General features: G+C 60.9%; 46 protein-coding genes, 1 tRNA gene and 11 pseudogenes (2 of these 58 cut by a window edge). 29 read left to right on the forward strand and 29 right to left on the reverse strand.

The features are described 5' to 3' along the window. From GA0071312_RS04415 to GA0071312_RS19565, 3 genes are all read left to right on the forward strand, one after another. Positions 1 to 316: the 3' portion of a class I SAM-dependent methyltransferase gene (locus GA0071312_RS04415; RefSeq protein WP_074443755.1), read on the forward strand. The gene continues 311 nt to the left of window position 1, outside the view; only the last 316 of its 627 coding nucleotides appear in the window; its start codon lies beyond the left edge, outside the window; its stop codon occupies positions 314 to 316. Positions 317 to 328: 12 nt separating this feature from the next. Beyond that, entirely contained in the window at positions 329 to 1,264 is a 936-nt protein-coding gene (locus tag GA0071312_RS04420; protein ID WP_131817703.1) for a hypothetical protein, read from the forward strand. A gap of 285 nt (positions 1,265 to 1,549) precedes the next feature. Next, positions 1,550 to 3,220, forward strand: a complete 1,671-nt coding sequence (locus GA0071312_RS19565; RefSeq protein ID WP_131817704.1) for a hypothetical protein — start codon at positions 1,550 to 1,552, stop codon at positions 3,218 to 3,220. A 37-nt stretch (positions 3,221 to 3,257) separates the two neighbouring features. Here the strand turns inward: GA0071312_RS19565 and GA0071312_RS04430 are convergent, their stop codons facing one another. Together GA0071312_RS04430 and GA0071312_RS04435 are read right to left on the reverse strand one after the other, a co-directional pair. Beyond that, positions 3,258 to 4,382: a glycosyltransferase gene (locus tag GA0071312_RS04430; RefSeq protein WP_165603949.1), complete on the reverse strand. Its 1,125-nt coding sequence runs from the start codon at positions 4,380 to 4,382 to the stop codon at positions 3,258 to 3,260. 1,040 nt (positions 4,383 to 5,422) lie between these two features. Beyond that, entirely contained in the window at positions 5,423 to 6,040 is a 618-nt protein-coding gene (locus GA0071312_RS04435; RefSeq protein ID WP_074443759.1) for a class I SAM-dependent methyltransferase, read from the reverse strand. 237 nt (positions 6,041 to 6,277) lie between these two features. Between GA0071312_RS04435 and GA0071312_RS04440 the strand changes: the two are divergent. Then, a pseudogene (locus GA0071312_RS04440) lies at positions 6,278 to 6,413 on the forward strand (transposase); the annotation flags it as partial. Between the two features lie 185 nt (positions 6,414 to 6,598). Here the strand turns inward: GA0071312_RS04440 and istB are convergent. From istB to GA0071312_RS04465, 6 genes and pseudogenes are all read right to left on the reverse strand, one after another. Next, positions 6,599 to 7,288, reverse strand: coding sequence for an IS21-like element helper ATPase IstB (gene istB / locus GA0071312_RS19865; RefSeq protein WP_165603920.1), 690 nt, complete (start codon positions 7,286 to 7,288; stop codon positions 6,599 to 6,601). Between the two features lie 37 nt (positions 7,289 to 7,325). Beyond that, positions 7,326 to 8,564: pseudogene (gene istA, locus GA0071312_RS04445) on the reverse strand (IS21 family transposase); the annotation flags it as partial. A gap of 67 nt (positions 8,565 to 8,631) precedes the next feature. Then, a pseudogene (locus GA0071312_RS04450) lies at positions 8,632 to 9,099 on the reverse strand (transposase); the annotation flags it as partial. 270 nt (positions 9,100 to 9,369) lie between these two features. Then, complete coding sequence (locus GA0071312_RS04455) at positions 9,370 to 10,395, reverse strand: IS110 family RNA-guided transposase (RefSeq protein ID WP_074443356.1); 1,026 nt, start codon at positions 10,393 to 10,395, stop codon at positions 9,370 to 9,372. A gap of 85 nt (positions 10,396 to 10,480) precedes the next feature. Then, positions 10,481 to 11,281, reverse strand: a pseudogene (locus GA0071312_RS04460) (IS256 family transposase); the annotation flags it as partial. A gap of 436 nt (positions 11,282 to 11,717) precedes the next feature. Continuing rightward, positions 11,718 to 13,379 carry a methyl-accepting chemotaxis protein gene (locus GA0071312_RS04465; protein WP_083204302.1) on the reverse strand — a complete coding sequence of 554 codons (1,662 nt, stop codon included), beginning with the start codon at positions 13,377 to 13,379 and terminating at the stop codon, positions 11,718 to 11,720. A gap of 255 nt (positions 13,380 to 13,634) precedes the next feature. Here GA0071312_RS04465 and GA0071312_RS19870 point away from each other — a divergent pair, with 255 nt between their 5' ends. Then, positions 13,635 to 13,775, forward strand: a complete 141-nt coding sequence (locus GA0071312_RS19870) for a hypothetical protein (RefSeq protein ID WP_165603950.1) — start codon at positions 13,635 to 13,637, stop codon at positions 13,773 to 13,775. A 7-nt stretch (positions 13,776 to 13,782) separates the two neighbouring features. Here the strand turns inward: GA0071312_RS19870 and GA0071312_RS04470 are convergent, their stop codons facing one another. The 3 genes from GA0071312_RS04470 to GA0071312_RS04480 all read right to left on the reverse strand — a co-directional run bounded on the left by GA0071312_RS04470 (position 13,783) and on the right by GA0071312_RS04480 (position 17,601). Next, positions 13,783 to 14,085, reverse strand: coding sequence for a hypothetical protein (locus GA0071312_RS04470; protein ID WP_074443761.1), 303 nt, complete (start codon positions 14,083 to 14,085; stop codon positions 13,783 to 13,785). Between the two features lie 24 nt (positions 14,086 to 14,109). After that, positions 14,110 to 16,320, reverse strand: a complete 2,211-nt coding sequence (locus GA0071312_RS04475) for a sensor domain-containing protein (protein ID WP_083204303.1) — start codon at positions 16,318 to 16,320, stop codon at positions 14,110 to 14,112. 114 nt (positions 16,321 to 16,434) lie between these two features. After that, on the reverse strand, positions 16,435 to 17,601 hold the full coding sequence (locus tag GA0071312_RS04480) for a methyl-accepting chemotaxis protein (RefSeq protein WP_238947096.1): 1,167 nt from the start codon (positions 17,599 to 17,601) through the stop codon (positions 16,435 to 16,437). A 454-nt stretch (positions 17,602 to 18,055) separates the two neighbouring features. On the opposite strand from GA0071312_RS04480, the gene GA0071312_RS04485 reads away from it, so the two are divergent. From GA0071312_RS04485 to GA0071312_RS19120, 4 genes and pseudogenes are all read left to right on the forward strand, one after another. Then, a complete protein-coding gene (locus GA0071312_RS04485; RefSeq protein WP_083204304.1) occupies positions 18,056 to 18,871 on the forward strand; it encodes a Crp/Fnr family transcriptional regulator in 816 nt (271 codons plus the stop codon). An 851-nt stretch (positions 18,872 to 19,722) separates the two neighbouring features. Further along, a pseudogene (locus tag GA0071312_RS04490) lies at positions 19,723 to 19,920 on the forward strand (transposase); the annotation flags it as partial. 103 nt (positions 19,921 to 20,023) lie between these two features. Then, on the forward strand, positions 20,024 to 21,229 hold the full coding sequence (locus tag GA0071312_RS04495) for an IS256 family transposase (RefSeq protein ID WP_074444054.1): 1,206 nt from the start codon (positions 20,024 to 20,026) through the stop codon (positions 21,227 to 21,229). Positions 21,230 to 21,279: 50 nt separating this feature from the next. Beyond that, positions 21,280 to 22,385: pseudogene (locus GA0071312_RS19120) on the forward strand (IS256 family transposase); the annotation flags it as partial. Positions 22,386 to 22,787: 402 nt separating this feature from the next. Here GA0071312_RS19120 and GA0071312_RS04510 read toward each other — a convergent pair. After that, complete coding sequence (locus GA0071312_RS04510; protein WP_131817706.1) at positions 22,788 to 24,440, reverse strand: 6TM ABC transporter family protein; 1,653 nt, start codon at positions 24,438 to 24,440, stop codon at positions 22,788 to 22,790. Positions 24,441 to 24,488: 48 nt separating this feature from the next. Then, a complete protein-coding gene (locus tag GA0071312_RS04515; protein WP_165603951.1) occupies positions 24,489 to 25,355 on the reverse strand; it encodes a sulfotransferase in 867 nt (288 codons plus the stop codon). Between the two features lie 332 nt (positions 25,356 to 25,687). On the opposite strand from GA0071312_RS04515, the gene GA0071312_RS04520 reads away from it, so the two are divergent. The 8 genes and pseudogenes from GA0071312_RS04520 to GA0071312_RS04560 form a co-directional block, all read left to right on the forward strand. After that, the gene (locus GA0071312_RS04520; protein WP_083204306.1) at positions 25,688 to 25,828 is read left to right on the forward strand and encodes a transposase; all 141 of its coding nucleotides are present in this window, start codon (positions 25,688 to 25,690) and stop codon (positions 25,826 to 25,828) included. A 141-nt stretch (positions 25,829 to 25,969) separates the two neighbouring features. Further along, positions 25,970 to 26,539 (forward strand): ISAs1 family transposase, encoded by a 570-nt coding sequence (locus GA0071312_RS04525; RefSeq protein WP_074443767.1) that lies wholly within the window; start codon positions 25,970 to 25,972, stop codon positions 26,537 to 26,539. A gap of 140 nt (positions 26,540 to 26,679) precedes the next feature. Continuing rightward, a pseudogene (locus tag GA0071312_RS04530) lies at positions 26,680 to 27,919 on the forward strand (IS256 family transposase). A 16-nt stretch (positions 27,920 to 27,935) separates the two neighbouring features. Then, positions 27,936 to 28,478 carry an ISAs1 family transposase gene (locus tag GA0071312_RS04535; RefSeq protein WP_074443768.1) on the forward strand — a complete coding sequence of 181 codons (543 nt, stop codon included), beginning with the start codon at positions 27,936 to 27,938 and terminating at the stop codon, positions 28,476 to 28,478. Positions 28,479 to 29,039: 561 nt separating this feature from the next. Beyond that, on the forward strand, positions 29,040 to 30,341 hold the full coding sequence (locus tag GA0071312_RS04545) for a UDP-glucose dehydrogenase family protein (protein ID WP_074443770.1): 1,302 nt from the start codon (positions 29,040 to 29,042) through the stop codon (positions 30,339 to 30,341). A gap of 72 nt (positions 30,342 to 30,413) precedes the next feature. Then, the gene (locus tag GA0071312_RS04550) at positions 30,414 to 31,538 is read left to right on the forward strand and encodes a glycosyltransferase (protein WP_074443771.1); all 1,125 of its coding nucleotides are present in this window, start codon (positions 30,414 to 30,416) and stop codon (positions 31,536 to 31,538) included. A 12-nt stretch (positions 31,539 to 31,550) separates the two neighbouring features. Then, a complete protein-coding gene (locus GA0071312_RS04555; protein ID WP_074444219.1) occupies positions 31,551 to 32,690 on the forward strand; it encodes a glycosyltransferase family 4 protein in 1,140 nt (379 codons plus the stop codon). 227 nt (positions 32,691 to 32,917) lie between these two features. After that, a pseudogene (locus tag GA0071312_RS04560) lies at positions 32,918 to 33,637 on the forward strand (transposase); the annotation flags it as partial. A 65-nt stretch (positions 33,638 to 33,702) separates the two neighbouring features. Here GA0071312_RS04560 and GA0071312_RS04565 read toward each other — a convergent pair. The 4 genes and pseudogenes from GA0071312_RS04565 to GA0071312_RS04580 all read right to left on the reverse strand — a co-directional run. Then, positions 33,703 to 34,149 (reverse strand): annotated as a pseudogene (locus GA0071312_RS04565) (ATP-binding protein); the annotation flags it as partial. A 28-nt stretch (positions 34,150 to 34,177) separates the two neighbouring features. Next, complete coding sequence (locus tag GA0071312_RS04570; protein ID WP_074443772.1) at positions 34,178 to 35,515, reverse strand: IS110 family RNA-guided transposase; 1,338 nt, start codon at positions 35,513 to 35,515, stop codon at positions 34,178 to 34,180. 305 nt (positions 35,516 to 35,820) lie between these two features. Next, positions 35,821 to 36,183, reverse strand: a pseudogene (locus GA0071312_RS04575) (ATP-binding protein); the annotation flags it as partial. Continuing rightward, positions 36,173 to 37,205: pseudogene (locus tag GA0071312_RS04580) on the reverse strand (IS21/IS408/IS1162 family transposase); the annotation flags it as partial. The pseudogenes GA0071312_RS04580 and GA0071312_RS04575, both read right to left, overlap by 11 nt. Positions 37,206 to 37,288: 83 nt before the next feature. Here GA0071312_RS04580 and GA0071312_RS19125 point away from each other — a divergent pair. Together GA0071312_RS19125 and GA0071312_RS20570 are read left to right on the forward strand one after the other, a co-directional pair. Beyond that, positions 37,289 to 38,349, forward strand: a protein-coding gene (locus tag GA0071312_RS19125) for an IS630 family transposase (RefSeq protein ID WP_420819944.1) whose coding sequence is annotated in 2 segments (ribosomal slippage) — positions 37,289 to 37,778 and positions 37,778 to 38,349 — 1,062 coding nt in all. Because the reading frame shifts where the segments join, the coding sequence is not laid out codon by codon here. Positions 38,350 to 38,352: 3 nt separating this feature from the next. After that, the gene (locus tag GA0071312_RS20570; protein ID WP_074443773.1) at positions 38,353 to 38,640 is read left to right on the forward strand and encodes a recombinase zinc ribbon domain-containing protein; all 288 of its coding nucleotides are present in this window, start codon (positions 38,353 to 38,355) and stop codon (positions 38,638 to 38,640) included. A gap of 45 nt (positions 38,641 to 38,685) precedes the next feature. Here the strand turns inward: GA0071312_RS20570 and GA0071312_RS04605 are convergent, their stop codons facing one another. Then, positions 38,686 to 38,913, reverse strand: a complete 228-nt coding sequence (locus tag GA0071312_RS04605; RefSeq protein WP_074443774.1) for a hypothetical protein — start codon at positions 38,911 to 38,913, stop codon at positions 38,686 to 38,688. Between the two features lie 171 nt (positions 38,914 to 39,084). Beyond that, positions 39,085 to 39,160 (reverse strand) — tRNA-Glu (locus tag GA0071312_RS04610). 196 nt (positions 39,161 to 39,356) lie between these two features. On the opposite strand from GA0071312_RS04610, the gene GA0071312_RS04615 reads away from it, so the two are divergent. Both GA0071312_RS04615 and rpoH read left to right on the forward strand, forming a co-directional pair. Beyond that, entirely contained in the window at positions 39,357 to 40,418 is a 1,062-nt protein-coding gene (locus GA0071312_RS04615) for an RluA family pseudouridine synthase (protein ID WP_074444220.1), read from the forward strand. A 231-nt stretch (positions 40,419 to 40,649) separates the two neighbouring features. Beyond that, the gene (gene rpoH / locus GA0071312_RS04620; RefSeq protein WP_074443775.1) at positions 40,650 to 41,552 is read left to right on the forward strand and encodes an RNA polymerase sigma factor RpoH; all 903 of its coding nucleotides are present in this window, start codon (positions 40,650 to 40,652) and stop codon (positions 41,550 to 41,552) included. Positions 41,553 to 41,600: 48 nt separating this feature from the next. Here the strand turns inward: rpoH and GA0071312_RS04625 are convergent, their stop codons facing one another. From GA0071312_RS04625 to GA0071312_RS04640, 4 genes are all read right to left on the reverse strand, one after another. Continuing rightward, positions 41,601 to 42,968 (reverse strand): hypothetical protein, encoded by a 1,368-nt coding sequence (locus GA0071312_RS04625; protein WP_074443776.1) that lies wholly within the window; start codon positions 42,966 to 42,968, stop codon positions 41,601 to 41,603. A 49-nt stretch (positions 42,969 to 43,017) separates the two neighbouring features. Beyond that, entirely contained in the window at positions 43,018 to 44,313 is a 1,296-nt protein-coding gene (locus GA0071312_RS04630) for an adenylosuccinate synthase (protein WP_074443777.1), read from the reverse strand. A gap of 149 nt (positions 44,314 to 44,462) precedes the next feature. Continuing rightward, positions 44,463 to 44,891, reverse strand: coding sequence for a rhodanese-like domain-containing protein (locus GA0071312_RS04635; RefSeq protein ID WP_074443778.1), 429 nt, complete (start codon positions 44,889 to 44,891; stop codon positions 44,463 to 44,465). Positions 44,892 to 45,034: 143 nt separating this feature from the next. Further along, on the reverse strand, positions 45,035 to 45,694 hold the full coding sequence (locus tag GA0071312_RS04640) for a regulatory protein RecX (RefSeq protein WP_083204309.1): 660 nt from the start codon (positions 45,692 to 45,694) through the stop codon (positions 45,035 to 45,037). A gap of 194 nt (positions 45,695 to 45,888) precedes the next feature. On the opposite strand from GA0071312_RS04640, the gene GA0071312_RS04645 reads away from it, so the two are divergent. The 3 genes from GA0071312_RS04645 to GA0071312_RS04655 are packed head-to-tail and all read left to right on the forward strand — an operon-like array spanning position 45,889 to position 47,307. After that, positions 45,889 to 46,422 carry a hypothetical protein gene (locus tag GA0071312_RS04645; protein ID WP_131817707.1) on the forward strand — a complete coding sequence of 178 codons (534 nt, stop codon included), beginning with the start codon at positions 45,889 to 45,891 and terminating at the stop codon, positions 46,420 to 46,422. Then, the gene (locus GA0071312_RS04650; RefSeq protein ID WP_074443780.1) at positions 46,400 to 46,849 is read left to right on the forward strand and encodes a helix-turn-helix domain-containing protein; all 450 of its coding nucleotides are present in this window, start codon (positions 46,400 to 46,402) and stop codon (positions 46,847 to 46,849) included. The genes GA0071312_RS04645 and GA0071312_RS04650 overlap by 23 nt, the downstream gene beginning before the upstream one ends. A 2-nt stretch (positions 46,850 to 46,851) precedes the next feature. Beyond that, positions 46,852 to 47,307, forward strand: coding sequence for a hypothetical protein (locus tag GA0071312_RS04655; protein ID WP_074443781.1), 456 nt, complete (start codon positions 46,852 to 46,854; stop codon positions 47,305 to 47,307). A 12-nt stretch (positions 47,308 to 47,319) separates the two neighbouring features. Here the strand turns inward: GA0071312_RS04655 and GA0071312_RS04660 are convergent, their stop codons facing one another. From GA0071312_RS04660 to GA0071312_RS04685, 6 genes are all read right to left on the reverse strand, one after another. After that, positions 47,320 to 47,514, reverse strand: a complete 195-nt coding sequence (locus GA0071312_RS04660; RefSeq protein ID WP_074443782.1) for a hypothetical protein — start codon at positions 47,512 to 47,514, stop codon at positions 47,320 to 47,322. Positions 47,515 to 47,602: 88 nt separating this feature from the next. After that, on the reverse strand, positions 47,603 to 49,039 hold the full coding sequence (locus GA0071312_RS04665; RefSeq protein ID WP_238947097.1) for an FAD-binding oxidoreductase: 1,437 nt from the start codon (positions 49,037 to 49,039) through the stop codon (positions 47,603 to 47,605). 60 nt (positions 49,040 to 49,099) lie between these two features. Beyond that, positions 49,100 to 50,461 (reverse strand): cytosine deaminase, encoded by a 1,362-nt coding sequence (locus tag GA0071312_RS04670; RefSeq protein WP_083204310.1) that lies wholly within the window; start codon positions 50,459 to 50,461, stop codon positions 49,100 to 49,102. A gap of 27 nt (positions 50,462 to 50,488) precedes the next feature. Next, entirely contained in the window at positions 50,489 to 51,418 is a 930-nt protein-coding gene (locus GA0071312_RS04675) for an ABC transporter permease (RefSeq protein WP_108721798.1), read from the reverse strand. Between the two features lie 8 nt (positions 51,419 to 51,426). Then, positions 51,427 to 52,293 carry an ABC transporter ATP-binding protein gene (locus GA0071312_RS04680; protein ID WP_083204311.1) on the reverse strand — a complete coding sequence of 289 codons (867 nt, stop codon included), beginning with the start codon at positions 52,291 to 52,293 and terminating at the stop codon, positions 51,427 to 51,429. 197 nt (positions 52,294 to 52,490) lie between these two features. After that, positions 52,491 to 53,507: an ABC transporter substrate-binding protein gene (locus GA0071312_RS04685; RefSeq protein WP_074443785.1), complete on the reverse strand. Its 1,017-nt coding sequence runs from the start codon at positions 53,505 to 53,507 to the stop codon at positions 52,491 to 52,493. A 198-nt stretch (positions 53,508 to 53,705) separates the two neighbouring features. Here GA0071312_RS04685 and GA0071312_RS04690 point away from each other — a divergent pair, with 198 nt between their 5' ends. The 5 genes from GA0071312_RS04690 to GA0071312_RS04710 all read left to right on the forward strand — a co-directional run. Continuing rightward, entirely contained in the window at positions 53,706 to 54,101 is a 396-nt protein-coding gene (locus GA0071312_RS04690) for a RidA family protein (RefSeq protein WP_074443786.1), read from the forward strand. A gap of 39 nt (positions 54,102 to 54,140) precedes the next feature. Then, positions 54,141 to 54,938: a creatininase family protein gene (locus GA0071312_RS04695; RefSeq protein ID WP_074443787.1), complete on the forward strand. Its 798-nt coding sequence runs from the start codon at positions 54,141 to 54,143 to the stop codon at positions 54,936 to 54,938. Positions 54,939 to 54,972: 34 nt separating this feature from the next. After that, the gene (locus tag GA0071312_RS04700) at positions 54,973 to 56,166 is read left to right on the forward strand and encodes a pyridoxal phosphate-dependent aminotransferase (protein ID WP_074443788.1); all 1,194 of its coding nucleotides are present in this window, start codon (positions 54,973 to 54,975) and stop codon (positions 56,164 to 56,166) included. A gap of 113 nt (positions 56,167 to 56,279) precedes the next feature. After that, positions 56,280 to 57,470 (forward strand): two-component system sensor histidine kinase NtrB, encoded by a 1,191-nt coding sequence (locus tag GA0071312_RS04705; protein WP_074443789.1) that lies wholly within the window; start codon positions 56,280 to 56,282, stop codon positions 57,468 to 57,470. A gap of 32 nt (positions 57,471 to 57,502) precedes the next feature. Continuing rightward, on the forward strand, positions 57,503 to 57,671 hold the start of the coding sequence (locus GA0071312_RS04710) for a response regulator transcription factor (RefSeq protein ID WP_074443790.1). The gene runs 446 nt beyond the window's last position; only the first 169 of its 615 coding nucleotides appear in the window; the start codon lies at positions 57,503 to 57,505; the stop codon falls past the right edge of the window.

Genomic DNA, 57,671 nt, shown 5'->3' on the forward strand with positions numbered 1-57,671 from the left:
TCCAATTGATGTATCGGCAGATCTTGTGGTCTGCTGTGAAGTTTTGGAGCATCTGCCGGACGTCGGTCAGGCGTTGAGTGTCTTGGGGCGGATGTCTCGTTCGTGGCTACTGGTAAGCGTTCCACGCGAACCTGTCTGGCGGATTCTAAATGTCGCCAGAGGAAAATATTTGGGCTCCCTAGGCAACACACCAGGTCACATTCAGCATTGGAGTAGCCGGAAGTTTTTGGCGCTTCTTGAAGATTATGTCGATATTGTCGAGGTTAGGCGACCGCTTCCGTGGACGATGGTACTTTGCCGTCCAAAACGAAGCTGAGGTATGCGCATAATGGCGAGCGTTTTTAAGCGCGACCGACTGCGGCCGGTCTACAAATGGCTAGCTAGGCTCGCCCTCGTCGGCTCCTTCGCATTTGTTTATTTCGCTATTCACCAAGTGATTCAGAGCGAAAAAATATCACCATTTGGTGCTTCGACATGGTTTCGGATTACGCTTTCTTCGTTTGGCTACGCACTTCTATTACAACTTGTGGCGCTCGCCTGGACACTGGTCCTACGAGGCGCGAGCAATGGTGTGCCCAGCGTTCGCTCTTGTCTGCTAATTTGCGGTCGAACCCAGATATACAAATATCTGCCGACGAACATGCTGCATCTTGTTGGTCGCTATCAGGCCGCGCGTAGCAAGGGCGCTAGCCATAGATCTCTTGGGCTCGCGCAAGTCATAGACCTCACTGTTATTTTGCTTGCGGCAGCGGCTGTCGCGGCAGCGCTCGGCTATAGCATTTTCGCGGAAAACCTCAAACGCCATGTGGGAGCAATTAGTCCTTTAGGCTTCTTCGCGATCACTGCCTCCGTGGCTTGCATTGGGATCACAATTGGTGTGATCTTTATCCGACGCGCCGGCGGCAGGCTGACAAGCGCCGTGGCGGCCGTACCCGGAGCGTTCGTTCTTTACGTAATCTTTTTCATCGGGAATGGCGCGCTTATGGCCGCCCTAATAAACGGATTGGTGCTAGAGGCCCCAGCGCTTGCCTGGATTGTCGCCGTGACGACGATCGCATGGGTCGTCGGTTACGTCGTCCCTGGCGCACCCGGAGGGCTGGGTGTGCGGGACGCATCGCTGATAGCGAGCCTCGGCAGTAGCCTACCCATTGAAGTCGCCGTCGCCGCAGCATTGGCACACCGATTGGTAACAACGTTTGGGGACGCAATCGTTGCCGCACTCGCATTTTGGATGTCGAACCGAACTCCCAACGCAATAGGGTGAGCCTTCCTAAACATGCCGTAGCAGGATGAACACCTTGCGACTGCGAAGGGCTATTTTGCTGCCGCTTGAGCGCAAGGCGGCATCCGTCTTGACCCCCGCAGTTTGCGTAAACGCCTCTTGGGCGCGGCGACTCATTGAGGTGGCCCATGTGAATTTTCTCGTCTTTTCCTTCGGGCACTTTTTCAGGGCGTAAGGAGGCGCGGCCACGCCAGTGATCCCGAACTTCCGTTTCCCCTTTTGGATTTACGGCGACCCCAAAATTGCGCTATATTTTTAAAATGCGAATTGCTCACTCGTAAATGGCTTGCGCTTAATTCAGCCGATGCCAAGTCAATTAAAATCTTAGATCTGGCTGGCCAGTTTAGCGCTGAATTCGAAGAAAGTTGGAAAATGCTTCGCTCAAAAGATGCTTGTGTTAACAGATTTCCTGCCGAATACTGGCTTTTCATGATTGTTGGAGCAGCAATTATATTGCTCACGTTCTCACTTTATGGAAGAATAACAGATATAGCAAACTCAGCCGATGCGCGCCAAAATCTCCACTCTGCCTATAATCTCGCATTTAATGGCGTTATTAGCCATTCAACATCAGATGAACCTCAGGCGGGGAATTATCGAGAACCGCTCCCAATAATTTCACTTGCAATCCATATACTCGCTCATCCCGCTCTTTCTTCAGAGTTAAGTATCGACGAAATAAATGAGGGAAAAGCAGTCATCGCTGCCAAGTCACATATTCTGTTTTGGGTCTTGTTATTATATTTTGGTATCATGCTTGTTTCTTATGTATCGATACCAAACAAGTTTCTCGCTGCAGCAGTTGCAGCTGTTTCTGTCTATATGACAAACTTGTTTTTCGTAGATAATCCTGGAATTATAGATCGCTTGATGACAGAGCTGCATGCAGCGGCACTTCTCGTTTGGAGTTCAGCATTTATCATTTTGGCGTTGCGGACTGGACGATTTTTATGGTTTTGCATCGCAGGCATTTCACTTGCACTATTATCTCTTACAAAAGCGCTGTTTCTTTATGTCGCGATTGGATTTATTGTTTATCTTATTATATTTTATTGTATTACAGGCTACTTTCAAACCAGAATTAGATCATTTGCACTTGTTGGCGCAATGGTTCTGTCGACTGCAATCGTCCTGTCCCCTTGGATGATCCGAAACTACATTCATTTCCAATCGTTTGAGATTACGCAACGCGGTGGCGTCGTAATGCTGGTGCGCGCGTTTAAGAACGACATGACTGACGTGGAGTGGCGAGGCGCGTTTTACGTTTATGGCCCTTCGCCGATTCGTAATTGGCTCGAGGACAATATGGGATACTCGCGCGATGACCTTGAGATCGATGGCCCGCTCAAACGCCTTAATCGCAGTCGTTCATCTTTCGCTGCAGCCGATCTGCAAGCGGAACGTATGGGGCGCGCGGAAGACGCCATAACCTTCTATCGCGCGGCGAGGGCTGAACGCGTGAGACTGCGAGAGTACTATCAAGAGCTGGGTGTCGACAATGCAGCGCACCGCGCTGATGAGGCTTTGCAACAGCAAGCGCTTGCGCTAATATCGCAAAATCCAATTCAGCATTTGAAGACAACTATTGCTTTCATGTGGCGGGGAATGTGGTCATTTCGGTCGCAGAGCGTCAGCTCAGATGCGGTTACAACGCTTAACGCCTTAGGATTTTGTGCTTTATGGACATTGTTTTTGATCGGAATTTTCAGATTCAACCCCACAATGATAGCGATAACCATTCTTCCTGTCGGCGCGCTAGCATTTTTGGGATTAACGTCTCATTTCATCCCGAGATATTCTGCAATGACAATACCAAATATGTTACTTGCCTTTATTATTGCAAGTGTTTGGATTTTTGAATGGTTTTTTATTAGAGCGCAGAATATATGGCAGCAGCATGCAGCAAGTTTCAGGGGTTATATTTGGCGAAAAGGGTAACTGCCATCAATCGGTTTTCTATTTTCGGCCTGGTTGATCACGTGAGAGGCGGTCTTTCACTCGACGAACCCCCATCTCCACGCTCCGGCATCGCCAGAATCTCTTCCCAGATCGCGAATGCGCGATCCGAGGCGACGACCTGCAGGCGCTCGAGAGCGCATCGGGCCATGGTCGCCTGATCGACCTCCCCGTTCGCCATGCGGCGCATCGCGTCGGCCAGCGCGTCGACGTCGTCGGTCGGGACGACGAGTCCCGTCTCCTCGTGGGTCACGTATTCGAGCGGCCCAGGGGAGCTGTCGCTGACGATCGTCGGAACTTTGCAGGACAGGGCCTCGAGCAGCGCATTCGGTGTGCCCTCGAAACGCGACGGCAGGACGAAGACCCGTGCCTCGCGGAAATGGGCCAACGGATCCTCCACAAAACCATGGAAGACCACCTGCTCGCGCACGTCATGGGCTTGCGCCATCTCCTCCAACTCTTCGCGCAGGGGGCCGTCGCCGAGAATATGGAGCTCCCATTCGGGATGCTCTTGTGCGATGCGCGCGAAGGCCAAGATCGCGACATCGATCGCCTTCTGCTCCACGAGACGGGCACAACAGACGAAAATGGGTTTTTTTTCGACGGACGCATCGACTTCCGGTATCTCGACGAAGTTTGGCACGTAGCAGAGTATTGCTGACCGGACGAATTCCGCGAGAGAATCAACCGCTCCGTGCGAGTTCGCCGTCACCACATCGGCACGGTTATAAACCGCCCGGCGCAACATGTCCCAGGGCTCGGCGAGCGGCTGTCTCGCCGGATCGTTACGCTCCGAAATGATCACCCGCATGTCGAGCCCGCGCGAGGCGATCAGCGTTGATATGCAGGTCTGACTGAGAAAGGCGACAACGCAAGCCGGGCGCGTCGTCACGAGGACATCGCGGATCGCTTCAACCCGCTGTTCCATCGATCGGGTCAGCGCCGCGTTGATGGCACGGTCGATCTCCCGGGTGAGGCCCGGATCGACGGCATTGGCGACCTCAACAAATTCGGTGGCCTCGGCGAGATCCACGTCGGGCGGGGCGTCGGCGAGCTCTCGGCGTGCCCGCTCTAGAGCCTTGGCCAAACGCCTCGCGCGCAACGTCCTTTCCAGAAGCCCGACGCCGCGGCGGGCGTTGCGCATGAAGACATGGGCGGCATCGCTGATCGAAAAAATCTCCGCACATTCGCGATGCATGATCGCCCGCGCCGCGCCGGACCACGTCCGGATACGCTTGCGCCGCTCCCTCCGGCGCCTTGCATCACGCGAGGTGATCGTGGCGAGCGCGGCTGCCGACAGGGCCACGACCAAGATCCCCGATCGGCCGACGAATGTCAGCGAGCGCCCGAGCAGACGCGCCATGGGATGCGGCGCGCGCTCCTCGTGGCGCGTGTCGTCGGGTGACATCTCGTCGTCACCCTGCGCGTATTTTCCTGGCGGCATGGTCGATACCACTCTCCCGCGAAGGCGCACCACCCCCTCGGGCACTTCGTGTGCATCCGCCGGCCTGTCTAACGTCGTCAGCACACCGACGCGATACCCCCGCGCAGCCCAGTACCTCGCGAGCATCAGGGCGATCTTCTGCGCACCGCCGGGCCCTAGATGCGGTAGCACGCACAGGAGATCGAGACGCTGATTGCAATCAGGGTCGCGCTCTGCGTCGGATTCGACGTATTGCCCAGTTGTCATTACCCCACCCCGCTCTGCCGGATCGGCATGTTGGCCACTACAAGTGCTCGGACGACGTCGTCACAGTAACCCGATCGAGCTCCAGCCCCAAGCCACATATCCACTATGCAAAATTAGCATGCACTAAGTTCTGGCGCGTGTGGGGATATCCAGTAGATTATCAAACATAAAAAGCACGTAAGCCAATCGATTAAACAGAATTCTCGCAAAAAAATTCCAATCATCAAATACTAAAATTCGATAAAATAATTTATCAACAATATTTAAAAAAAAATTAATATTATATATTAACGAAATATTTTTCTCAGTAATTTAGAAATATTACTGATTTTAATTGGGTATTTAGTCGAAAAACTACTTGATTCACGTAAGAGCTGGTCCTGACGTTTCTCGATATTCTTGAGGCTATCTTCAATTTTAAGAAGCAGGAAGAACTCTTGCAACCGGACAAAGTCGAGCCCACCAAGATAGCGGAACGATACGGTAGACCCGGGTCAGGCCTCGTCAATTCTCTCAAAACAATCAGAATTTGATTCGATCATGAATTGTAGCTCGCGATGCTTCCTTTGTTTTGATTTCTTCCAAAGCCCATAATCCATCAAAACCACAACCGTTGTTCCCGCAACCCAGTGTGGGGCGAACTCGACGAGCAACTTGGTGAAAGGCATAAACCCTTTCGTGGCGTCATCAACATGCAGGGCGATTTCAGGGCCTGCGTATTTGGCATCAATAATCTCGCATTTATTGAAGTAGATAGGCACCCCAAAACGTTGCAAGCGTTCACGAACAAAAGGCAACGTATCCTGTCCTACCTCGATAGACAGACCCCTCTTCTCTGCCTTGCCGACTTCGGCTTCGTTAGCTTCAAACCGATCGTAGCAATAAATCTCGATGTGATCACCTTCTCCCCGTTCTCGGCTCGCCAATGCCATTTGAGCCGTTCCGGCACCCAGCCACGCACCAAGTTCTACCGCAGCCATACCGCTCGGGGCTTTCGCTATGCAATCTCTCAGAAAAGAGCCGATCTTAGTCCCACCCATCGATGGGAAGCTGTTTGCATATTCCTCTAGATCCATATTCCCGTTAGCCTCGTTGGGGAAAATCGCGCTCACAAAGCCCTCAATGATTTATAGGAGAGGATCCTATTGAGCAAGCAGCGATTCGGGCACTCGACCGTAATCACCCGGCGAGGGCCGTGGGGGATAAGGTTCCTTCTTCGCGAAGTATTTTGATGAGTTCGCGAAGGCTTTCGATGCCGAACGGTGAGAAGGCCAGGACGGCTTTGAGGTGGCCCCCGGATTTCGGACCGGGAGATAAGCTGGTATCGATCTGACGAGAGTACGATATCGATGGCGAACACGAGGAAGCGGTATGCGGCGGATTTCAAGGCGAAGGTGGCTCTTGAAGCGTTGAAGGGGGAGCTGACGCTGGCGCAGCTGGCGGCCAGGCACGGGGGTGCATCAGACGATGATCTCGACTTGGCGGCCTCCCGGCTCGCCTCCGCAGCCTCGGCCTTGCCGGAAAACACCTGCGCGTTTCGGATTTCCCGGACAGTGAATCCGCTAAATCCCGGACAGCTGTTTCGCTAATGTCGGGACAGTTTGGCGGTGATGGTCCTCGTGTGCCTGGTTGCGTCGATAGGTGATTGATCCCGGTATTCGTGCTGACGGTCAAGAGGGGGCGTTTTTCTGCTTCCTCTTGCTCTCGCCCTTGAGCTCGATTCGATGTGCGTTGTGGACGAGCCTGTTGAGGATCGCATCGGCGACCGTGGGGTCGGCGATCAGATCGTGCCATTTGGCCACAGGTGTCTGAGCGGTGACGATAGTGGATTTGCGCCGATAGCGTTCCTCGACGATTTCGAACAGGTGGAAGCGCTGTTGATCGGTCAGCGCATGCGTTGCGAAGTCATCAAGGATGAGAAGCTGCACCCGGGTAAGCTTGTCGAGCAGCCGCGGAAAGCGGCCATCGAGACGGGCGAGCGCGAGATCCTCGAACAGCCGCGGAGCGCGAACGTAAAGGACGGTATGATCGAGCCGGGCGGCCTGGCGTCCGATTGCGCAGGCCAGCCATGACTTTCCGGTGCCGGTGTGGCCCGTCACGATCAGGTTCTCGTGAGCCTTGAGCCACTCGCCCTGGGCGAGTGCCATCATGTTGCGTCGATCGAGCCCGCGGGGCGTGGTGAAGTCGATATCTTCCACGCAGGCTTCGGGGAAGCGCAGCTTGGCGGCGGCGAGCCGGTTCCTGACCCGCTTATCGGCACGCATGGCGGCTTCGCGGTCGAGCATCAGACCGAGCCATTCGTCACGGCCCAATTCGGTGGCGTTGTCCTGATCGGCCAGTTCGCGCCATGCGGCGGCCATCCATGCCGTTCAGCCCGAGGGCCTGCATCTGGTTGAGTGTGGGGTTGGCATAGCGTTGATGGGCCTTGGGCATGTGGGCGTTTACGGTGACGTGGCCCGAACGCTGAGAGCGGCGAACGTGGCTGGCGACACGCTGGTGATCATGAAAGATCTCGACGACCCGGTGGGTGAGCCGCACGTTCACGTGTCGTCCGATCAGCCGGTGCGGCACGGAACAAAACGTCTTGTCGGCCTCGATATGATAGTCGGGATGAACCTTGGCGGTCTTCCACTCGGCATATTCGAACGGCGTCGCCGGCAGCGGACCAAGCGCAGCCTGCTCGATCTCCTCGAAAAGCGCGCGACGGCTCTTGCCGATATGGCGCATCGGGCGATTGTTCAACTCGTCCAGCAGTTCGGCAATGGCGGCGTTGAGTTGCGCCAGTGAGAAGAATGTCCGGTTCCTGAGCCGGGCCAGAATCCAGCGCTCGACGATCAACACCGCACCCTCAACCTTACCCTTATCCCGGGGCTTGCGGGGGCGGGTCGGCAGGATTGTGGTGTCGTAATGCTCGGCCATGGCGGAGAAGGTCGCGTTCAGTGTCGGCTCGAACCACAGCGGCTTGACGACACCGGCCTTCAGATTGTCGCAGACGATGGTCTCGGTAACGCCGCCGAAGAACGCGAGCGCTCGCACCTGACTTTCGATCCAGTTAGGCAGCTTCTGGCTGAGGCTGGCGCGGGCGAACGTGAAATTGGAGGCGCCCAACACCGCGACAAAGATCTGGCCCTGATCAATGACCCCGGTAGCGGGGTCGACGATCGGCACGGTCTGGCCGGCATAGTCGGCCTGCATCACCGCGCCCGCGCGATGGCGGTTGCGGAAGGTCGCGCTCACCCGGCGTTCGAAACCGGCGTAGCGCTCGCAGAACCAGGTGTAACCGTAGCCGTCGGGATGGGCAGCACGGTATTCCTGCCACAGCAATGCCAGGGTCACCCCCTTGCGCTTCAGTTCGCGGGAGATCAGCGCAAAATCCGGTTCGCTGCGATCGCGTGGCGGTCGACCGGTGCGTCCGAACAGAAGCCGCTTGAGCGCGGCATCATCGTCATGCTCGGGCGCCAGTGGCCACGTCAGACCCGCCTCGCGGGTGCGTAGCAGATAGGTCGAGACCGTCGTCTTGCTGATCTTCAGACGTTCCGAAATCTCGCGCACTGACAGACCCTGTTCATGGGTCAGGCGCAGGATCGTGCGTATGTCCCTCACTGTCGTTCGTCTCGCTTGCTTCCGTCTCGGCATGGCCCCCTCGCAACGTCGTCGTGAGGGGAAAACAGAGCTATGCGGGATTTTGGGTGATACGGCCTGATCAGGCGGCGCGGTTTTCGGTACCGTTTACGGCGACACCGTTGGTGAATCTGACACCTTCGATGACCATTGGCAACTGCTTCGCGCCCTTCAGGCGGCGCCATGTCTTTGCGGCGGCCTGAACGAGCTTGAAGACCATGAGCTTCGCGGTCTTCTGCGACAATGCTCCCTTGGTCCGCACGGTTCGATGCCTGACGGTGGCGAACACGCTCTCGATCGGATTGCCGGTGCGCAGGTGATCCCAGTGATCGGCGGGGAAACCGTAGAATGCCAGCAAGGCTTCGCGGTCTTTGGTGAGACAGGTCACGGCCTTCTCGTATTTGGCGCCGTATTTCTCGGCGAAGGTGTCGATGGCGGTTTCCGCCGCGGCGCGGGTTTCGGCCTGCCAGATCTCGCGCAGATCGGCCTTCACCGCCGGCTGCATGGATTTCGGGAACTTGTTCAGGACGTTAGCCGTCTTGTGAACCCATGTATGGATGCCCCCGTTCGTGCAAGAGGTTTCTGCTCGGCTCAAGCGCGTGATCGGGTGCGGTCATGTATCAGGCCTTGAGATGCGGCTCTGAACGGACCGCGGGCCAGTATGGAGATACGCGGATCGAGTGCACATCAACAGCGCGAGCTCGAGGCTCTTTGGGTTCAAATGCTTTTCTCGATCCCGATCTGACCGATCGTTTGCCCTTACCTTGCTGTCGACTTCCTCACACGCCCAACGGCCCGGCTGCCTCGGCTGATGTCGTCATCAGACCGCGGCGACCGGACCCCTGAAGTTCTCTCCCCGCGTCGACATCGCCCAGATCCCGCGCGCCATCTTATTGGCCAGCGCGATGGCGACGACCATGCGTGGCTTGCGGGCCAGCATGCGTGCGAGCCAACTGCCTTCCGGCGCGCCCTTCCTGACGGCCCAGCGGACCACCGACATCGCGCCGATGATCAGGAGACGCCGTATGTCGCGCTGCCCCATCTTGGACGTTCGTCCGAGGATCTGCTTCCCACCGGTCGATCGCTGGACAGGGACGAGCCCCGTCCAGGCTGCGAAGTCGCGTCCACGCCTGAACGTCTCCATCGGCGGGGCGAAGGTCTGGACCGCCATCGCAGTCAGCGGGCCCACGCCAGGCATGGTCATCAGTCGTGCGGTGTCTTCTTCCCGCGCCGCTTCGCGCTTCAGCACCTTGTCGAGATCCGCGATCCTGCCGGAGAGCAGTTCGATCTGCTCGAGATAGAGGCGCCCCAGCTCGATCACGAGCGTCTCGAGACGCGAGCCGGCTGCCTCCAGCGCGTCCGCCAGCACCTTGACATGAGCCGGCCCCTGCGGCGCTATGAGGCCGTGCTCGGCGAGGTGGCCCCGCAGTGCGTTGATGAGCTGCGTGCGCTGCTTGACGAGGAGGTCCCGCGTCCGGAAAGCCATCGCCTTCGCCTGCTGCGCCTCGGATTTGACCGCGACGAAGCGCATGGTCGGGCGACCCGCCGCCTCGGCTATCGCCTCTGCGTCGGCCGCGTCGTTCTTCTGCCGCTTGACGAACGGCTTGACGTAGATCGGCGGGATCAGGCGGACCTCGTGACCGAGCTCGCCGATCGCGCGGCCCCACTCGTGGGCCGTCGCACACGCTTCCATAGCAACGATGCAGCGCGGCTGCTTGGCAAAGAAGCCGAGAACCTGCGAGCGACCCAGCTTCTTGCGGAAGCCGACGCTACCGTCCGCTCGCGCGCCGTGCGCCTGGAAGACCCGCTTTGCGAGGTCAAGGCCGATGATGCTAATGTTGTCCATGGATGCTTCCTCCTCTCGTGAATGACCTGCAGATCACCACGTTGGCACATTGCGATGCCGTTGGGAGGGGGCATCCAATCCATCAACAGCGCTGATGATGCGTTCCCGGGAAGACCTCGTCGAGGGCCTTCCAGAACCCCATGCCGCCATCGCCCACGGCGATCTCGGGCGGCACCTTGAGGCCGCGGGCCTTGATGTCGACCAACAGTTCGCGCCAGCTCTGCGCGCTCTCGCGCATGCCGACCTGGAAGCCGACGAGCTCCTTCTTCCCCTCCGGCGTGGCGCCGAGAATGACCAGTATGCACTCGGCCTGCGGTTCCATGCGGGCCTGCAGATAGACACCGTCGGCCCAGATATAGACATACCGCCGGGCCGAGAGATCACGGCCCTGCCAGCGATCGTATTCCTGCTGCCAATCGCCCGTCAGACGGGAGATGACACCAGGCGACAGGTTCGGTGCATCTACCCCGAGCAACGCTGACAGCGCTTCCTGGAAATCGCCGGTGGAGATCCCGCGCAGATAGAGCACCGGCAGCAGGGCATCGAGGCTTTTCGACCGCCGGGCCCATTTCGGCAGGATGCTTGAGGTGAAGCGGACCTTCTTCTCCGCGGGCATATCGGTGGCCCGGTCGCGGACTTTCGGGCGGCGCACGTCGAGCGGACCGATGCCGGTCTGAATGCTGCGCTGTGGCCCATAACCATGCCGGACGATCCGTTGCCGGCCATCCGGCAAAGCCTCCTCGGCATATTGCTCCACAAAGGTATCGGCTTCGGCCCGAAGTGCCGCCGCAAGCATCCTGCGGGCGCCGTCACGGGCAATTTCTGTCAGAGGATCCGCAACAGATCCGGGCTGGTACAGCGGGGTAATCGTGATATCATCTTTCATAGGCGTATCGTTCCTTTTGGAAGTTCTGGCAGGCTTCAGCACCCGCCACGATACGCCACCTCCTCAAACTGCGTCACCCAGATTCGCGTATAGCTCCACCTCCCGCATGGCGCGATTGAAATGCGTGTCGGTTTAACGGTTGGCTTCAAACGACCGGTCGTGAATCTCGCTCTCAGTGGGAATGCGGCATCGGCGGGCTGTGCCAAAACGGACTTCTTGCCATACAAGCCGCGGAAATGAGCCGAGGTCGTGCTGCATCTTCGACAGGGCCTCCAGGAACTCGATGCCCGCCTTCTGAATTCAAGCATAGTCGTGACGAGTATCGTCATAAGAGAGCAATCCAGATGGCGGGCAACAGGACACCTCGAGACTGATTCTTGATTCGATCGTTGTGTCGGCATTGCAGATCAAGGTAGCGCAGTAAATACGCGTCACCTCACCCGGCTCGCACACGTTCCAGGAACTGCGAGACTTCGGTTTCCAGCGTGCCGGCGTTTTCGGAGAGTTCGTTAGCGGAAGTCAGAAGCTGTTCGGAGGCTGATGCCGTATGGCTTGATGCTTCGCGGACCTGGCTGATGTTGCTGGTCGATTCCTGTGTCCCGCGTGCAGCTTCAGCAACGTTGCGTGAGATTTCGCTGGTTGCGGCTTGCTGCTCTTCGACAGCCGCAGCAACCGAATTGGCAAGAGCGCTCATCTCCTCGATCTGATGCGCGATCGCACCGATGGCCGTGACGGATTTCTGCGAGATACCTTGCATTCCGGTGATCTGGGAAGAGATTTCCTCGGTTGCTTTCGCCGTCTGATCCGCGAGCCCCTTTACCTCGGCTGCGACCACGGCAAAACCCTTGCCGGCCTCGCCGGCCCGAGCGGCCTCGATGGTGGCGTTGAGCGCCAGCAGGTTGGTCTGTTCCGCAATTGCGCTGATCATGGCGATCACCTCACCGATTTTCTGGGCGGAGGTGGAAAGTTCGGTGACGAGTTCGTTGGTCTCGCGGGCCTGCTCGACGGCACTGGCGGATTTCGTTGCGGTTTGGGCAACCTGACTGCCGATCTCCTGCGCAGAGGCGGCGAGTTGCTCGGTCGCTGTGGCAACGGCCTGGACATTCGCCGCAGTCTGCTCTGCGGTGGAGGCGACAGAAGCAGATTGCATGTTGGTCTCTTCCGCCGTTGAGGACAACGAGCGGGCCGTAGCTTCGAGCTCTGCGGACGACGCGGAGAGCTGCCGTACAAGGCCACCGACGGTCGATTCGAACTCATCGGCCATTTTCACCAGGGCTGCACGCTGCTGCGCCTCGACTTCGGCTTCACGGGCCTTGGCCTGCTCCTCCATCTCCTTGTTGCGACGGAGCGCATCGCGGAAAACGGCGAGTGCTTTGGCCATGGCACCCACCTCGTCTCTGCGATCAAGAGCGGGTATTTCCGTTGCGAGATCACCATCCGAGACCTTCGTCATGGCCGAGGTCAATCCGGTCACCGGGTTCACGATCGATCTGGCAAGGAAAAAGGCGATCAGGGCACCAAGTACGAGACCGATCGCGGTCGTCCACATGGCAATCAGCTCGGCGGTTTGAAGAGTCGCGTTGATAACCGGGCCGACCTCATCACGGCGGACATAGAAGCCTTGTGCCGTTTCGGTAATCTGGGCAGTGATCTGTATACCCAGTGTTTCCAGTTGTTCGATGGCGGCTTCGCCGGAGGCATTCTCGCTTGCCAGACGATCAAGCAGCACCTGGTAATCCGTCAACGCCGCATTCAGACCATCCAATGCCGAACCAAGTTCCGGATTGATGACGGATTCTCGCGCTTGCGCATATTGGTCAAAAGCCCCCGCAAGCATTGCTTGAGCACGCTGTAGGTCATCTTCATCACCGTCGCGCATGAAGACGGTGGCGCTGGTGCGTGCTGAGTAAAAGTCACCCCGCATATCGAGTGTTGCGCCGGTGAGATCGGACACCTCGCGATACTCACCGAAGAGGGTTTCCGCCTTGAAGAGCGACAACGTCGCGTAACCGGAGACCCCTGCGAAAAGCATCAGCACGAGTCCGAATGCCCAACTTATGCGAGCTTTGATCGAGAGATTTTTCATGAGAGTAGCCATGTCAGCCCCTTTGCGTGTTCTTCGAACCGTCAATGCTCCACCAAATTGCGATTAGTCTGAAGCCCATAAATGAATAAAATTATAATTATGCTTGTTTTGTTATTTGCATATAAGCCGAGCGTGTATGCGCGACCGCAAGCTCATCCGATTGTCCCGGCTGCCCCGCCAAGCTGCCGCCTTCTCGGGAATCTCCCGTATATGAATATTGACGCCAAGTGCGTATGTTCATCGGGCAGCATATGACTGAGGCTTGCCATGGATACGCTTAGGAGCCCAGCAGGAAATGGCTTTTCCCTGCGCGAGGCTGTTGTGAGTGGCGGCATCATCGATGCCTGCTGTGGCTTGCTTGTCCTTGCCGCAGTGACATCATCACTGCTCGTTATCGCCGGTCTTTGATGGCCCCCTATGCCACTCCGGCATCCCTTGCGATAACCTGGAGCATATTGCGCATTTGAGTGAGCCCGACGATGATGTTTGCACGCGCATCTGCACCGGCTTCTGTGTCGGGCGTGGTGCTCTTGAGTAAAACACGCGCGTGCTGGCAGAATTCCCGCTCCCGCGTAAATGTCTGACGCCCTGAGGTCCTGCTCTCAATTCTTGCAAGATGATGGTCACTGTCTACCAGGGCCTTTTCGAGGCGGGCGTCGATCTGCTGGATGGGCCGTAACGAAACCTCCTTGCGACGCGCAGCGATTTTCGGATGCATGGCGTGCTCCTTCTTGAAGCATTTTCAAACGAGATATTCGGATTTGGTGGTGGTCGAGAGGTATCCGGCGAGGCCCGAAGGCGGAACAGGTCTGGACACAAGGTATCCCTGTGCCAGATCACAGCCCATTTCACGCAGCATGGCGTATTGCTCGGATGTCTCGACACCCTCCGCGACAACCTCGATGTGCAGGGTGCGTGCAAGGTTGATCATGGCCTCGGTGACTGCCGCATCATCGCTTCCGGGCGTCATATGCATGATGAACGATCGGTCGATCTTGAGGACATCCACGGGAAACCGCTTGAGATGCGTGAGGGATGCGTATCCTGTGCCAAAATCATCAAGGGCGATCAGGACGCCCTGCTCATGCAGATCCTCAAGATTGGCAGTGATGATCTCCAGAGCGCGGTCGAGCAGGGTTGTCTCAGTGATTTCAACGCAGAGATCTTCTGGAGAAAGCCCGAAGTCGCCGGAAAGTTGTATCAGTCGTCGGCTGAATTCCGAATCGCGCAACTGTGCCGTCGTGACATTGATGGCGAGCCTGCCGGCCTTGAATCCAAGGGCCTGCATCTGAGCATGGGCACGACAGGCCCGGGAAATAACCGCGTCGCCGAGTTGAAGACCGAGATGGTGTCCCTCGGCAATGGCGACGATCTCCTGCGGGGGGATCGCCTCGCCCTCGCACTTCCAGCGCAAGAGGGCTTCAAAGCCTTCGTGCTGCATGGTGCTGATACGCACCTGTGGCTGAAGAACAATGTCGATTTCGTCTGCGAGCAGGGCGACCGCGAGGTTATCAGCAAGCTTGCGGTTACGTTCGATCTTCTGCCGCATGTCGCAGGCGAACAGACGAACCGTCCCACGGCGAGAATTCTTTGCCTCGTAAAGAGCGATATCGGCATGTTTGAGAATATCCTTGGCCCCATGATCGCGATCGGGGAACAGGGCAAGGCCGACACTGCAACGCGGCGCGATCGCGCGCCCGGCAATCTTCATGGGACGATCAAGGGTCGCGAGCAGATCCTCACACCAGGTCAAGGCTTCCTGATCGCCAGTGACCTTGGGCCACAAAAGCGCAAATTCATCGCCGCCGACACGGGCAAGGGTTGCGCTCTTGTCGATCATTGCCGACACGCGCTCGGCAAGTGTCCTGATGACACTGTCGCCGATATCGTGACCGTGGATATCGTTGATGACTTTCAGATTGTCGAGATCAAGGAAAGCGAGAGCACCGTATTCCCCATCACGACGCCGTGCCACAAGCGTGCTGTTGAGACGCCGCAGCAAAACCTTGCGATTGACGAGGCCCGTCAAGGCATCCGTTTCGGCCTGCAGACGCAACCGCTCCTCGGCAGCCTTCAGGTCAGAGATATCGGTTCGCACACCGACGATGTATCCTGAAGGCGTCTTTTTCTCGCGAACCTGGATCCAGCCGCCTTCAGACCTCTTGCGTTGCACGGGTGCCCCTGGATTGAGATGATCCCTGAGCGCTCTCTGGACGAACGCTTCTTGTGAGACCGGGCTGTTTCCTGCCTGCAGAAACTCGCCGCATGCGACACCTTCCCGCAGCAGTTCTTCAAAGGTGATACCTTGGGTCACTTTGGGTGCAACAAGTGGATAGGTTTCGAGGAAACCCTCATTCCACAGAATCAGGCGATCATCGGAATCAAAAGCGGCCACCCCATCAGGGATGGCCGACATGACATCGCAAACGAGGCTTTCAACCTTTTGACGGGCCTCGACCTCGGCTTCCCGTGCGGCTTCTGCCAGCTTGCGTTGCGTGATGTCGGTGCGGATGGCAACATAGCCTTCGATCTGACCATTGCCGGCGACGACAGGCGCGATGGTTGTATCGACCCAATAGAGACGACCATCTTTTGCCCTGTTGCAGATTTCCCCTCGCCAGACCTCGTTCGAGGCAATGGTCCGCCACATCGTCTGGAAGAATGCCCGTTCATGGGAACCGGAATTCAAGATGGCATGCGTCTTTCCCAGGAGTTCATCACGGCTATAGCCGCTGATCCGGCAAAAGGGCTCGTTGACAGCCGTGATGATGCCGCGGCGGTCGGTCACAGCAACGATCGCGTGCGTGTCGAGGGCATTCTTGTAAGCTGTCAGCTCGGTCGCGAGCTGTCGGTAAGCAGGATGCTCTGCGATCTCCACATCCTCGGCCACCCCATGACCTGATAATGCGATTGTTCCTGCGCTCATGAATTCCGGGCACTTGATGTATCGCATGATCGTCTGCCTTGTTTATCTCGTCGTTGGCCCTGAGGCTTCGTTGCACCTGCTTTTGCCGAGGCCAGCTGGTGCATGATTGATCGTGGGTGCGGTCCATTGCGCCCGCTATTGTCAGATCTTGCGCACCTGTTCGATGAAATCCGCGACCGCCCGGGCGACGCGCTCGCATTCCGCATCGACCGTCGAGGCACTTGTTGTCATGCTCTTTCCCGACTCCGCCGAACGCCGCGCTGCCTGCGCGACGTCACCCATCGCCTGGCTCACCGACGCGCTGCCGGTGGCTGCTTCGGTGACCGAGCGCGAGATCTCGCTCGTCGTCGCCGCCTGCTCCTCGACCGCAGCCGAGATCGCCACCGAAGTCTCGTCGATCGTGTCGATCGTCGTGGAAATGCGTCCGATGGCGGCGACGGTGGATTGGGTCGATTCCTGGATGGCGGCGATCTGCTCGGAAATCTCTTCGGTCGCCTTGGCCGTCTGTGAGGCGAGGTTCTTCACCTCCTGGGCGACGACGGCGAAGCCCTTGCCGGCCTCTCCGGCCCGGGCCGCCTCGATCGTGGCGTTGAGGGCGAGCAGGTTGGTCTGGCCGGCGATGTTCTGGATCAGCGAGACGATCTGGCCGATCTTCTGGGAGGCATCCGCGAGAGCCTGCACGCTCTGCGAGGTTTCCCGCGCCTCCTGCACGGCATTCTTCGTGATCCCGCGTGACTGGTCCACCTGACGCGAGATCTCGCTGATGGAGCTGTCGAGTTCCTCGGCTGCGGCGGCGACGGCCTGGACATTGGCGCTGGTCTGCTCGGCGCCTGACGAGGCGGAGGTTGCCGTCTCGGTCGCTTCACGGGTCGAGCCGATGACACTATCGGCGGCGTCGCGCATGCTGCCATTGGCACGACGCACGCCCTGCATGGCTTCTTCCATGATGGCATCAAAGGCATCGATGGAATTCGACAATTCCGTGATCACCGACCAGGTCAGGGCGGCGGCGACGTAGCGGCCCTGAACGTCGAAGACGGGGGTGATGTTGAGATCCATCCGCTCCGGGCCGAGCTTGATCTTGGCCCGCCAGGGAAGGTTCTTCGGATCGGCCACGATCGCCCGCTGGTGCTCCGGACGCTTGTGAAAGATGTCAAAAGACGTTCCGACAATCTTTTCCGGGTCGAGGCCTTGGGGCAGATGCTCGCGGATGCGTTTCAGCGTCACGATGCTGGTTCGGTTGGCATAGGTGATGATGCCGCTTTGCGGATCAAGCGTCAGGATGTTGACCGGCAGATTCTCTGCCACCGTTTCCAGTGGCGGCCGGATCACTCCCGGCTGAGATGCAGTATGGCCTCGTGCGAGCTGCCCTGACGCCGCCAGGCTGCCGTCAGCAGGTTGCGCAGCAGTGCCACGCTTGAACAGAATCCCCATTTTCCCTTCCCCCATTTCGAATCAGGGTGCATCGATCGAGAGCGCCTGATACCTGCCTGAGCATATTCACGAATATTCTTAGGTATATTATTATGCATACAAACTAATAAAATAATAATTTTTTGACCGATATAACGAACTTGTATTCGTCGGGTTACGCTCGTAATCAGCGAAAGATGCGACATAAAGACACATAACCGTTCAAATATTCGTTTGTTTTGAGTTGACCCTATGATTTATTTATGATTTCTCATAAACAAAAATATAAAAATATACTTTGATATGCTTGACATGCTTAACCACGTCACATATTTGTGAACCTACAAAGATGGGCTTGCAACGCCGCAAAAGGCAGCTCAAAAAGGCGGAAAGAGGGGAAGTTCCGCGTGTTTATCGAGAAAAGCAAGGAAATGACGAAGTGACATTCCCCAATAAGTTGCTCAGCCGATTGTCTTCAGAAGCGCAAACTTTTCTCGCCCCCTACGCAATTACGCAGTGTCTGCTCGGAGGAAACGAAGTCTATCCTCTTGGCGCACCGTTCACGCATGCCTGTTTTCCGGGAACTGCCATTCTGTCATTGATGACGGATCTTGATCATGACGGCGCCAACGCCGAAAAGGTATCGATCGGGCGTGAAGGTTTCCTGGGCCTGGCTCTTATTCTTGGTGGCGAGCGTGCTCTCAGCCGCTCGGTCGTTCGCGTTTCAGGTTCCGCTACGCTCATCCCCATACCAGTTCTCAACGAGGCATCCGAACGTTTTGCCTGTCTGCGTGTAGCGACCCGCCGTTATGCACAGACGCTCGTGATCCAGCTGATGGAAACCGTTGCCGGTGCGCGCATTGAGAGTTCTGCTGTCCAGGTCGCGCATTGGCTGGCCCTGGCCTTTGATCGCATGGATGGTGCAGTGCTCGAACTCAAACAGGACGAGCTTGCAGAGAGCCTCGGCATCGGGCGCATCAGCACTTCGAATGCCCTTCAAGATTTACGCCAAAGACAGATTGTGGAGTACTCCCGCGGTCGGATCACCGCACTCGACCCGGAGGGATTACGCACAATCGCCGGCCCACGATACGCACGGATCAGACAGGCCTACGCCTGGCAGGATGAGATGGAGGAAGATGGGGCAATCGCGCTTGGATTGTAATCAACCAAAATTCGGATCATGCCGCGCAGCAGCAAGACCCTGCACTTCCTCGGTATTCAGAAATTATTCAAGATATTAGGGAAAAAACATGGGATGGATTTTATCCCTCCCGGGTTTGGGAAAGGTATCTCTCCAATACGTTTTTTGGTTTTGATGCAATTTATCCTGAATGTCACAAACTCTTGATTGACGAGAAGACGCATGAGCTGGATAATTTCATCTTCTTTGAGAAGATGAATGAAGAAATCTGTGACATTAAAATATGTCCAGCCAATACACTTGGCGTATGATCCCCATCCGAGGCTCCCGACTGCGGTCAGTCTGACAGAATGCGTTCGAATGCAAAAAAGGGTCGGCGTCAAACGGATAAATGCTTGTAAGCTCCCTGAGTCCGGCGGACTGCTGATCTCGAACTTGACCTCAAGGCAGTGACTGACCCCCGCAACAAGCGCCCCCCGAAACCATATAAGCCGACGCAAAGAACGCTCCCCGACTTCCCAGTCATCTATGGAAAAACGCTCGCCACACATGTGCGCCATATTCCTATATTCATAATTATGTATGTATAAAAATACTCTTTACTGCAAGCGCCATCCGCTGCAAGTCCTGACGTCCAGCAAAAACCGGGACTGCAAGCTCAGCGAACGAGCAAAGGTCATGTCCCCCGTGATGGTGTAGCTCGACGCTAGCGAAGCCGTCCGTTCGCGCGCTTTTGATTGCGCTGTAGCGGACGGTCGGCTTCGCGGGACGGGTGGTGATCGGTGATCTTCCGGTAGGATTGGGTTGGAGACTCAACCTGACCTGAAAGGACGACCGATGACCGATTCCATGATGAACTTTCGCACGCAGGGTTGCTCAGGGTCCTGGAGAAGACCCCTGACGCGGATATCCTGCGCGAGATGATCGGCTTTGCCGCCGAGCGCCTGATGGAGATGGAGGTTGGCGCTCATACCGGTGCCGGCTATGGCGAGAAGCGTACCGATCGCCTGGCGCAACGCAACGGCTATCGTGATCGCGACTGGGAGACGCGGGTAGCGTCCAAGGAGCTGGTGTAATTTCAGTGCCGTCAACGGTGTGATCCTGGGTGGCCATCGAGGTGTATGGTCGAGGTGGAGTTTGCTGACTTCAACCCCGGACCACATGGAGACCCCGATGACCAAGACGAACATGGACCTGTCCGAACTTCTGGCCAAGCACGATCAGGGAGACTTTCTGCGCAGCGTTGCCGAGGCCGTCCTGCAGCTGATCATGGAGGCGGATGTCGAAGGCCTGATCGGCGCTGGCAAGCACGAGCGCAGCGGCGAACGCACAACGTGGCGTAACGGGTATCGAGAGCGCGCTCTCGATACCCGTCTGGGCACGCTGAACCTGCGGGTTCCCAAGCTGCGTCAAGGCAGTTACTTCCCGGGCTTTCTCGAAGCGCGCAAGACCTCGGAACAGGCGCTGGTGGCCGTCATCCAGGAGGCGTGGATCAGTGGTGTCTCGACCCGTCGCGTCGATGAGCTGGTGCAGGCCATGGGGCTGAGCGGCATTTCGAAGAGCACGGTGTCGAAGCTGTGCAAGGACATCGACGAACGTGTCGGCGAGTTCCTGAACCGCCCGCTCACCGGCGAATGGCCCTATCTCTGGCTCGACGCCACCTATCTGAAGGTGCGCCAGGGCGGACGGATCGTACCAGTCGCCGCAATAATCGCCGTGGCCGCCAACACCGAGGGACGCCGTGAGATCATCGGCCTCGGTATCGGCCCGTCCGAGGCCGAGACATTCTGGACCGAGTTCCTTCGATCCCTGCGCGTTCGCGGCCTGGGGGGCGTCAGACTGGTCATCAGCGACGCGCATACAGGCCTCAAAGCCGCCATCGCCCGGGTCTTCGAAGCAACCTGGCAACGCTGTCGCGTCCACTGGATGCGCAACGCCCTGGCCCATGTCTCGCGTGGTCAGCATACTGTCGTCGCCGCTGCCATCCGACAGGCCTTCGATCAACCCGACCGCACCCATGCCGGCGAAACCTGGCGCAAGGTCGCAGAGCAACTGCGCCCGCGCTGGCCAAAACTGGCCGATCTCATGGATGCCAGCGAGCACGACGTGCTGGCCTACATGTCATTCCCGCGCCAGCATCGCACCAAACTGCACAGCACGAACCCAATTGAACGTCTGAACAAGGAGGTCAAGCGACGCGCCGACGTCGTCGGGATCTTCCCCAATGAAGCATCCATCATGCGTTTGATCGGCGCCGTGCTCTTCGAGCAGAATGACGAATGGCAGACATCAAGCCGCTACATGATGGTCGAGGCATTCGCACAGATCGACAAGGAGGAGATCGATCCCATCCTCAGCATAACCACAAAAGCCGCCTGATCATGACCTCAGGCCATCCAGAAAATTACACCAGCTTGACGGACGCGACCGAGACGCGGGCCGGGACCGTGGAGCTGCGCATTCCAAAGCTGCGCAAGGGGAGAGCTACTTCCCGTCATTCCTGGCACTGCGGCGGATGGCGGAGAAAGCCCTCACCGCCGTGATCCAGGAGGCCTACATTCAGGGTATCTCGACGCGCTCCGTCGATGATCTCGTCAAGGCGCTCGGCATGAGCGGGATCTCCAAGAGCCAGGTCAGCCGGCTCTGCGAGGAGATCGATGAGCGGGTGAAAGCCTTCCTCGAACGCCCGATCGAGGGAGACTGGCCGTATCTGTGGATCGACGCCACCTATGTGAAGGTTCGTGCGCAAGGCCGGGAATTTGGCCGGATCGTCTCCGTTGCCGTGACTGTCGCCGTGGGCGTCAACAGCGATGGTCGCCGGGAGGTGCTGGGCATGGATATCGGCCCATCGGAGGCCGAGACCTTCTGGACCGGGTTCCTGCGCAAGCTCACGAGGCGCGGCCTGCGTGGCGTCAAGCTCGTGGTCTCCGATGCCCACGAAGGCATCAAGGCCGCCGTCTCGAAGGTGCTGACGGCTACATGGCAAAGGTGCCGCGTGCGCGAGTTGGCCGGCTCCGATGCCGAGGTCATGGCCATGGGCGAGCCGCTTCTGGCGATCCTCAACACCATGCTGAAAGAGTTCGCACGATTGACCAAACAGGTGCTCGACATTGTACGGCATGAGCAAGTCTGCCGGCGCCTGATGAGTGCACCCGGTGTCGGGCCGATAATGGCGCTGGCGTTCCGCGCCACCATCGATCGACCGGAGCGGTTCGCCTCCTCACAGGCGGTCGGGCCTCATCTCGGTTTGACGCCGGCACGGTACCAATCGGGCGAGACAGATATCCTGGGCAGGATCAGCCGCTGTGGCGACGAACTTGCCCGCACCGCTCTCTATGAGGCTGCACATTCGCTGCTTGTACGTTCGAAGAAATGGTCGAGCCTCAGGGCATGGGGCATGAACATCGCGAAACGCTGCGGCATGGCGCGTGCCCGTGTCGCTGTGGCCCGCAAACTGGCCGTCATCCTGCATCGCATGTGGGCGGACGCGACCGAATTCCGCTTCGGAAAGGCGCCTGCAGCCGTAACAGTTTGATCACCAACAATCCAACAGAGGATGCAGCAGACGCACGTGATCTGAATACAGCTTTCGCCCAAAGAGGCGATACCCGGATCGTTCCTCGGGGACGATGGGCGAGGTGATCTCGTTGAGAACCCAGAACCTGCAGAACCACGGTTCGCAAGGTCGTGCAACAGATCGAGACGCCACGCTCTACTGACCCCATGATGCGGCGGTTGTACGCCGATCGCAAAGAGAAGCGAGTACCTCGCGGAACGACCCGAGAAAAAAACGCAGGAGCAGCTTGACCACAAATACCCCAATCAAAGAAAACTCTTAAGTTGGGTGATGCGGTCGCGCGGTTTCGTAAACTGAGCGTCGTGCTGCGGCGCGGATTATCAATATTTGCCACCTGCGCCTTTCGCTAATGCTGCAACGTCACTCATCTTCATCGTCATCGTGATCTCCAGCCCTGCGCCTGCTCCTGCCGCTCGCCTTATTCTTCTGCACGAGCCGGCGCGCCTTTTTTATGGCCGGGCGCCAGCCCTTCGTGCCGGATTGCTCCAGCGCTACGATGTCGAGATCATCAATGACAAGAAGGTAGTCTTCTGGAAGGTCGTCGGTCTCGGGGATATCCCGATAAACGAAGAAGGTCGTCATGCTTTTGCAATCGAGAGCGGTATGGTCGCGAAGCTTCTTCCCATTGCCGTCATCGTCCGTGACCACTGGTCGCGTGGATACGATCACGAGCGAAGTTTGCGGATCATCGACAACGAGCCTCGGCTCGTCATCCTCCCATCCGATATCAGCTATGGCGGATTTCAGGGGCATGCGGGAGCCGAGCAGCCGCGCATCGACGAGCACGACCGGGCCGTCCTGGGGCTTCTCCAGCCCCATCACCGCCACACGCACCCCCGCGGGCAAAAGTCTCGCCCTGCCTTCGCCGTCTTTGCCGATTTCGAGCATGTCTCCCGGTGCGACGGAGCCGAATTCCCGCTCATCCATACCCTTCACGTCCTGCGTGAACTCTTGATAGCGGCTGATCTCGAGGTAGTATCGGCTAACTCGGGCGTAGGCCTGTATGCCGTTCGAACACCCTGATAGTGTGATACGGAGTGCGCCGATATAGGCGATGAAGATCGCCCAGTCGGCATCGTCGCGCATCATGCCAGTAGTCACGTAGAAAATTGCTACCGCGAGAATTCCGGCAACACCGACCTGGGTAACGAGCATGATCTCGCTGGTGACGCGTCGGCGTCCCATATACGCCGCTGCGATATCGACGGCACTCTGCATTAGTTCATACGGCTGCAATGCGGGATCAGGGCTGAGGTTGCGGGCTTCATCCTTGAACGCGGCCTGGGCCTTTTCGCGCATCCGCGTGAAACGCACCGCCCGCAAGGTCAAAGGGTAGAGAAGCAGCGACCATACGGCGATGCCCCCGAGCAGTATCGCCGTCAGAAACGGATCGATCCAGATCAGGAGCCAGGCAGCCCCGAGGGCGCCGACAATCGGAACAAATGAGTTTAGTAGGCCTATCACTGCAATCGTAGACCTCTTACACCCGTTTGCAACAGAAGAAAGACCGGATTCGGCCACCAAGCGGCTCGCACCCGCAGCGCGAGAGTCCGGCAGGCGGGTCGAGATCCGCGCGATCGCATCGAGGCGCACCGCCAACCATGCGCGCGTTACTGCCAGCGTAATTGCGCGAGAAAGAAAGAGAAACAACACACTCCCGCTGAAAAGAAGGGCTGCTGACACAGTCACCAGCGCAAGAAGGCGAACATCTTGTCGCGGCAACGATTCGTAGGCGATCAAGGGGAAAGTGACAGGTGTATTCGTTTGAAGCAGTTGGGCATACCAGTAGATGATGAACAATGCCGCCGCCTGTCCTGCAAGGTAGAGGCCACCGATGAACAATCCAGTCAGAAGCTTTTTCCGCTGCGACTCGGTCACGGATCGTAGAAGACTCAGGATAGTTGACGTATAATTGCGACCACTGGTCAGGAATATTGAAGCAGCCCCGGCCAGGCCTTCGCTCCTGCGGCGCGCCTTGCGCAGCTTTCTCGTGTGTCTGTCTTCAGTGCGCATGGGTATGAACTTCGTTTCACCTTCGACTGACGCAAATTCAAGTGGTTCTCAGATCGCGTTGTGATGTTTTGTGCCGGCGCACTTTTCACGCCGTATTCGCCAACGCATCGCATTTTTTGAGAAGGCATAGCCGAAGCGGTGTAGGAATAAGGCGCTTATCATACTACCGGCCAGCCATTGCAGCGGGCTCAACGTATCGAGATAGCTGGTGCTGGGGCGTATCTCGGACTGCTCGTTGAAACGCATTCGGTTGCCTTCGAGATTATGGTGCTCATGCTTGTGGTAGTTCAACTGCGCCGCCTCGAATTCGTCCCCGATTGCATGCATGATTCGTTTTACTTCAGCTTTTGGGTCAACTACGAAATCCTCGTAGTATGTCCGAATGAAACTATCTTCTCTACACGCCATCAGTCGATCAATTTTTCGATATAGCTTCCACCACTTGTAGAATCCAATGTAGTAGCTTCGACCCTTGCGGGCGCCGCTATACCCTACGGCCCGCGGATCGCGATACAAGCCAACGACAAAGACATCGAAATCAGGGCACTTCATGAGCCGCTCGAGCCGTTCAGGGCTCTTCGTGCTTTCGACATAGATGTGCTTGCCCGAGACTTCGAGGACCGCCTGGACGAATATTCGGTTGGCCACCGGGTCCCCGGATTCGATCTTCTCACCGGAGATGATGCCTTGCGCTTCTAGCTTTGTGCGAACGGCGTTCCAGAACTTGCAATCGCCGACCCTCGCACCGCAGGTGCAGGGCCTCTTCGACACATTGGAAAATAGGCGTGTCAGAGCCTTCTGCTTGATCTCACCAACGGAAACCAACCTGGAATGCGAGCCGAGTATCAAATCGAGCAGCGTCGAGCCGCTGTGGCCCCTGCCGGCGATATAGACCACCTTGATCTTTTTCGTCATTGGGAAATCCTGAAAGTCGTTGGCAACGACCACCTGAACCTTGCCACCCGGGAAGTTCCGAACGGCTGGACAGTCCGTGTGGTGCTCCAAGGCTGGGTGTGGCATAGCGCGGATTCTTCGCTGGTACAACGGTGTACAGAAGTGCGCACCTGGTGCACCCTTCTATATGTATAGAAATTATTATATATAAATATTACTCATATAATATAATTTGCGCTCTGAGCAACCAATGATGCCCCTAAATTGCCTCGTAAGTTTTCGACAGTGCTCAAAAATGGTCTTGGTAATTCCACCTGGGAACGATCAGCGACAGTATCGATTGGAACTGGGGTGTGAATGTCAGGGCCTCTCTGGGTTTCATGCCTCGAAAACACCAGTCTGGAGAAGTCGATTGGTCCGGGCGTATTTCGAAATGCGGTGATGGGATAATGCGAAGTTTGCTGTTCGAGGCGAAGAATACATTGATCGCTTGAGCGCAGAATTTATTCCAGGGCTGTTCAACGCTGAGATTGGGTAATTTGATTTTGGCGTGACGCGCGGTGAATTTTGGGGATTCCCTCGCCGCATTTTGTCTGAATCTATGAGGGGCAACCATCATTTTGGAGGGTTGCCCGATGGCAAGCACGCTGTTGTCACTGTTTTCCCAGGTTTCTGACCCCTGGCGTGGTCAAGGGAAGATATATCCGTTGGCCCCGATCCTTTTGTTCACGGTGTTGGCGATGCTGGCCGGTGCACGGTCATATCGTCACGTTCACGGCTTCATCCAGACCCATCTGGACCGGCTGAACAGCGGGTTTGGTGTGTCGCTTCCCCGTGCTCCTGCTTATTCCTCGGTCCGTTTCATCCTGCATGGACTTGATGCGGACGAGATTGAGCGCGTGTTCCGCGAACATGCCTCCGGTCTTGCCGAGGCCCCGGTTGAAGGCGCCGGCATGCCTTCGGCGGTGGCCATCGATGGCAAGACCCTGCGTGGCAGCTTCGATGCGTTCCACGACCGCAAGGCCGCGCATGTGTTGAGCGCCTTTGCCATCGACGGGCAGATCATCCTTGGTCACATGGCAATCGCCGAGAAAAGCAACGAGATCCCCGCCGCACAGGCCATGATCAAAGCGTTGGGCCTGACCGCGCGTTTGTTCACCCTCGATGCCATGCAGTGCCAAAAAAACATTCGAGGTTGCTCATGAGACTGGAAACTATCTCCTGGTCCAGCTGAAGGCGAACCAGTCGGTCGTGTCGCGAAGGTGGTGGAAATTTGAAGGCGGCGTAATCTCCGGGTGATTCAACCCACCCAACCGGCGGCAGCAACCGCCAGGGAGATCACGCCATGGACCAGACTACAGACACGACCACGCCAGCGCTACTGTGCAGCGACGCCGGCTACGATCCCATCGAGGATCGGCTTCGGCAGAACATCCGCGCTACGATCGAGGCGCTGTTCGAGGAAGAGCTTGCAGCCGTCATCGGGCGCTGCCGCTATGACCGCGGCGGCGGCTTGAAGAAGGGCTATCGGCACGGCCATCGCGACCGCCAGCTCGTCGGCACCTTCGGAACCGAAACGGTCAGCGTGCCGCGCGCGCGGATCGAGAACGAAGAGGGCAAGATCACGGAATGGCGATCACGGGCGCTGCCGCGTTATCAGCGTCTGACGAAGAAGGCCGAGGCCCTGATCGCCTCGGTCTATCTGGCCGGCACGAACACGCGGCGGGTCAAGCGCGCGCTGTTCGGCCTGTTTCAGGGGGCGGTCGGCAAGGATGTCGTCAGCCGGGCCTGGCGCAAGGTGAAGGTCGACTGGGACGCGTGGTGCGCACGCAGCCTCGCCGATGAGGACATCGTCCGTCTGATCCTGGACGGCACCGTCATCAAGACCCGTCTGGACCGCAAGGCCACGAACATCTCGGTGCTGGCGGCAATCGGCGTGCGCCGCGACGGGCAGAAGGTGTTGCTCGCCATCAAGAACACGGGCGGCGAAAGCAAGGCGGCATAGGGCGGGTTCCTCGGGCGGGTTCCTCGCCGATCTCGATGCGCGTGGCCTGAAGCGACCGGACTTCGTCATTGTCGATGGCGCTCCCGGGCTGGAAGCCGCCCTCATTGCGCTCTGGGGCGAAGAGCTGCCGATCCAGCGGTGCACGGTGCACAAGCACCGCAACCTTCTCGGCCATGCCCCGAAGCGCATGCACGACGAGCTGACCGAGGACTACCGCGACATGATCTACGCCGACACCGCTGCCGAGATCGAAATCCGGCGCAAGGCGTTCCTGCGCAAATGGCGCCTGAAATGCCGTGCGATCACCGACAGCCTCGAGGAAGCCGGGGATAGGCTCTTTGCCTTCACCTGCCTCGATCCGTCCCAGTGGAAGTCGGCACGAACGACAAACGCGATCGAGCGGCTCAACGAGGAATTCCGCCGCCGGATCAAGACGCAGACCGTGCTGCCCTGCGCCGAAACCGTGCCGATGCTGCTCTGGGCACTGCTCGCCTCCGGTCAGATCCAGCTGCGCAAGGTCGATGGATGGCAGACGCTTTCTCAACCGATCGAACCGATCAAGCTTGCCCTCGCCGCCTGAGAAGCGGAACCTTCACATGCCCGGAACTCGTCGCCAGGGAATTTCCACCAGATCCGAGATACGACCCGCCCGTACCATCGCAGCCGACAACCTGCCCTCCGACACCGCGTTCTCGCGCACCAAGGGAAGGTCACGTCAGGAAGATCGGGCTGTTGAGATCTTTCCCGTCGGTGATGCCCTGGCCGGAACCGAGTGGCAGCCATTCATCAAGACCGTGATCCGTATCACCCGCAGCACGTTGCTGTACTCGGCCGCCACCGGCCTGTGGCATCAACGCCAGGAGACCGCCTTCTACGTCTCTTCCGCCGCCGATTACCCAGCGACGGAATGGGCCGCCGCGATCCGAGGTCATTGGGGAATCGAAAACCGAAATCATTATGTCCGCGATGTCTCCTGCAACGAGGATCAAAGCCGGATCCGGGATAATCCCGGCATCATGGCGCGCGCCCGAAGCTTCGCCCGCAACATCCTGCGCAAAAACAACATCACAAATGTGGCGCACGCACTCTGGTGTGGCGCTCTCAGCCTCGATCATATCCTCGCTTACAAAGAAATCTGATTAGCGTTGAACAGCCCTGGAATTTCTCCGCGCTAAAAAGGTGGCCTGTCCGTCTTGCTGGCAGACGAGGCTTCGATAAAAACAGCCATGGCAACCGCGCGGATAATCGCCTTACTGATGCTCAGATTGCGGAAGAACGAAACCGAGTTCACCTGGACCAGGAAGGCCGTTGCCTGACCTGAATTCCCACCTCGGCTGGCGGGGAGCGAGGTCCCGAAGGGGCGGAGGTTGGTCGATCTCGCTTTTCGGATTGACAAAGCTGCCATCAGAGAACCGGCCCGCAGCATGTGAAAGCCGCACTTATGAGGCCTGAAACATGACGACCGCACTCGACACTCGCTCAGACAGGCAAAAAAATCCTTGCATCTAAGAGAGCATCCAGACGTGCGCGCCTCTCAAGACTGCGGTTCGCGGCCTCTGGATAGATTGCCGGAATTAAGATAGAGAACAGCCAGATCGCAGCGCAAAGCATCCATAGTCCTGCACTTGCGGAGCAGATGCTATGAGTTCGCCCTGATTTCTGGCTTATCGATGCCCGGCTTTTGAGAGGACCTTACTCCCATGCGCATCACGATGATCGGTTCGGGTTATGTCGGACTCGTTTCAGGTGCCTGTTTCGCCGATTTCGGGCATGAAGTGGTCTGTGTCGACAAGGATGAGCGCAAGATTGCCATGCTGCAGGCGGGCGAGATGCCGATCTACGAGCCGGGGCTCGCGGAGCTCGTGGCACGCAATGTCGCCCAGAAACGGCTTTCCTTCACCACCGAACTCGCGCCCGCCGTGGCGCAGGCCGAAGCGGTCTTCATCGGCGTGGGCACGCCCTCGCGCCGGGGCGACGGCCATGCCGATCTGACCTATGTCTACGCCGCCGCCCGCGAGATCGCCCATGCGATGGAGGGTTTTACGGTGATCGTGACCAAATCCACCGTACCCGTCGGCACCGGCGACGAGGTCGAGCGCATCATCCGCGAGGAGCGTCCGGATGCGGATTTCGCGGTGGTCTCCAACCCGGAATTCCTGCGTGAAGGCGCCGCGATCAGCGATTTCAAGCGGCCCGACCGCATCGTCATCGGCATCGAGGATGAGCGCGCCCGCGAACCAATGATCCAGGCCTATCGCCCGCTGCATCTCAACCATTCGCCGATGCTCTTCACCGGGCGGCGCACGGCCGAGCTGACGAAATATGCCGGCAACGCCTTTCTCGCCACCAAGATCACCTTCATCAACGAGATCGCGGATCTGTGCGAGAAGGTCGGCGCGAATGTCCAGGATGTCGCCCGCGGCATCGGCCTCGATAACCGCATCGGCTCGAAATTCCTGCATGCCGGTCCCGGCTTCGGCGGTTCCTGCTTCCCCAAGGATACGCTGGCCCTGATCAAGACCGCGCAGGACAATGACGCGCCGATCCGCATCGTCGAGACGGTCGCGGCGGTCAACGATACGCGCAAACGCGCCATGGGCCGCAAGGTCGTCAAGGCCTGCGGCGGCGACGTCCACGGCAAGCGTATTGCCATTCTCGGCCTGACCTTCAAGCCCAATACCGACGACATGCGCGATTCGCCCGCCATCGCCATCATCCGCACGCTTCAGGATATGGGCGCACGGGTGACGGCCTACGATCCTGAAGGGATCGAACAGGCAAGACAGGTGCTTGATGATGTCACTTACGCCGACGATCCCTATTCCTGCACCGAGGGCGCCGATGCGCTCGTCATCGTCACCGAATGGGACGCCTTCCGTGCCCTCGATCTCGGGCGCATGAAGGCGCTCATGAAGGCGCCGGTCCTGGTCGATCTGCGCAATATCTACCGCGCCGACGACGTCGCGGCGCTCGGTTTCAGCTATACGAGCGTGGGAAGATGATGCGTATCAAGCGGATCATCGGCTTGCAGGGACGCAGGACGTATTCGGATTGTGTAACCATGAACCGGCGACATGACGACTGACGCAGCTCACCACATCGCTGTCCTCGTACCCTCGTTGCGCGGTGGCGGGGCGGAGCGCGTGGCTGTGGACTTGTCGAATCACTTCGCCATGTGCGGCGCGCGTGTGGATCTGCTCCTAGTCAGGAACGAAGGTCCGTATGCCGGCGCGTTGCGCAAAGAAGTCAACATCGTGGATTTCGACAAAGACCGGGCTACGCGCTGTTTGCTCCCTCTCCGCCGCTATCTGCGCGCAGAACGTCCTCAGGTGATGCTCTCCTTCCTCAACCACATCAATATCCTCGCGGTCATCGCGAAGCGGCTGTCGCGCGTGGATACGCGCCTCATCGTCAGCGAGCGCAACAGCCTCGTGCGCTTCCGCGAAGGCGGTCTCAACCGGGTCCTGCGAAGCCTCACGGCGCTTTTCTACCCGATGGCTGACGGTATTGTCGCCGTTTCACAGGAGATGAAACTGGAACTCAGCCGGGATCTGGGCCTGCCGGACAAACGAATCGTCGCTATACCGAACCCGGTGGATACCGAGATGATTGCCGGGTTGTCGCGCCACGTGCCCTCGCATCCCTGGCTTCATGATCGGGAGAAACCCGTTATACTCGCGATGGGAAGGCTCGTCGCGCAGAAGAACTTTCCGGTCCTGCTGCGGGCATTCCATCGCGTTTGGCGGTCTCACGGGGCGAAACTGCTGGTTCTTGGCGAAGGGCCGCTAAGGGCGAAACTCGAGAGCCAGGTGGTGGATCTGGGCATCCGTGATCATGTCGATCTGGTAGGCTTTCAGGACAATCCATTCGGCTGGATGGCAGCTTCCGACGTTTTCGTATCTGCTTCGCGATATGAAGGATTTCCAAATGCACTCGTCCAGGCCATGGCATGCGGGTTGCCGGTCGTTAGTACCGACTGCCCTACAGGCCCCCGTGAAATCCTTGAGGATGGGCGTTGGGGTCGGCTCGTTCCGGTCAATGACGCCGAGGCGCTCGCCAGCGCCATTATCAAAACTCTCGACGATCCCACCCCACCGGATGTTCGCACTCGTGTCAAAGCGTATCAGCCGGATCAAATTTTCAGGCAATACGCACAGATTTTGCAAATTCCCGATGAGCAGCTGAGATACACTGCATGATTGGGTGACGCTTTGAATATCCTCCACATCATAAGTAGCCTGGATGACGGCGGTGCAGAAGGCACATTATACCGCCTCTGCACGCACGATCTCGACAACACGCACGTGGTTGTGTCATTAATGGATCTTGGCAAATACGGCCCCCTGCTGACGCAGGCCGGCATCTCCGTGATCAGCCTTGATATGCCGCGCGGGCGAATGAATGTAGCTGGATTGCGTAGGCTCTGGCAATGCATCCGGGATAGGCGCCCCGATGTGGTCCAAACTTGGATGTATCATTCTGATCTCATCGGCGGTGTTATCGCCCGTATCGCCGGATGCCGGCATGTTTTCTGGGGCATTCGCCACACGCAACTGATTCCCGGCGAAAGTGCGCGCGCAACGATATGGGTCGCACGTCTATGCGCCAAGCTCTCGCGCATCGTACCCGAGCGGATTATCTGCTGTGCCGAGACAGCTCTGGAGGTGCATGGCGCACTTGGCTACGATCGCGAGCGGATGCACATCATAGCCAACGGCTATGATGTCTCGCGCTTCGCGCCCAACCCTGTCGCCGCCAGATCGGTGCGAGCCGAACTGGGTCTCGCGGAAGGGGAGCTTCTGATCGGCCATGTTGCGCGGTATAACCCGCAGAAGGACCACGAGACGCTTCTCGTTGCGCTCGCCCAATTACGGAAAGAGGAACGCTGCCCGAGTTGCCTGCTAGTGGGCACCGGCATTGATCAGAATAACCCCTCCCTCATTGCGCGCATTGAAGAATTGGGTTTGACAGACCGCATACACCTCCTCGGGCGGCGCGAGGATATTCCGGCCATCATGAATGCGATTGACGTTCATGTAATGTCGTCGTCGTTCGGCGAAGCCTTTCCGAATGTGCTCGCGGAAGCAATGGCCTGCAAGACGCCTTGTGTCGCAACGGATGTCGGCGATGCCGCTGCAATTCTGGGCGATACCGGCCTGATTGTGCCTTCCCGCGAACCTATAGCCTTGGCAAGGGCGATCGCGCAACTCCTGGACGAACACGGTTCTACCGCTTGGGAATCGCGGTGCGCTGCTGCACGGCAGCGTATTGCTACCTCATTCTCGATAGATGCAATGGTCACGGCTTATGATTCCGCTTGGCGCAAGACCAAACCCGCCCTGAGCGACTAGTACTACAGTTGGTGCGCCGGGAGACCGGCAAGGAGTAGACGGTGGAAGTCCGTTACGATGAAGGAATAGCGAGCCACATCGGCCCCGAGCCGTGCGCAGGCCTCCGCGAGGATGTCAGCGAAGCGTCGGGGGATGTCCCGGTCGCTGTTGAATTTTTGAAGTTGGCGGCGTTGCCCGCCTTGAGCGGTTAAGCTCGGGGTGTCGAATCCTTTCAGGAGAGCAACGCCATGAAGAAAGATAGCACATTGCCGGCGGCTCCGGTTGCCGGAGCTGTGGATGAAGCCCTGACGGAAGTTCAGCAGAGCTTCGAGAGACTGTGTCTTGCCGCCGGCATCAAGGCGCTGGGCGCCATGATGGAGGCCGACGTTGAAGCGGCCTGCGGTCCGCGTCACGAGCGGGTGGAGAAGCGCACGGCCAATCGCTGGGGATCGACCCGTGGCGCAATCGGGTTCCACGGCGGGAAGGTCGGCGTCGAGCGCCCTCGGGTCCGTGGCGTCGATGGTCGTGGGGTGGCGCTCCCGAGCTGGGATCGTGCGACATCGGAGGACTGGCTCGGTCGTTGGGCGATGAACCTGATGCTGATCAACGTCTCGACGCGGCGTTTTGGCCGTGCGGTTCGCCTGCCGGAGGGCGATGTGCCGGCGGGGCATGGCAGCGGCGTATCGAAATCCGCAGCGTCGCGGCGCTTCGTGGCCCTCTCCTCGGAGAAACTCGACGCGTTCATGAACGCTGATTTATCCGAACTGGATCTTCTGGTCATCCAGATCGACGGACTGCATGTCAGCACAGACCTCGTGCTGCTCGCCGCCATCGGCATCGACGCCAATGGCGACAAGCATCCGCTCGCTCTCGTCGAGGGTGCGACGGAGAACACCGCGACCGTCCAGGCGCTGCTGGATAACCTCGTCGAGCGAGGGCTCGATCCCGCCGTCGCACGGCTGTTGATTTCCGTCGAGAAGTGAGCCGGTATTTCCATCGAGAGTTGACCCGGTTTAAGGTTATGTTCTGAGGGTCAGACGGGCGTCAAGTTATGGTTCGGCTCCTTCCCATTTCGGGCTGCGGCTGCTGAGCTTGTTTTGAAGCGGAAGCTGTCGTTGCCGGTTTCGAGGATGTGGCAGCGGTGTGTCAGGCGATCGAGCAGGGCGGTCGTCATTTTGGCGTCGAGGAAGACCGTCGCCCATTCGCTGAAGCCGAGATTTGTCATGATCACGATGCTTGTGCGCTCATGGAGTTTGCTCAGGAGATGGAAGAGCATCGCGCCGCCGGAGGCGCTGAACGGCAGGTAGCCGAGTTCGTCGAGGATCACGAGATCAAGGCGGGTGAGGCTTTCGGCGATCTGACCGGCCTTGCCCTTTGCCTTTTCCTGTTCGAGGGCATTGACGAGCTCGATGGTCGAGAAGAAGCGGACCTTTCGCCGGTGATGCTCGATGGCCTGGATGCCAAGGGCCGTCGCGACATGATCTTGTACCGAGAGCCAAGCAGTTTTTTCACGCTCCGGCTCTCGGCGCCCGGCTGGCTCGCCGCGATGCGCGCAACCCGTTCGGAACGTGGTACCGCTCGGCGATGATGGCCTTTGCATCCGCCACGGATATCTCGAGGCCGTCGACGTCGCGCAGGACATAGGGGCGGCCATCGCGAAGCACGCTGTAGATCCTGTTCGCGAGGCGATTGGCAACGGCGCATAGAGCTTGTTTGTGATGATGCCCCTTGGTGGTCATCAGGCGCCAATATGTCTCGGCGAGCTTTGGGTCGATCTTTCGAGCCGTGTCGGCGGCGAGCATGAGCGCGCGCTTGATGCGATCGTTCCCACTCGCCGTGATCTTCTGCCCGGGACGCTCTGCACCGCCGCTGTCAGCTCGTCGGGGAAAGAGACCGCAGAAGCCCCGTAGGTGGCGCTCCGATCGGAACCTCCCGGCATCGTGGATGACGCCGGCGAGAACGGGCGCGAGGCGCTGGCCGACGCCGGGGATGGTGCGCAGGACATCGTCTGGCTGCAGCTCGGAATACAGCCTCTCGATGCGTCTCTCAAGAGTGCCGAGCAGCTCAATCTTGCGCAGCACCAACTCGATTTCCACAGCGACCTCCATCTGCAACTCGACGAAGTCGACGTGGTGGCGGTGCAGCTTGCGAGCCTGTCTGGCGGCGTCTCGGATTCCGTCGACGAGCGCATCGACGAAGGGGCCGGAGTGCGGTTGATTGCCACTCGCGTGCTCGGCGATGAAGCGAGCGAGGGTACTCTTACGGGCGCGGAGCACCCGATCCGGGTCGAGCCAGTGCTGGAGTACGGCCAGCGAAAGGCGGGTACGCAGGTCGGGGAGCACACGCTCGAGAACGGGAGAGGCCCACCGGACGAGATCCATGAGCCGGCGCTTGCTGGCGGCCACCTCATCCTGAAGCCGACCGCGCTGCTTTGTGAGCCGTTGCAGGGCATGGCTTTTCGGCGACGGCACATGAACAGGGTCGAGCCGAGGGCCGCCGAAGGAGGGGATGGCGGCGAGCACGTGTGCGTCGGCGAGATCAGTCTTGGCGTGCTCGGAAAGATACCGCCGCAGCGCCTTCACCCTCTTGCCCTTCACGCGGGCGACCTCGACGCCGGCGTCGCCCAGGCGGTGGGCGACGGGGAACCAGCTCATCCCTGTCGGCTCCATGATCGCCTGCACGGCGGTGCCGGTATGCACGTCCGCCGATACGGAGGCGACGAATGCATCAAGCGAGGGCGCGTCGTGGCGGAAGCGGATAGGCCGGCCGACGGGCTTTCCATTTTCGAAGATTTGGGCGACATGGTCGCCACGGATCGCAAGGTCTATTCCGACGGTTCTATGCATCTTGTTCAGGGCTCCCTAGTTTGGAACCGATCGCCGCCGGCACAGTCAGGTGGGTCATTCGTGGCAGCGCCCGCGAAGGCGCTCAACAATCGTGTTACACTTGCCCGTCGGCGCGGCTGGGTCGGGCTGACTGCGTCACGGTCACGAGACGATCGGAGGATCTCTCAGGGTCTTCGAGCCCGAACCGGCCTGGTTCGCGTCGACACCGTGCCCGGTTCCCGGCATGCCGGGAACCGGGCCTGATCCTCGATCACGTTGTCAGGGCACTTATCCCAATCGTTTTCCCCGTGGCATCAGACCCGGCTCGCTATGGATACCTGGGTTTTTCCTGTTCCTGGGCCTCCGATCAGAACGACGTTCTGGGCCCCATCGAGGAACTCACACCGGTGAAGCTGACGCACTGTTGCCTCGTTGATCTCGCTGGATGCGAAGTCGAAGCCGGAGAGGTCCTTGTAGGCAGGGAAGCGTGCGACCTTCAGATGATAGGCGATCGAGCGCACCTCACGCTCGGCCAGTTCGGCCTTGAGCAACTGGGACAGGATCGGCACGGCGGCGTCGAACGCCGGCGCGCCCTGTTCGATCAGATCGGTGACGGCCTGTGCCATGCCGTACATCTTGAGGCTGCGCAGCATGATGACGACGGCGCCGCTGGCAGGATCATGACGCATGGCGGCCTTCGTCATTTTGGAGGCGCAGGCCGTCATAGCGCTCGACATTGGCTGTCGGCTCACGGCTCAGGATCAGCGCCTGCGGCGTGTCGATATCCGGGGTGCCGCTTGTCTTGCCGTCGATGAGGCGATGCAGCAGGTTCAGGACATGGGTCTTGGTCGGCACGCCCTCGGCCAGGGCGCGTTCTCATGGCGGTCAACACGGCCTCCTCATCGTGCTGCAGGACGAGCGCGAGAATATCGACCATCTCACGGTCTCCACCAGGACGGCGCAGCATCTGATCCTGCAACTGTCTGAATGCCATGGGCAATTCTGCGAAGGGTGCCCCGTTCCGCAGCGCCCCGGGCTTTCGCTGGATGACCGCGAGATAGTGTCGCCAGTCATAGATCGTGCGGGGCAGTTGCTTGTGGGAGCGATCGATGACGCGCGGATGCTCGCAAAGGATCTGCCCTTCGGCGGCCACCACCAACCGGTCGGGATAGATCCGCAGGCTGACGGGGCGATTGGCGAATGACGCGGGAACGCTGTAGCGATTGTGCTCGAAGTTGATCAGACAGGTCGGCGAGACGCGCTTGCTCTGCTCGACGAAGCCGTCGAAGGCGGAGGGTAGCGGCATCAGCGCGGCCTGCTCCCCGGCCCAGACAGCAGCAATGGTGCCGGGCAGAGCCCCGTGCGGAATCTCGTGCCACAGCTCCATGCAACGCTGTTCCAGCCAGGCGTTCAGCGCAGCCAGATCGGAGAAGTTCGGCATCGGCTGCCACAGGCGTGGTCGTGCATCCTGAGCGTTCTTCTCGACCTGTCCCTTCTCCCAGCCCGAGGCGGGATTGCAGAATGCCGGTTCAAAGACCTAATGGCTCGTCATGGCCAGGAACCGGATGTTGACTTGGCGTTCCTTGCCGCGACCGACGCGATCGACTGCGGTGCGCATGTTGTCATAGATGCCGCGCCCCGGCACGCCGCCGAAAACGCGGAACCCGTGCCAATGGGCATCGAACAGCATCTCGTGGGTCTGAAGCAGATAATACCAATCCGCATTGAAATTGACTCGGGGGATTCCCTCCGAGGCGCAAATCAGATTCAAGGTGGCGAACGGAGGAGTTCGCCATGGCTGCTTTGCCCTTGCGGGATGATTTTGACGCGGAACGCTGCCGTGCGGCGGCGCGGCGCTCGAAGGATGGGGCGCAAACGCGCCGGCTTCTGTCTATCGCGGCTATCTATGAGGGATCGAGCCGGGCGGAGGCGGCCCGGCTCGGCGGCGTGACGGCGCAGATCGTCCGCGACTGGGTTGAGCGGTTCAACCGAGAGGGACCGGAGGGGCTCGTCGACCGCAAGGCGCCGGGCAAGGCTCCTCTGCTCGGCCCCGATCATCTGGCGGCCCTGGCACGGCGGGTGGACGAAGGACCGATCCCGTCCGTCCATGGCGTGGTGCGCTGGCGGATCGTCGATCTCGCGCAATGGCTCTACGAGGAGTTCCGCATCGCAGCGAGCGAGGACACGGTGAGCCGGGCCCTGCGCAAGATGGGCTATCGCAAGCTCTCGGCGAGGCCGCGCCATCATGCGCAGGACACGCATACCATCGAGGATTTTAAAAAAGTTTCCCCGCCCGCCTGGACGAAATCGCCGCCCACCAGAGCCTCGCGCCCGATGACATAGAGGTCTGGTTCGCCGACGAGGCCCGCATCGGCCAGAAGAACAAGATCACCCGACGCTGGGCCAAGCGCGGAACCCGCCCCTCGGCGCCGCACGATCAGCGCACCGCCTCGACCTACATCTTCGGGGCGATCTGCCCGCAGGAGGGAAAAGGGGCGGCTCTCGTCCTGCCGCGCTGCGACACAAAAGCCATGAACCTTCATCTCGTGGAGATCGCCGCCGCAGTCGCCCCGGGCAAACACGCCATCCTCATTCTCGATCAGGCCGGATGGCACATGGCCAAAGGCCTCGAGATCCCGCAAAACATCACCCTCCTGCCGCTGCCGCCAAAATCGCCCGAGTTGAATCCGGTCGAAAACCTCTGGCAGTTCATGCGCGACAATCTCCTCTCCAACCGAGTCTTCGCCTCCTATGACCAACTCCTCGACCTGTGCTGCCAGGCCTGGAACGCCATCATCGACCAGCCATGGCGCATCATGGCCATCGGGCTGCGAGACTGGGCTCATCGGTTCTGATCATTGCGGGTTGGTATTACACCTCCGAGGGAGACGACAGGGCCAATTCTGCTTACCGGGCTCGCAAAATGTGCAAGCTGCGACGGTGGAATGACGTTGCGGACAGATACGGCTCGAAATGGCACGATGCATCGCTATTACACCTGCTCGACGTGCGCGCGCTTGGGGAAAACGGCGCGCAAAGGCCGGTCGATTCGCATGGACAAGCTCGACGAACTCGTCGTTGAGCATCTCTCGGAACGTCTGTTCACAGAAGAAAGAGTAGCAGAGATTCTGTCGCAGCTCTCGTAGAGAAGGGCGGCTCGGTCAGCGGAGGTCGATAGTCGCACCACCGCACTAAGAAACCAAATTGAGGCTGCAGAGGAGAAACTGCGTCGCTTGTACGCGATGGTCGAGAACGGTATCGCTGAGCTTGACGATATCCTCCGAGATCGCATCAAGGCCCTCCAGAATGAGCGTGATCTTGCAAAAGAGGCTCTTTCGCGTGCGCAGGCCACGGCATCTCGCGAAATCATCATCACGCAGGATATGATCAAGCATTTCGCGGAAGCGATGCGCACGCACATCCGTTCCGGCGAAATCCCGTTCCGGAAGGCGTACTTGAAGGCTGTTGTTGAACGCATTGACATCGATACGAACGTCATTCGCATTACGGGAAGCAAAGATACCCTTGAACGGGCGGTTCAGAGTGATCCGGAAAACTTGCCGGCTGCGGTTCGCAGGTCTGTACCGAAATGGCGCTCCCTAGGGGACTCGAACCCCTGTTTTCGCCGTGAGAGGGCGACGTCCTAGGCCACTAGACGAAGGGAGCAGCGCCGAAGCTTCTGGCTTCGGAGAAGGGGTTCGTATATCGATGCATTGCGCCTGCCGCAAGGGGATTCTGGAGCCTGGCCGGAGAATCTGCGACGGCACGGTGACGCAACGGCGCGCGGGACAGGCGCAGCCGCAGAGCTTGTGAGGAGTGATGCGCTTTGGATGATCGGGACGAGACGGTGCACGAATCGGATATGGCGCAGGATACCGGGGAGAGGCTCAGCTGTGTCGCTGCACAGGCCGAGCGGCTCGACCGGGCGCTGGCTGCGGCGCTGCCGGATTTCTCGCGCGCGCGCATCCAGAGCCTGATCCGCGACGGGCAGGCGCGTGTCGACGGTGCGGTCGTGACCCAGGCCTCGCGCAAACTCGTCGCGGGCGCGCGGATCACCCTGGCTGTGCCGCCACCCGTGCCGGCAACACCGGAGGGTGAGGCGATCCCTCTCGCGATCGTCCACGAGGATGACGATCTGATCGTGATCGACAAGCCGGCCGGTCTCGTCGTGCACCCCGCCGGCGGCCATGAAACGGGAACGCTCGTCAACGCGCTGATCGCCCATTGCGGCGATTCGCTGTCCGGAATCGGGGGGGTGGCGCGTCCCGGCATCGTGCACCGCCTCGACAAGGATACCAGCGGATTGCTGGTGGTGGCAAAGAACGACGCCGCGCATCGCGGGCTCGCCGCGCAATTCGCCGATCACGGCCGCACCGGACCGCTCGAACGCGCCTATCGGGCAGTGGTCTGGGGCGCGCCGGAACGTGCGCGCTTCACCGTTGAAGCGCCCATTGCCCGCGCACGCCACAATCGCGAGAAGATGATCGTCGTCGAGACGCGGCGCGCGCGCGTCGGCGAGGAGCCGCGTGCGCAAGGCCGTGAGGCGATCACCCATGTGGCGGTGGAAGAGCGTTTCGGCGCCGTGTCCGGCGATGCTGCGTGCGACGCCCGCACGCACGCCCATGCCGCCCTCCTGCGCTGCACGCTGGAGACGGGGCGCACGCACCAGATCCGCGTGCATCTTGCGCATTCCGGTTACCCGCTTCTCGGCGATGCGCTCTACGGGGCGGGTTTTCGCACAAAGGCAAGCCTGTTGCCGGAGGCGGCGCGTGATGCGCTCGCGGGGCTCGACCGGCAGGCCCTGCATGCCGCGCTGCTTGGCTTCGCTCATCCGCGCACCGGCGAAACCCTGCGCTTCGAAAGTCCCGACCCGCCCGATCTCGCTGCGCTGATCGCGGCTTTGCGCGCTCCCGAGGCGTCGTGAACCGGTTTGTGGCGATCGGTCATCAAAGCGCCGCATCGCGCGGTATTCTTCACAAAACGCACATGCTCCGGAAACCGTGAACGCAGTGCCCGCGTTTTAGGCTTTCGAAGAACCTGTCGAAACGTTTAGTTTTAGAACGGGGTGCAAGGCCCTATGATCGAATCGAAGGCGATTGTCCATGAGGAGATCGCCGAAGGCTCGCCCGTCAGGGGGGCATCAGGAGGATGAAGCATGTCGGCCGGAAACCTGCCCATACTCGCCACGGAAGGCGGCCTGTCACGGTATCTCGACGAGATCCGCAAGTTTCCCATGCTCAAGCCGGACGAGGAATACATGCTGGCCAAGAGCTGGCGCGAGCATGGCGACCGTGAGGCCGCCCACAAGCTCGTCACCTCGCATCTGCGGCTCGTGGCCAAGATCGCCATGGGCTATCGCGGCTATGGCCTGCCGATCTCGGAGGTCGTTTCTGAAGGCAATGTGGGGCTGATGCAGGCGGTCAAGCGCTTCGAGCCCGATCGGGGCTTTCGCCTCGCCACCTATGCAATGTGGTGGATCAAGGCCTCGATCCAGGAATACATCCTGCGTTCCTGGTCGCTGGTGAAGATGGGGACCACGGCCAATCAGAAGAAGCTGTTCTTCAATCTGCGCAAGGCCAAGAGTCAGATCTCGGCCCTCGACGAGGGTGACCTGCGCCCCGACCAGGTGAGCGAGATCGCCACGCGGCTCGGCGTCACCGAGCAGGACGTGATCGACATGAACCGCCGGCTCGGTGGTGATTCGTCGCTCAACTCGCCGCTGCGCGAGGAGGGTGAGGGCGAATGGCAGGATTGGCTGGTGGATGATTCGGCCAGCCAGGAGACCATCCTCGCCACGCAGGAAGAAGGCCATAACCGCACCCGCGCCCTGCGCGAGGCCCTGGCTACACTCAACGAGCGTGAGCGGCGGATCTTCGAAGCGCGCAGGCTGGCCGAGGACCCGATCACGCTGGAGGCATTGTCAGGCGAATTCGGTGTTTCACGCGAGCGCGTGCGACAGATCGAAGTGCGCGCCTTCGAGAAGGTTCAGGAAGCGGTGAAGCACAATCTCGCCGTGATCGAGAAGCCGCAATACGAAGGTACCGGCGCACCCGGCTGAGGCCGGTTTTCCCGCCCCGGTGCGGCAAGCAGCCCGGGATATGCCGCCTCACTCCTCCCAGGCGGCGAAGGCCTGCTCGATCACCTGCTGTCCACTCATGCCCTTGTCGAAGGCGATGACCGCGCGCTGACCGCCTGCGAAGCGCATCGGCAGTTCGATCCAGTTGCGATTGATCAGCAGATTGCGGTTGCGCTGCTGGTCGGCGCGCAGATTCGACAGCCCGATCAGGAAGAAATTGTCGGAAATCGGCACCGTCAGTCCGGCCAGCGGTGCACCGCGCACGACTTCGTCTTCCTTGAGATGCGGCAGGCCGGCATCGAGGACGTTGCGGTCTTCGTCACCGTCATTGACGAAATCGAGTTCGATCGTGTGCGAAGCCGGCAGATCCGGATCCAGGTTGCGCCGGACCGTCATGGTCATGGTGATGCTCATGTCCGGCACGCGCACCTGCGCAACGATGCCCGGATCATCCGGATCGTCCGTATCGAGCCGCCAGACAGCACTGCCTGCTGCCGCACGCGGTTCGCCGGTCGGATTGGCCGGATCCTCCTCATAGAGCATGGCGCGCTGCGCCACGCCGACTTCGCCATCCGGCAGCGCTGCGGGCGGTTCGGGCGAGACGCGCTCGGGTACAATCTCTTCCGGATCGGTCTCATCCGGCATCAGTCGGTCTTCGATACGTGGTGGCTGTTCGATCGGGGCGGGCGCCTCGATCTCGGGCGGTGTGCGCTCGGCCACGGGGGCTTCGTCCTCGCTGGCAAGCCAGTAGGCGGTAAAGGCAATGGCGCCGATCACCACGACGAGGCTGAGCGCCACGATCACGGCACGCAGACCGCCGCCGGAACCGGCGCGCTGGCTGCGCCCGTCGAGGCGCGGGCGCGCCTTCGCTGCGGGGGGCGGCGGCACGGGTGTCGCCTGCGCTGCAGCGGGGCCCTCTGCAGGCTCCTGCTGCGGCGCACGGGGCGGCAGCGGCGCATCTTGCGGCAGAGGCGTCTCTTGCATCGCGTATGGCGGATAAGCCGGCTGCGTGGCGGCATCCTGACCGGAATCCCGGTCGCCCGATACGGGTGCGGCAAAGGGCCCGGCCGGGCTTCCGGGTACAGGTTGCGCGTGTTCAGCCTGATCCGGCATGCCCTCTTCCTGCACGGCCTGATCTGCAGCGACGGCGTTATCGTCCCGGGCAATGGCCTCATCATCCGGTGCGGGCCCGGCATATTCGGCTTCGACGCCGGCAATGGCACTCTCCAGCGCGTGCCGCTCGGCCTCGAACTCTTCCTCCGAAAGCGGCGGGTCGAGGGAGCGCAATTGCGCAAACAGCGCCGTGCGCGCCCTGTCATAGACGGCGGCGCGCATTTCTGGAGCGGGATCGGGGAGGCCCTGGACGGCCCGGGCGATCAGTGGATGATAATCGGCCATGTTCGCTATGCTGTCTTCGTAAACACTGTGTTGCGTGCTCCTGCTGCGGTCAAGCCTCGAAAGGATTCTGCACCAGGATCGTGTCGTCGCGCTCCGGACTCGTCGAGAGCAGAGCGATCGGCGCGCCGATCAGTTCCTCGATATGGCGTACGTATTTGACGGCCTGGGCCGGCAGATCCGCCCAGCTGCGCGCGCCGGCGGTGGAGCCGGTCCATCCCTCGAAATCCTCGTAGATCGGCTCGACCCGCGCCTGCGCGCCCTGGCTCGCGGGGAAGTGGTCGATCACCGCACCGTCCAGCTTGTAGCCGGTACAGATGCGGATGGTCTCGAAACCGTCGAGAACGTCGAGCTTCGTCAGGGCGATGCCGTCGATGCCGCTGGTGCGCACGGTCTGGCGCACGAGTACCGCGTCAAACCAGCCGCAGCGGCGCTTGCGCCCGGTGACAGTACCGAATTCGCGCCCGCGCTCGCCGATGCGCTGGCCGGTCTCGTCATCGAGTTCGGTGGGGAAGGGGCCCTCGCCGACGCGCGTTGTATAGGCCTTGGCGATGCCCAGCACGAAGCCGACGGCACCCGGCCCCATGCCGGATCCGGTCGCGGCCTGACCGGCGACGGTGTTGGATGAGGTGACGAAGGGATAGGTGCCGTGATCCACATCGAGCAGCGCCCCCTGGGCGCCCTCGAACAAGATGCGCTTGCCGGCGCGGCGTTTCTCGTCGAGCAGACGCCAGGTCGCATCCATGAAGGGCAGGATTTTCGGCGCGACCGAGGCGAGTTCGTCATAGAGCGTTTCCGCCTCGTATTCCGGCAGGCCGAAGCCGCGGCGCAGGGCGTTGTGATGGGTCAGGAGCCGCTCGATCTTGGCCGGCAGCGCGTCGAGATCGTCGAGATCATCGACGCGGATGGCCCGGCGCCCGGCCTTGTCCTCGTAGGCGGGGCCGATGCCGCGCTTGGTGGTGCCGATCTTGGTGCCGCCCGAGGCGCCGCTCTCGCGCAGGGCATCGAGCTCGCGATGCACCGAGAGGATCAGCGTGGCATTGTCGGCGATGCGCAGGGTCTCGCGGGTGATCTCGACACCCTGCTCGCCCAGGCGTTCGATCTCGGCCACCAGCGCATGCGGATCAAGCACGACGCCATTGCCGATGACGCCGAGCTTGTTCTTGCGCACCACCCCCGAGGGCAGGAGCGAGAGCTTGTAGACGGCCTCGCCGATGACGAGGGTGTGGCCGGCATTGTGCCCGCCCTGGAAGCGCACCACCACATCGGCCTGGCTGGAGAGCCAGTCCACGATCTTGCCCTTCCCCTCATCGCCCCATTGGGCGCCCACGACGACGACATTGGCCATTGGCTTGTTCCTGCAACCTCGATTGCGCACAACACGAAAAGCCCCGGCACAAGGCCGGGGCGGAAAACCTTGCAATGCCTCTTGCGTGATTGCGGCGGCGAGGTCAAGACCGATGCAGAGGTTGCGCGCGGCGAATGCCCCGCAAGGATTCAGCTGCCGGGCTTCCTGCCGGCGGGTCCCGGTTCCGGCATCTCCACCGGAGCACCGGCTTCCTTCCACGCCTTGAACCCGCCTTCGATATGGGCCACGGGCTTGAGCCCCATATCCTGCGCGGTCTTGGCCGCGAGCGCCGAGCGCCAGCCGGCGGCGCAGAAGAAGACGAAACGCTTGTCCTGCGCGAAGACATCCTTGTGATAGGGGCTTTCCGGGTCGATCCAGAATTCCAGCATCCCGCGCGGGCAATGAAAGGCCTGCGGATTCCGGCCCTCGCGCTGCAATTCGCGCGGGTCGCGGATATCGATGAAGACGGTGTCTTCATCAGCCAACAAGGGCAGGGCCTCGGTGACACTGAGCGTCTCGATGGCGGCATCGGCTTCGGCGAGCAGGGCGCGATAGCCTTTGGTGATCTGTTGCGGCATGTGAGGCGCTCCGTTGCGACAGACGGCGTGACGGCATCGGGCCGGAGTGAGCAACCGGCACCATGGTCCCAGCTTACCTGCAACGCCGTATCATCGAAACGGCGTGTTTTCGAAAAGCACGATGTGAATTCCCGGTTCCGGGACTAATCCGTATCGTCGATCACGTGAATGGCGAGTGCGAGGGCGAAACCGGCGCGCGCCATGGCGGCGATATCGCGGTCGCGGCGCTCCGGTTGCGGGGGCGTGCGATGGGGCCCGAGCCGGCGGCGGCGTGCATAGGCACGTGCGGCCTCGTATTCGCGCCGGGCACGCGCATCGGCATCGTCATCGTCCGGGGCTTCCCCATTGGCCTGCCCCTCGGCTTGTGCCTCGGCGACATCCTCGGCCAGAGCCTCCTCGATCAAGGCCGGATCGAGCCCCTTCCCGCGCAGCTTCGCCATGATGGCACGGTGCGAGCCGCCGCGCCGGCGCAGGCTCGCGACACGGGCGCGGGCATAGGCGGCGTCATCGACGTAGCCGCCGGACACCGCCTGTTCCACGACACCGGCGATGAGCGCCCGCGCCGGGCCCGCGATTTGCGGATCATCCGCCTCGCCACGCAGCCGCAACCGTGTCTCGACCTTGCGCGCGAGGACTTTGTGAAGCTGTGCGGAGGAGGCGGAATAGCGCTCGAGGTAATACAGCGCCGCCCGCTGCAGCCAGGCCTGCGTGACCGGTCGGGGCGGCTTGCGGGCCGTGGCTTGCGAGCCCGTTTTCGCCCCGGCCTCGTCGTCCGTCTCGTCATCATCTGCGCTTTCGCTCATGGGCTCTTTTCCCGTGCGGGAGGCTGATGCGCAAGGGGTGAGATGACGCCGCGACAGTGCATGGCCTGCGCCGCATCAGCAGCCTTGGATAATCCAGGAATCAAAATACAATCCATGAGGATTCATTCTTGCGAAACGCATGCATCGCAGAGAAGCGAATCAGAATGGCGATTTCGCGAAAGGGTTTGACTTTAATGTCAATAGTCGGGCATATTCGAACCTGTCTGGACCATGGCCGGCTCTATCAGTATGAGCCGGCCATTCCCGTGGAAGCGCATCTGCGGATCATTCTGCTGACGCCGGAAATGAGGGAGGAGATCGATGCAGAGTTGCTTGATCGCGAAGCCGAGCACCGGACTGGTGCTTTCCTCGCCGATCTCGACCATTTCATCGCCGGCGGCGAGATCACGATCGGCGACCGGCGCGACAAGCACGCTTTCCTGAAACGCCTTGAGCCTGAGGGCGAGCAGGTCTGGGAACTGCGCAGTGTCGATCCGGAGCCGAGTGTGCGCGCCTTCGGCACTTTTGCCGATACCGATATTCTGGTTCTGACCCCTATGCGCCTGCGCACCGAACTGGGTGGCTTCAATTCACGCGCTTTCAAGGACGAAATCCGCCGCACACGCCAGATCTGGCACGGGATTTTCGCCCCCTACAGCCCGCTAACCAGCGAGAAGGTGACGGATTATGTCAACGAAAACGTCAATGACCTGCGAAATACGCAATAGCATACCGCTCGCACCGCGCCATCTCGGTTATTTCGAACGCAAATTACGCAATGATTTTCATGCCGCTATCCTGAAACTGTTCCGCGAGCGTGCCGCTTCGGGCATGACGAAGGCCGATCTCGCGCGCAAGCTCGACAAACGGCCCGAGCAGATCACGCGCTGGCTGTCGGCGCCGGGCAACTGGACCTTCGACACTGCGGCTGCGCTTGCGCTCGCCATGGACAGCCGCTTCGAGATCAGGGCCGTGCCGCTGGAAAGCGCGCCTCCGGGCAACCGCCACCACCCGCTCGCGGGCTATATTCCGGGTTCGGGGAGTGGTGCCTCCGCTGGGCGAGAGGTGGATCCGGCGCCGACGCGTACACATTCAGGCAACCACCATCTCATCGATTTCGAACGCGTCGACACAGCGACGACGGTGCGGGCCTGAGCATGGATAGCGGAAACACGCCCCGCGCGGAGATTCCGGCCTTCAGGCTGATCAATGCGGTTTTCTGCGAGGACATCCGCCGTGAGGATAATGGCAAGGACATGCTTCTGGGCGTTTATGGCGGCGATATCGTCGTCGCCCGCTGCCCCACACGTGTGGGCGTATCGCTCTGGCTGCAATATTTTTCTGCGCCCGTGAGGGCAGGCGAAACGGGCATCGATCTGCGGCTGCGGTTCGACGGGCATGACGAGCCCGTGAGCCAGATCGGCCTGCCCTTCATGGAAGAGGGCGAGACGACCCTCGCCCTGCGCGGCATGCCGGTCGCCATCGACGGCTCCGGAGTGCTGTTGCTGGAACATTGCCTGCCCGGTCAGGACTGGCTGGAGATCGCGCGCAAGCGCGTGACCTGCCCCGATCCTGCGGCGGAGGCGTCCTCCGGCGATGCCGGCGACACCTGATTCCGGCGCGGATCACCCGCCCCCGTCACGCGACGCGCGCCAGGCGTTCCACAGCCCCATCAGCACGCCATAGAGTGGTGCGGCGACGGCGACGGAGGTGAGGACCTCGTTCGGCGTGTTGCCGAGAAGCAGCATGATCCCGCCATAGATCACCGCGAAGACCGCCGTCGAAATCAGATTGGTGCGTGAAAAGATGTAAGCCGTCATCTCTGCTCCTGAAATAATCTGCGCTGCACGTCATTGTGTGGCGCGTCATTCTCTCCGTCAGCCGGCATCCAGCTGACACAATGATGCGCTAGCCTGCGCCCTGCGCCGCGAGACCCTTGAACAGGAAGTTCTTCCCCGATTTGAAATCGTAATCGGGATCCTCCCAGGCGACCATCTTGCCCGGATTGAGCAGGCCCTGCGGATCGGCCTCGCGCTTGAAGGCGAGCTGGGTCTCGTCGGTCTGCTTCATGCCGCCCTCTTCGAGCGTGTAGCGATGCGGGTTGAAGATCGGCGCGCCCATCTCCTCGTGGATCGCCATGATCTCCTCCAGCCGCTCCTCGCTTGAAAAGCGCACCAGCGGCAGGCCGAAACAGGTGACCTTGCCGTCGAATTTCACGAATTCGAGATGCGCCGGCACTTCCTCGCCGAAGCGCTCGTGAATGCGCTGTACCAGTTCGATCTGGTTGGGGAAGGGGTAGAGCACCTGCAGATAGGTGATCGACGGGTCATCCCGCAAGGCCCGCAAGGTGGTGTGGTTCCACGACAACTCGAAGACCGGCGGCAGGCCCTTGAGATCCTCTGCCGGGAGCTGGTCATTGCGGAACAGCACCTGCGCCCCGCGATAGCGCTTTATGAAACCCATGAGCGGCGCCGTCTGGAAATCAGCGACCATGATCAGCACCACATGCTGCTCGCGCGCGATGAATTTCCTGTGGCGCTTGAAATGATCATGCGCAATCGGCGCCGCGACGAGGCCGAGTTCCTTGATCAGGAGGCCGTCCTGCTCGCCGAGATCGTTGGCAAACTGCGTCGCCGCGCGCAGGTCGTCGAAACCCACGATCACGTCGACCCAGTCATGGGCGGGGGTGAGCGGCATCTCGACCTCGGTGATGATACCGTTGGTGCCATAGGCGTGCGAGACCTTGTGGATGTCGTCGCCGGTGAATTCCAGAATGCGCGGGCTCGCCTCCATCGTCGCCACCTTGAGGCGGATGATGTTGCCGGTATCGCGCAGGCCGCCCCAGCGGATCGAGCCGACACCGCCGGAGCCGCCGGCGATGAAGCCGCCGATCGAGGCGGTGTGGTAGGTGGATGGGTGCAGCCGGATCTCCTGACGCGAATGGCTGCGCGTCTCCTTGTCGAGGGCAGCTATGACGGTGCCGGGCTCGGCCACGACCCGGCCATGGCCGATCTCGCGCACGGCGTTGAATTGCGACAGATCCAGAAGGATCCCGCCGGAAAGCGGCATGGCCTGCCCGTAATTGCCGGTGCCGGTGCCGCGCGGCGTCACCGGGATCGCATGGTCATGGGCCGCCGCGAGCACCTGGAGGACCTGTTGCTCGGAAGCGGGCGAGACCACGATATCCGCAGTGACCGCGTCGAGCTGGCGCTTGAGCGTGGGAGAATACCAGAAGAAATCCCGGCTCTTCTGGCGCACCAGAGCGGGATTTTCCTCGATCTTCACGCCGTCGATGCGCTTCTTGAAGGCTTCGATGTCGTAGCGCGCGCTCATGGCTGTGCTCATGGCTGATCCTTCCATAGGGTCGATCCTTCCATCATGGCTCCCTTTCCGCTGCTGCCGCCTTCAGGCGATCATGTCGAGTTCGTCATAGGGGGGCGGTGTCGTCGCGATGGGACGCCCGCCCAGAAGCACCATCCGGTCGCCCCGGGGGCGGGAGAGCAACTCGTTCATGGAGCGTGCGCGCAGGATCAGGAGATCGGCCGGATCACCGCTCTCGATGCGCCCGGCCCGGTCGAGATTCATGATCGTCGCCGGCGTGCCCGCAATGGCGCGCAGCCAGTCACCCTCGCCGTGATCGAGATGGGCGATGCGGGTGGCTTCGCAAAACACCTCGATCAGATCGAGATCGCCATAGGCGAAGAACGGGTCGCGGGTGTTGTCGGAGGCAAACATTACCGGAATGCCCGCCGTCCTGAATTCCTGCACCGGCGCCACCCCGCGCCACCGCGGTGTCCGCCCGGAGGCGCGATCCTGCAGATACATGTTGCACATCGGCAGGCTGACCACGGCGATGCCCGCCCGCGCCAGCTTGTCGATCAGCCGGTCGAGATCGCCTTCCTCCATCAGCGAGGCCGAGCAGCAATGGCCGCACAGGATCCGGTTGGGGAAGCGGTGGCGGATCGCGGCATCGGCGACACGCTCCAGCGTCCTTGCATGGTGCGAATCGCTCTCGTCCACATGCAGGTCGAGATCAAGCCCGTGCCGGATCGCGGCCGCAAACAGCTTGTCGAGGGCGGCATCGGTGCGCGCATCGGGAGCGTGGCCGGCGAAGGTGACGCCTCCGAGCTGGCCCTCGTAGCGCGCCGTGGTCTCGACCACCTGCGCGAATTCTTCCCCGTTTTCCAGAATATCGTCGAGGAGGAAGAGTGACGTGGCCTGCAGCGTGATCACGTCGCGCCAGGTCTCGCGCAGCTCGGCGAAGACCGGCCAGGAGAGCGCCGTCTGCTTGCCGATGGAGTCGAGATGGGTGCGGATCGCGCCGGTGCCGTGGGCGAGCGCGCAGCGCAGGCCGAAATCCATGCGGCGCGCCAGATCCTGAGCATCCCAGTTGGCCTCGCGGTCGGATTGGGCCGTATCGAGGGCGCCGGGGAATGTGCCGTCGGGATTGGGGGCACGGTTCCAGATGAAGCCCTTGTCGAGATGGGTGTGGATATCGACGAGACGCGGCATCACCAGCGCGCCGCGCGTATCGATGACCGGAAGGTCGGTTTCGTGCGCGCTCGTGCCCGAGGGTGTCACGCCGAGGATGCGCCCGTGCCGGATCACCAGATCGACATGACACAGACCAGCCGCATCCGGCTTCACACCTCCCGCCGAGAGCATGCAATGGGGCACGCTTGCATTGTCGAGGCGGTAATCGCCGGTCGCCGGGATCGGCAGGAAGCCCGTTGCGTGATCATGCGCGTTCCTGTCATCGGCGGCCATGCCCGTCCTCCCGCATGCGGTATGTTTCTATTTCTCCTGCGATATCGCGCTTTCGTGCCAGCGCCGCAAGAGCATATGCGCGAAGGCGGACATGGCGAGGAAGATGATCACCCCCGTCAGTGAGAGCAGCACCAGAGCCGCGAACAGGCGTGGAATGTTGAGCCGGAACTGGCTCTCGATGATGCGATAGGCAAGCCCCGACCCCGCCCCGGCCGAGCCGGCCGCGATTTCGGCGACGACGGCGCCGATCAGGGCGAGCCCGCCGGCGATCTTCAGCCCGCCGAGGAAATAGGGCAGGGCGGCGGGGCCGCGCAGATAGTACAGCGCCTTCACCCGCGCAATGAAGCTGCCCAGCCAGCGCGGCGCCCATTTCGGGCGCGCCGAGCCGTAGAGATCGAACAGTTCAAGCAGGTTGCGGTCGACCGATTGCAGGCCGAGCGTGGTATTCGACAGGATCGGGAAGAAGGCCACGATCCAGGCGCAGGTCAGCACCGCCGTCTCCTGCGGCATGTAGATCAGAAGCAGCGGCGCGATGGCGACGACGGGCGTGACCTGGAGCACCACCGCGTAAGGATAGAGCGAATACTCGATCGCCCGCGACAGCGAGAGCAGCACGGCGAGCCCGACGCCGCCCATGATCGCGAGCGAGAGCCCGAGAAAGGTCGTCTTCAGCGTCTGCAACAGCGAACCGAAGAGCAGCGGCCAGTCGGCGATCATGGTCTCCATGATGCGGCTGGGCGCCGGCAGGATATAATGCGGTACTCCGGCCACGCGCACATAGGTCTCCCAGCTCCAGACCACGATGGCGAACAAGGCGAGTGGCAGGCCGATGCGCAGGGCGAGGGTGAAATCGCGTCCGCGCCGGGCCGCATCATCGGAGGCCGTCAGCGCGAGGGTGGCGCCGTTGGCGGGCTGCGTCGCCGGATCACCGGCGGCATTGCTCGTCTGCACGTTCATCACGGCCCTCACAGATGCTCGTCATAGCCCATGGCCCCGTGCAGGGCCTCGCTCGCCTTGCGGCAATAATCGCCATAGGCGGGCGTGGTGCGAAAATCCCGGTCGCGCGGGCGCGGCGCATCGACATCGATTTCGGCGATGATCCGCCCGGGCCGCGCCGCCATCACCACGATCCGGCTCGACAGATAGACGCTCTCGAAGACCGAATGGGTCACGAAGACGATGGTGCAGCGAAATTCCTGCTGCAGGCGCAGGATGTCGTCATTGAGCTTGAAGCGGGTGATCTCGTCGAGCGCCGCGAAGGGCTCGTCCATCAGCAGCAGCTTGGGGCGAAGCGACAGCGCCCGGGCGATGGAGACGCGCATCTTCATGCCGCCCGACAATTCGCGCGGATAGCTCTTCGCGAATTGCTCGAGCCCCACCAGCGACAGGCAGGAATCGATCGCCTGCGATGCCGCCTTGCGCGAGACGCCGCGCAGGCGCAAAGGCAGATAGACATTGTCGGCGACACTGGCCCAGGGCATCAGCGTCGGCTCCTGGAAGACGAAGCCGATATCGCGTTGATGCGCCTCCGCATCACCGCCGCCGGCCCAGCCGATGGCGCCGCGCGAGGCCGGGATCAGGCCTGCGAGAATGCGCAAAGCGGTCGATTTGCCGCAGCCCGAGGGGCCGAGCAGGGAGACGAATTCGCCCTCGCGAATGCCCAGATCGAGCCCCGACAGCGCGATCGTGCCGTTTTGAAAGACCTTGTCGATTCCCGCGAGGGTAACCAGCGGAGCGCCGGGATGTGCGGCGCCGGAAATCGAGGCGCCGGCATCCAAGGCGTGCCGGGCAGCGGGTGTCGATGCCGGGAAGGGGGCGGTTTGCGCAGTCATGCCATCGCCAATCTCGCCGGACCGGCAATGCCGGCGCGGCGCGGTTTCGAGAGCGGCGGACCGCTCTTTCGGTTGTCCGTGTGGCAGGCTTAGCGGATCGCGTTGCGCCTGTCCAAACTGATGATCAAGCTGATGATCGGATGCCCACCGGGGGCGCGGCGGATGCCGGAGCGGTCCGGCATCCGGTGACACAGGCCTCAGGGCCGCAGTTCCATGCCGACGCCGTTATTCGTAAATTCCAGCGTATAGGCCTGGCGGAAATCGAGATCGGCTTCGAACAGGCCTGCCTCGACCATTTGCGCGAAGAAAGTCTCGATCCGCTCCTCCGTCATGGCGCCGATACCCAGTTCGCGGGCATCACCCGAATCGACGATCCCGTATTCCTTCAGCTTTTCGATGGAATAGGCGATCTTGTCTTCTGTCATTTCCGGATTGTCGCGCATGATCATCGCGTTGGCGTCAGCATTGTCGCCATAAAGATAATTGTACCAGCCGATGGCGGAGCCATCAACGAAGCATTGCACGATATCGGGGTTCTCCTCGACCAGTTCACGACGGGTCTCGATCGTGGTCGCATAGGTGGCAAAGCCCTGATCCGCCAGGAGGAAGACGTTGGGCGTGAAGCCGGCTTCCGATTCGATGGCGAAGGGTTCCGAGGTCAGATAGCCCTGCTGCACGGCGCCCGGATCGGCGATGAAGGGAGCCGGGTTGAAGGTATAGGGGCGGACATTGTCCTCGCGGAAACCATGCGCCACCATCAGCCATTGATAAGAGGTGGCAAAACCCTCGCGCCCGATCAGCAACTGGTCGGCATCGGGCAGATCGGCGAAATCATCGAGTCCCTGGTCGGGATGCGACATCAGGATCTGCGGGTCTTTCTGGAAGCTCGCGGCGACGACGATGGTGGGAATCTCCTCGCGGATGGCCGAGAAGGCCTGGATCAGGTTGCCGCCCATGTAGAAATCGATGCGGCCCACGGGGAGCAGCATGCGGTTATTGGCCTGCGGGCCACCCGGCACGATCTCGACATCGAGCCCGCATGCGGCATAGGTGCCATCGACCACGGCCTGATAATAGCCGCCATGCTCGGCCTGGGCGACCCAGTTGGTGCCGAATCGCACCTGTTCGAGATCCTGCGCAGCCGCGCTGAACGCCGTCGCGGCGAGCATGGAGGCGGCGATCGCCGCACGAGAAACAAGCGTCATGACCATCATCCCTGCCTAGAAATTGAGCAGCCGCTTGCGCAGCCACCTTTGTGTTGCAAGACCGGGCCCCTGCTGGCAAGCCCCGTGCCGTTTTCATACGGCACTCATCCCCGCATTTTCGCACGCGCCCTCGCGCGCCGATTTCCCTTGTGCGGCGACGGCACAAGGCTATGTTTCCCTGACACGCAGCCTATTGGAAAGTGCGCGATGCGCCATCACACACCCGATACCATCCGCCCGCCCTTCGCCAATTACGCCCATGCGGTGGAGGTGCCGCCAGGCGCGCGGCTGCTCTTCGCCTCCGGCCAGCTGGGCATCACCCGCGATGATGACGTGCCAGAAGATGCCGAGGCGCAGGCGGATCTGTGTTTCGAGGCGATTCGCGCGGTTCTCGCGAGCGCCGGCATGGCGATGGCCGATATCGTGCGCATCAACGCCTTCGTCTCCGACCGCGCCCATCTCCAGCCCTACATGCGCGCCCGTGACCGCCATGTGGCGGAGCCGGCGCCGGCCTCGACCCTGATGATCGTCTCCGGCTTTGCCCGGGAAGTCTTCAAGGTGGAGGTCGAGGTGATCGCCGCCCGCGCTGAGCCCGATGCGTGAGCGCCGCCCGTTCCTGTTGCAATACCGGATGAATTGACGATGCCCGCACTTGACTGGCTCTCCCTGAGCACCGAGGATTTCGCCACCCGCGACATGAGCCGCGCCATTGCGGTGCTGCCCGTCGCGGCGATCGAGCAGCACGGGCCACATCTGCCCGTGGGCGTCGATACGCTGATCGCGCAGGGCTATCTCTCCCGCGTGCGCACGCTCGTCCCCGATGATCTGGATCTGCTGTTTCTGCCCGTGCAGAGCATCGGCAAGTCGAACGAGCACATCGCCTTTCCCGGCACGCTGACCCTCTCGGCGGAGACCGCCATCGCCGCCTGGCGCGAGATCGGCGAGAGCGTGTTCCGCTCGGGCTGTCGCAAGCTGATGATCGTCAATTCCCATGGCGGGAATATTCCCGTGATCGACATCGTCGCACGCGAATTGCGGGTGCGCTTCGGCATGCTGTGCGTCACCACTGCCTGGCACCGGCTGGGCTATCCGCAGGGTCTGTTCTCTGCCCATGAATTGCGCCACGGTATCCATGGCGGCGAGATCGAGACATCGCTGATGCTCGCCTTCGCGCCGGATCGGGTGCGCATGGAGAAAGCCGTCGATTTCACACCGCGCACGGTGGCGATGGCGGAGGAATTCACGCATCTCTCCGCCATCCAGCCCAATGGCTTCGGCTGGATGGCGCAGGATATCAATGCTGCCGGCGCCATCGGCAATGCGGCAGCCGCAACGTCCGAGAAAGGCGAGGCGGCGGCGGCGCACGGTGCGCGCGCCTTCGTCGCACTCGCCGGCGAAGTCGCGCGCTTCAGCCTCGATCCGCGCCGCCCGGGCGACTGACCGGTGCCGAGACCCAACGCTCAGGAAATCTTGCATGGATATCGCCTATCCCATCCGTCCCGAGGCAGCCGCAGCCCCCGAGAGCGGCATCGTCACACTCATGGAATACGGGCGCGGACGCGAGGGGCTGATCCCGCTCTGGGTCGGCGAGGGGGATCTCGCCACGCCCGCCTTCATCACGGAGGCGGCGACGCGCTCGCTCGCAGCCGGGGAGACCTTCTATACCCATCAGCGCGGCCTGCCCGATCTGCGCGAGGCGATCTCGGCCTATATGGCGCGGCATTACGGTCGCGGCGGGCCGATCGAACGCTATACGGTGACGATCGGCGGCATGCATGCGATCCAGCTCGCGATACGGCTGGTGGCGGGGCCCGGTGACGCGGTGATCGTGCCCTCTCCCGCCTGGCCGAACGGGCCGGCGGCGATCGGGGTGGTCGGGGCGCAGGCGGTGGAGGCGCCGCTCTGTCTGTCTGAAAGCGGCTGGCAGCTCGATCTCGCGCGCCTCGCCGAGGCGGTGACCCCGCACACGAGGGCCCTTCTGGTCAACACACCCGCCAATCCCACCGGCTGGACGGCGAGCCTCGATGATCTGCGCGCCATGCGCGACCTCGCCCGCAAGCATGATCTGTGGATCATCGCCGACGAGATCTACGGTCGCTTCCTCCATGACGCGAGCCTCGGCATCGACGCACGCGCGCCCTCCTTCCACGATATCGCGGAAGACGACGAGAAGATCCTCTACGTCCAGACCCTGTCGAAGAACTGGGCCATGACCGGCTGGCGCATCGGCTGGATCGAGGCGCCGGCGGCGCTCGCCCAGACCATCGAGAATCTGGTGCAATATTCTACCTCCGGCGTGCCGGTCTTCGTGCAGCGCGCGGCGATCGCGGCGCTGAATCAGGGAGAGGGTTTCGTCGCGCATCAGATCGAGCGCGCGCGAAGAGGGCGGCGCATCGTGCATGACGCCCTCGCGCGCATTCCCGGTCTGGAGGCGCCGCCGCCTGCCGGCGCATTCTATGCGTATGTCCGGGCGCCGGGCCGCGATGGCGAGGCGCTGGCCCGGGCCCTGGTGGATGAAGCGAATGTCGGCCTCGCTCCCGGCGGCGCCTTCGGTGCGGCGGGGGCTGATTGCCTGCGCCTGTGTTTTGCCCGCAATCCCGCGCATCTCGAAACCGCCATGGCCCGGCTCGTCCCGGTGCTGGAGAAGGCGCTCGCCGGACCCGTGTGATGGCGAAATGCCGCATCAGGCAGCAATTTAAGCATTTTTCCGGATGCGTGCTTGCTTTCCCGTTTCCGCCCGGTTTACATGCGTAACATTGAATATACGTCGCAGGGGAAGCGATGCAGGGGCATGAACAAGGGCCGGGCCCGGCGGAAGCGGGTACGGTCTCGGATGCACGGCTTTCGAGCGTGTTGCATACCGCGGTGGACGGCATCATCGTGATCGACGAGATCGGCACGATCCTGATCTACAACAAGGCCTGCGAACGCATGTTCGGCTACACGGCGGAAGAAGCCGTGGGCAGGAATGTCTCCATGCTGATGGCGCCGGAACACGCCTCGGCGCATGACGGCTATATCGATCACTACAAACAGACCGGGCAGAAACGCATCATCGGCATCGGTCGCGAGGTCCGCGCCCGCCATCGCGACGGGACATTCTTCTTCATCGATCTGTCGGTGGGGGAGGCGATCACGCCGGAGGGGCGGCAATTCGTCGGCATCCTGCGCGATCTCACCGCGCGCAAGGATACGGAGCGGCGGCTGAACGAGTTGCAGGCCGATCTGATCCGCCTCGCCCGGGTCTCGGCGCTGGACGAGATGGGTTCGGCGCTCGCCCACGAGCTGAACCAGCCGCTCACCGCGATCCTGCTCTATCTGCAGGCGGTGGGGCGTGAGTTTTCCCGGGCGCGCGAAAGCGGCCATACCGAGCAGACGGACGAGCGCGCGCGTACCATCCTCGACAAGGCGCGACACGAAGCCCAGCGCGCCGGCCAGATCATCCAGCGCATCCGCTCCCTGGTGGAGAAGCGCGGCCCCGAGCGCAAGCGCGTCGCGCTCAATGCCATCATCGACGATGCCGTCGATCTCACCACGCTTGGCCAGGATCGCGGGATCATCGTGGCACGCGATTATCATCCCGAACTGCCGGAGATCGAGGTCGATCCGGTTCAGATCCAGCAGGTCGTGGTCAATCTGGTGCGCAATGCCTACGAGGCCGTGAAGGGCCGCAAGGGCGGGCGCATCGATATCAACACGAGTATCGAGGATCGTTGCGTGGTGCTCACCATCGCCGATAACGGGCCGGGTATTGCCGCCGACAAGGTCGATGACCTGTTCCAGGCTTTCAAGACCGGCAAGCGCAGCGGCATGGGACTCGGGCTGGCGATCTCGCGGACCATTGCCCAGACCCATGGTGGCGACCTCACGGTCGATCCGGGCGGTGCGGGACGGGGTGCGTCATTCATGGTACGGTTGCCTTTGCCGGTGCCGGGGTCGCAGGACGATGTCCTGCACGAAACAACGCCGTGAGGCGGCAATGTATTGGGGAGCGTGAGGATATCATGACCGATGAAGTGCTCGATATCGCCGTCGTCGACGATGATCCGCCGGTGCGCGACTCGCTGATGACCATTTTCGAGATCGAAGGCTGGCGGGTGCGCACCTATCCGGATGGTGACAGCTTCCTGCTCGAGGCCAAGCGGCAGAAATTCGATTGCGTGATTCTCGACG

Origin of the sequence: Saliniramus fredricksonii, from assembly GCF_900094735.1 — a bacterium.
Taxonomy (GTDB): Bacteria; Pseudomonadota; Alphaproteobacteria; order Rhizobiales; family Beijerinckiaceae; genus Saliniramus; species Saliniramus fredricksonii.

Coding starts and splice junctions, on each gene's coding strand:
- GA0071312_RS04545 (WP_074443770.1), top strand. CDS start 29,040: ATGCGCATCACGATGATCGGTTCGGGTTATGTCGGACTCGTTTCAGGT.
- GA0071312_RS04470 (WP_074443761.1), bottom strand. CDS start 14,085: ATGCATCCGAAAATCGCTGCGCGTCGCAAGGAGGTTTCGTTACGGCCC.
- GA0071312_RS04635 (WP_074443778.1), bottom strand. CDS start 44,891: ATGCCGCAACAGATCACCAAAGGCTATCGCGCCCTGCTCGCCGAAGCC.
- GA0071312_RS04570 (WP_074443772.1), bottom strand. CDS start 35,515: ATGCATAGAACCGTCGGAATAGACCTTGCGATCCGTGGCGACCATGTC.
- GA0071312_RS04675 (WP_108721798.1), bottom strand. CDS start 51,418: ATGAACGTGCAGACGAGCAATGCCGCCGGTGATCCGGCGACGCAGCCC.
- GA0071312_RS04515 (WP_165603951.1), bottom strand. CDS start 25,355: ATGACGAAAAAGATCAAGGTGGTCTATATCGCCGGCAGGGGCCACAGC.
- GA0071312_RS04705 (WP_074443789.1), top strand. CDS start 56,280: ATGCAGGGGCATGAACAAGGGCCGGGCCCGGCGGAAGCGGGTACGGTC.
- GA0071312_RS04625 (WP_074443776.1), bottom strand. CDS start 42,968: ATGGCCGATTATCATCCACTGATCGCCCGGGCCGTCCAGGGCCTCCCC.
- GA0071312_RS04655 (WP_074443781.1), top strand. CDS start 46,852: ATGGATAGCGGAAACACGCCCCGCGCGGAGATTCCGGCCTTCAGGCTG.
- GA0071312_RS04465 (WP_083204302.1), bottom strand. CDS start 13,379: ATGGCTACTCTCATGAAAAATCTCTCGATCAAAGCTCGCATAAGTTGG.
- GA0071312_RS04615 (WP_074444220.1), top strand. CDS start 39,357: ATGGCGCAGGATACCGGGGAGAGGCTCAGCTGTGTCGCTGCACAGGCC.
- rpoH (WP_074443775.1), top strand. CDS start 40,650: ATGTCGGCCGGAAACCTGCCCATACTCGCCACGGAAGGCGGCCTGTCA.
- GA0071312_RS04660 (WP_074443782.1), bottom strand. CDS start 47,514: ATGACGGCTTACATCTTTTCACGCACCAATCTGATTTCGACGGCGGTC.
- GA0071312_RS04630 (WP_074443777.1), bottom strand. CDS start 44,313: ATGGCCAATGTCGTCGTCGTGGGCGCCCAATGGGGCGATGAGGGGAAG.
- GA0071312_RS04455 (WP_074443356.1), bottom strand. CDS start 10,395: ATGGACAACATTAGCATCATCGGCCTTGACCTCGCAAAGCGGGTCTTC.
- GA0071312_RS04690 (WP_074443786.1), top strand. CDS start 53,706: ATGCGCCATCACACACCCGATACCATCCGCCCGCCCTTCGCCAATTAC.
- GA0071312_RS04525 (WP_074443767.1), top strand. CDS start 25,970: ATGGCAAGCACGCTGTTGTCACTGTTTTCCCAGGTTTCTGACCCCTGG.
- GA0071312_RS04670 (WP_083204310.1), bottom strand. CDS start 50,461: ATGGCCGCCGATGACAGGAACGCGCATGATCACGCAACGGGCTTCCTG.
- GA0071312_RS19870 (WP_165603950.1), top strand. CDS start 13,635: ATGGATACGCTTAGGAGCCCAGCAGGAAATGGCTTTTCCCTGCGCGAG.
- GA0071312_RS04645 (WP_131817707.1), top strand. CDS start 45,889: ATGTCAATAGTCGGGCATATTCGAACCTGTCTGGACCATGGCCGGCTC.
- GA0071312_RS04495 (WP_074444054.1), top strand. CDS start 20,024: ATGACCAAGACGAACATGGACCTGTCCGAACTTCTGGCCAAGCACGAT.
- GA0071312_RS04420 (WP_131817703.1), top strand. CDS start 329: ATGGCGAGCGTTTTTAAGCGCGACCGACTGCGGCCGGTCTACAAATGG.
- GA0071312_RS04550 (WP_074443771.1), top strand. CDS start 30,414: ATGACGACTGACGCAGCTCACCACATCGCTGTCCTCGTACCCTCGTTG.
- GA0071312_RS04680 (WP_083204311.1), bottom strand. CDS start 52,293: ATGACTGCGCAAACCGCCCCCTTCCCGGCATCGACACCCGCTGCCCGG.
- GA0071312_RS04695 (WP_074443787.1), top strand. CDS start 54,141: ATGCCCGCACTTGACTGGCTCTCCCTGAGCACCGAGGATTTCGCCACC.
- GA0071312_RS04535 (WP_074443768.1), top strand. CDS start 27,936: ATGCCCGGAACTCGTCGCCAGGGAATTTCCACCAGATCCGAGATACGA.
- GA0071312_RS04430 (WP_165603949.1), bottom strand. CDS start 4,382: ATGCGCAACGCCCGCCGCGGCGTCGGGCTTCTGGAAAGGACGTTGCGC.
- GA0071312_RS04665 (WP_238947097.1), bottom strand. CDS start 49,039: ATGAGCACAGCCATGAGCGCGCGCTACGACATCGAAGCCTTCAAGAAG.
- GA0071312_RS04485 (WP_083204304.1), top strand. CDS start 18,056: ATGGGCTTGCAACGCCGCAAAAGGCAGCTCAAAAAGGCGGAAAGAGGG.
- GA0071312_RS04475 (WP_083204303.1), bottom strand. CDS start 16,320: ATGCGATACATCAAGTGCCCGGAATTCATGAGCGCAGGAACAATCGCA.
- GA0071312_RS04685 (WP_074443785.1), bottom strand. CDS start 53,507: ATGATGGTCATGACGCTTGTTTCTCGTGCGGCGATCGCCGCCTCCATG.
- GA0071312_RS04640 (WP_083204309.1), bottom strand. CDS start 45,694: ATGAGCGAAAGCGCAGATGATGACGAGACGGACGACGAGGCCGGGGCG.
- istB (WP_165603920.1), bottom strand. CDS start 7,288: ATGGCCGCCGCATGGCGCGAACTGGCCGATCAGGACAACGCCACCGAA.
- GA0071312_RS04510 (WP_131817706.1), bottom strand. CDS start 24,440: ATGCGCACTGAAGACAGACACACGAGAAAGCTGCGCAAGGCGCGCCGC.
- GA0071312_RS04700 (WP_074443788.1), top strand. CDS start 54,973: ATGGATATCGCCTATCCCATCCGTCCCGAGGCAGCCGCAGCCCCCGAG.
- GA0071312_RS04650 (WP_074443780.1), top strand. CDS start 46,400: ATGACCTGCGAAATACGCAATAGCATACCGCTCGCACCGCGCCATCTC.